Raw genomic sequence first — 56961 nt, 5'->3', positions numbered from 1 at the left:
AGCGAGGCGGACATGCGCTCGCCGCCGACCAGCACGTGCTTCTCGTCCAGGTGCCAGCCGCGCGGGCGCACGATCAGCACCGCGCGCTCGGCTTCCGGGCGCAGCGCGTAGCGCTTGCCGTTGCCCTCGAAGTTCAGCGTGCCGGCAATCGCATCGCGCAGCGCGCGCTGGCCGCCGACCAGGTTGTCCCAGGTCGGCGCGGTCGAGTCCTCGAAGTCGGCCATGTAGCAGCTGGCGCCCGAGTTGAGCGCGTTGATGACCATCTTCGGATCGACCGGGCCGGTGATCTCGACCCGGCGGTCGAGCAGGGCGTCCGGGATCGCGGCGACCCGCCAGTCGCCCTCGCGGATCGCGCGGGTGTCGGCGCGGAAGTCGGGCAGGCCGCCGGCGTCGAACGCCGCCTGGCGCTGGCGGCGCGCCGCGAGCCGCGCCTGCCGGGCCGGTTCGAAACGCCGGTGCAGTCCGGCGAGGAAGTCCTGCGCAGCCTCGTCGATCAGGTCGGCGACGGCGGCGTGGTCCGGCAATTCAATGCCGGAGGCGATCGGGGACGGCTTCAGGACGGCGGACATGGCGGGCTCCAGAGGATGTTGCGGTGCAACGCCACCCTCCGCCCCGACTCATTATTTGACAACTGAGTTCTTCCAATGTAATTCATAAATTCCTTAAATACATGAGTCGAATCAATGCCCTCGAGCGGCAATTCGACCCCCCGATTCCCCTACAAGGCCGACCGGCTGAAGCCGCTGCGGGCTTTCTGCCAGACCACGCGGCTGGGATCGGTATCGCGGGCGGCCGAGGCGCTGTACGTCAGCCAGCCGGCGATCACCCTGCAGCTGCAGGCGCTGGAGCGGGAGCTGGGGCAGAAGCTGTTCGAGCGCAGCGGCCGGCGCCTGGTGCCGACCCGCGCCGGCGAGGCCCTGTACGAGCTGGCGCGCCCGCTGGTCGACGGCATCGACGCCCTGCCGGCCGCCTTCCGCGACGCGCTCAAGGGCATGGACGCGGGCGCGCTCAACATCGCCGCCAACAGCTCCACCATCCTCTACCTGCTGCCGCGGATCGTGGGCCGCTTCCGCGAACACCACCCCGACGTGCGCCTGAGCCTGCACAACACCGTCAGCGCCGACGGCACCGACCTGCTGCGCGCCGATTCGGTCGACCTGGTGGTCGGCTCGATGCATGACGTGCCCGGCGACCTGGTGTACGAGCCGCTGCACCGCTTCGAGCAGCGGCTGGTGATGCCGCCGGGGCACCCGCTGGCGGAGAAGGCGGAGCTGAGCCTGGCCGACATCGGCCAGTACGGCCTGATCCTGCCGCCGATGCGGCAGATCACCTGGCGTCTGGTGGACCTGGTGTTCCAGCAGAACCGCGTGCCCTACACGGTGGCGCTGGAGGTCGGCGGCTGGGAGGTGATCAAGCAGTACGTGGCGATGGGCATGGGCATCAGCATCCTGTCCTCGATCTGCCTGACCGAGGCCGACCGCGGACGCTTGGTCACCCGCCCGCTCGACCGCTTCTTCCCCGCGCGCAGCTACGGCGTGGTGATGCGCAAGGGCAGGCTGCCGTCACCGCAGGCGCGGGCGTTCATGGACCTGATCCAGCCCGACCTGTTCCTGCGCCGCGACTACTACGAGGGCGGGCATTCGGAGCGTTGAGGAGGAAGTCCCCATCTGTCATTCCGAACCCGCACAGCGGGTGAGGACTCTCGTTGCGCCAGGTCACGTCGCCAAGATCCCTCGCCTGCGGCTCGGGATGACACAGGTGATGCCTCCGCACCGCTGCGAGCTGTCCGTTTGTCCCGTGCCGCCAGAATTCCCGCCCGCCTGCGCCTCGGGGTGACCTGACTCAGGGCGCCGGCAGCACCTCGTCGCGCCAGATCGCCACCTGCGGCTCGCCGTCGGCGTCGATCCAGCCGCGGTACATCCCGCCGGTGTTGAACGGGAATGACAGGCTGCCGTCGGCGCCGAGCACGATCGCGCCGCCGTCGCCGCCGGCGTCGGGGATCACGTGATTGATCACCGCGTCGCCGGCGCGCGCGATGCTGTCGCCGGACAGGCGCACGCGCGCGCAGATCTCGTGCGCGGCGGCAGTGCGGATGTAGAACTCGCCCCAGCCGGTGCCCGAGACCGCGCAGCGGTCGTCGGCCCAGGTACCGGCGCCGATGATCGGCGCGTCGCCGACGCGGCCGTAGCGCTTGTTGGTCATGCCGCCGGTCGAAGTGCCTGCGGCGAGATTCCCCTGCGCATCCAGCGCGACCGCGCCGACCGTGCCGAAGTAGGCGCTGGCCGGCGATGCAGGATGCAGCGCATGCGGCTTGCTGTCGTCGCGCAACGCCTTCTGCAGCTGCTGCCAGCGTTTCTCGGTGCGGAAGTACGCCGGTTCAACCAGGGCGATCCCTTGCTCCTTGGCGAAGCGCTCTGCGCCCTCGCCTACCATCATCACGTGGCGCGAGCGCTCCATGATCGCGCGCGCCAGGGTGATCGGGTTGCGCACGCGGCGCAGGCCGGCGGCCGCGCCGGCCTTGCCGGTGGCGCCGTCCATGATCGAGGTGTCGAGCTCGTTGGTGCCGTCGTGGGTGAACACCGCGCCGCGACCCGCGTTGAACATCGGTGCGTCCTCGAGCACGTTGATCGCGGCGGTCACCGCGTCCAGCGCCGGCCGGCCCGCGGCCAGTGCCGCCTGCCCCGCCCGCAACGCCTGGGCCAGCGCCGCGCGCGCGGCCGCTTCTTCTTCCGGGGTGAGGTCGCCGGGCTCGACCCCGGCGCCGCCGTGGATCACCAGGCGCGGTGCGTCCTGCACCACCAGCACGCCGTCGCGCACAGCGTAGGCGTGGCGCCACATTGGCCGTTCGACTTCGCCGGAGGGCAGCTGCAGCACCGAGTCCACGCCGACGCCGACCGTGTCGACCCGCTCCAGTCGCAGCGCCCGGTCCTCTTCCTGCGGCGCGAAGCCGCCACGCACGACCGTTGCGCCCGCGCCCGGCGCGGTGGCGAACACGCGTGCGCGGCCATCTGCTTCGACCGCCAGCGCCGCATCCTCGTCCACGCCCAGGCCCAGCACCGGCCGGCCGCCCGACAGCGTCTCGGCCTTGGCGACAAAGGCCAGCAGGCGCCCAAGCCGGTTGCGCTCGCGGAAGTGGGTGTCGGTGATCACGCCGCGCAGGGCGGCGATGTCGAGGAAGCCGGTCTCGATCGTGTTGCCGTCGCCCAGCGGATCGGCCAGCGCGCGCGGGCTGGTCTGGCTGCCGCCGTCCATCGCGCCGTAGACAAATTCGCCCAGGATCGCCAGGCCCGCGCTGGTGCCGCCCAGCGGCTTGCCGGCGCGCACGTGTGCCTCCAGCGCCTGTTCGACTGGCGTGCCCTTCCAGTAGCGGATGTAGCGCGACTGGTCGCCGCCGGCGATGAAGATGCCGTCTGCCTTGCGCAGGCGCGCGAGCAGCCGGCGGTCGCTCGCGGCCTCGCGGTCCTCGAACACGAAGGTCTCGACCGAGGCCACGCCGCCGACCTCGTCGTGGAACTCCTCGCCGATCTCGCCGCCGAGCGAGGCGCGCAGCACCACCACATGGCCGTTGCCGGCCTTCTCCAGGAACCAGCGCAGCGCCTCGATGTTGCGGTCGCCGCCGCCCATCAGCAGCAGGCCGGGCGCGGGCTTGCCGGGGGTCGGCAGCGCGGGGTCGCCGGCCAGGTGATGCCGGTAGCCCGCGGCCAGCGCCGGCATCGTCAGCAGGGCCAGCGCCGTCGCCAGCAGCATCGGTGCGATCGCACGTCGTATCGTCATGGAGCTGTCCTGTCGGCCGCATCCGGCCCCTGCGCAATGGAGACGAACCTTGGCGCGATTTCCCCCTGCGGGCAATCGCGGCCGCGCCGTGATCGGATATCGTGCCGGCCATGCCGACGCCGCCGCTGGACGACTGGTTCGTACGCGAGATCCTCGTCCACGAGGCGCCGCTGGTGCGTTTCCTCGGCCGCTGCTGGCCGCGCCGCGACGAGGTCGCCGACCTGCGCCAGGAGGTCTACGCGCGGGTGTACGAGGCCGCCGCGCGCGAGCTGCCGCGCCAGCCCAAAGCCTTCCTCTTCGCCACCGCGCGGCATCTGGTCGCCGACCGGGTGCGCCGCAGCAAGGTGGTATCGATCGAGCCGATGGGTGATTTCGAGCCCTCGTCCGTCCTTGTGGATGAGGTGTCGCCGGAACGCTGGTGCGGCGGGCGGCAGCGCCTGGCACGGCTGGCGGCTGCGTTCGACCGGCTTCCCGACCGCTGCCGCGAGGTGGTCTGGCTGCGTCGGGTCGAGCAGCTGTCGCAGCGCGAGGCGGCCCAACGGCTCGGGATCAGCGAGAAGACAGTGGAAAAGCACATCGCCAAGGGAATGCGCCTGATCGCCCTGTATTTCTACGGCGGCGACGCCGTGGACACGGCCGCGACCGCGGACATGGCGACGGTGCTCGACGCGCTGCGCCAGGCGGACGAGCCGTGACGCCGGCTGCGACGATTGAAGCCGCCGCCGCGGACTGGCTGGCCCGGCGCGATGGTCCGCACTGGTCGCAGGCGGACGGGGCCAGGCTTGAGGCGTGGCTGGCGCAGGACACCCTGCACCGGGTGGCGCTGCTGCGGCTGCAGTCGGCCTGGGCCGAGGCCGGCCGGCTGCAGGCGCTGGGCGCGGGATTGCACGACGCGGCGGTGCCGCCACGCGGCACCTGGACTGCCCGGGGGGCCGATGCGGCCCTCGCCCCGGCATCGCCGGACCCGGTGGCGCAGCTGCAGGGGCATGTGTTTTCCGCGCGCGGGCCGCTGGCGAGGGTCCGCCCGCGGGGCGGGATCGCAGCGGTCGCGGCCGTGGCCGTTTGTGCGCTGGCGCTGGGCTGGGGCTGGCGCGAGCTGGCCACGGTCGCGCCCGTGCACTACGCCACCGCGCTGGGCGACGTGCGCAGTCTCGATCTGGCCGACGGCAGCCAGGCCACCCTGGCCAGCGACAGCCGGATCGCGCTGCGGCTGTCGCGCAGTGCGCGGCACATCGCCCTTGAGCAGGGCGAGGCCTATTTCGAGGTAGCCAAGGATCCGGCGCGGCCGTTCGTGGTCGAGGCTGGAACCCGGCGGGTGGTGGCGGTGGGCACCCGCTTCTCGGTGCGGCGCGATGCCGCCGACCTGCGCGTGGTGGTCACCGAGGGCCTGGTGCGGCTGGAGGCGGGCGACGCCGGCACGCAGGCCGACACCCTGCTGCCGGCAGGCAGCGTCGCCATCGTCCATCGCGACAGCGTGCTGGTGCGTTCGATGCCGCTGGACGAGGCCGCGCGCCTGGTCGACTGGCGCAGCGGCCTGCTGGTGTTCCGCGACACGACCCTGGCCGACGCCGCCAGCGAGTTCAACCGCTACAACGCACGCAAGATCGTGATCGGCGATGCACGCGTGGGCGACCTGCGCATCGGCGGCAGCTTCCGCTGGGCCAATGCCGAGGGCTTCGTCCGCCTGCTCGAACAGGGCTTCCCGGTGCGGGCCGAATACCGCAGCGATCGGATCGTCCTGCACTCGCCCTGAGGCACGGGGGGATTTGCAGGCCTCGTTCGTCCTGACTGACAGAAGGCGCGGTCCGCGCGCCACCGGGGAACCCGCTTGAAACCGTCACGCCCGCTCCGCGTCCTGCTCCTTTCCCTGGCCTGTTCCGCCATCCTGGCCGCGCACGCGCAGGCCCCCGCGGGTGTGCCGGTGGACGTGCCCGCGGGCGAACTCGCGGCCGCGCTCGATGCCTACGCCCGGCAGTCCGGCGTCGAGCTGGTCTATCGCGCCGACCAGATGCGCGGCGTGCACACCGCAGGCGCACGCGGCCTGCCGCCCGCACAGGCGCTGCAGACCCTGCTTCGCGGCAGCGGCTTCAGCGCGCGCGAGGATGCCTCGGGCGCGGTGCTGATCGTGCAGCAGCCGCTGCTGGCGCAGGTCGGTGCTGTCGCGGCGCCGCCGGCCGCGCTGCGGCCGCCAGCGGCCCCCGCTCCCGAGCCGGAAGTCTCCGAACTCAGGACGGTCCAGGTCACCGGTTCGCGCATCGCCCGCGCGCAGATCGAAGGCCCGGCGCCGATCACGGTGGTCACCGCCGAGCAGATCCAGGCCGCCGGCCTGACCAGCGTGCCGGACGTGCTGCGTTCGCTCAGCCAGGCCAGCGGCAGCGTGCAGGGACAGCAGAACACCACCGGCGCGCAGTCCACGCCCGGCGCACAGGCGGTCGACCTGCGCGGCCTCGGCCCCAACCACACCCTGGTGCTGGTCAACGGTCGCCGCATCGCCGACTTTCCGCTGCCGCTCAACGGCCGCAGCAACTTCACCGACATCGGCAATATCCCGCTGGGCATGATCGACCGCATCGAGGTGCTCACCGGCAGCGCATCGGCCGTGTACGGCTCCGACGCGATGGCCGGCGTGATCAACTTCATCCTCAAGAAGTCCACCGACGGCACCACGATCGACTACCGCCATGGCGACACCGAGCGCGGCGGCGGCGAATCGCATTCGCTGACGCTCACTTCGGGCTTCGAGCGCGGCGATTTCACCGGCATCGTCGGCGTTGAATTCATCGACAAGCGCCCGCTGTGGGGCTATGAGCGCGACATCCAGGACTCGACGCTGGATGCGCCCACCTCGCGGCGCCAGCTGCCGCGGCTGATCGCCCAGGTCTACGACTGGGACGAGGACGTCAACATCGCGCCGGCCGATGGCTGCGCAACGCTGGGCGGACTCAACGAAGGCACCACGGTGCTGGCCGAGGATCGCTTCGGCGAACCCTACTGCGGCAGCGATCGTGCGATCGCGTACCGGACGATCACCAACCAGCGCAGCGGCTACAACGCCTACGGCTCGTTCGAGTACCGCTTCTCCGACGCGCTGCGCTGGTTCGCCGACGCGCAGCTCGGCCGCCAGGAGGTGAATCTGCTCACCGGGACCAACGGCAACGAAGTGGCCAGCGACCACATGGGCTGGGAATTCCACGACCCGGATTCGGCCGGCAACTATCGCAACAAGATGTTCTACAACGCCGGCACCGGCACCTACCAGATCTGGTCGCGGCAGTTCACGCCCGAGGAGATGGGCGGGCTTCGCAACCGGATGAACACCACCACCCAGAAGACGCTGGCCATCACCACCGGTCTGGCCGGCACGCTGTCGGACAGCTGGGACTGGGAAGCGGCGTACAACCATTCGCGCTACCGCGCCGAAGTGCAGATGCCGCGCATCCGGGCCGCAGCCGCCAACAGCCTGTTCCTCGGCGAACGGCTCGGCTACGACGAGGACGGCTACGCGATCTACAACCCGGATCCAGAGCGGATGTTCCGCCCGCTGACGCCGCAGGAGTTCGACTCGATCGGGGCGATGTCCACCTGGCATCCCGAAGCGAAGAACGACAACGTCAGCTTCACCGCTACCAGCCCCGCGCTGTTCACCCTGCCCGCCGGCGATGCCGGCTTCGCTGGCGCGCTGGAGTACGGCCGCCAGTCCTACGAGATCAACCCCGATCCGCTGGCCCTGACCGAAGACGCGTACTACGGCCCCCGCTACGGCGATGGCAGCGGCGACCGCGACCGCTGGAGCGCGGCGGGCGAACTGCGCCTGCCCCTGCTGTCTTCGCTGCAGGCCAGCCTGGCCGGCCGCTACGACCGCTACAGCTACGCCGACAAGGATCCGGGCAAGTTCACCTACAGCGCCGGCCTGGAGTGGCGTCCGCTCGACACGCTGCTGCTGCGCGGCTCCTACGGCACCGGCTTCCGCGCCCCGGACATGCATTACCTGTTCGCCAGCGAGGACTACTACCGCACGCGCTTCGCCACCGACTACTACGACTGCCGCAGCGCCGAGCCCGGCGTGGGCAACGGCTATTGCTACGACGACGGCAGCTACGACGTCAGCACCTTCGACGTCTACACCGGCAACATGCAGCTGGACGTGGAGACCAGCAAGTCCACGTCCATGGGCGTGGTGTGGTCGCCCTCGGCCGACTTCGACGTGGCGCTGGACTACTACAAGATCCGCGTGTCCAACCAGGTGCAGACCCAGGACCGCGAGTTGCTGCGCATGACCGAGGCCGACTGCCGCCTCGGCGTGACCGACAGCGGCGCCAGCGTGGACCCGGCATCGCCCACCTGCCGCGACGCGCTCGCGCGCGTGATCCGCGATACCGACGGCGTCATCACCAGCGTGCACTTCAGCCCGATCAACATCGCCAACGAGGAAACCTCGGGCCTGGACCTGGCCGCCAACTACCGGATGAGGACGGACGTGGCTGGCGACTTCCGCTTCAGCGCCAACTACAACTGGACCCATCGCCACAGCCGCCAGCTGTACCCGGGCGATCCGCGCGAGGACATGCTGGACGTGGGCTTCAGCGCCACCACCCTGCCGCGCAGCAAGGGCAACCTCGGCGCGGCCTGGGAGCGCGGCGCCTGGGGCGGCAGCCTGTTCGGCAGCTACCTCGGGCGCGTGGCCAGCTACGACAATGATGCCTGGACGTCGTCCACTTGGCGCTTCAATGCGGGCGCGGCCTATCGCATCCACGACCACCTGCGTATCGCGCTGACGGTCAACAACCTGTTCGACAAGATGCCGCCGCAGGACGCGACCTGGGCGAACTATCCCTACTACGACACCTCGTGGTTCGACTCGCTGGGACGCAGCTACTTCGTCCAGGTCACCTGGAAGCTGGGCGGCTCGGCGCTGTAGTCGCGGCCGCCGTGACGCCGGATGCAGGGAAGGGATTCTTCTCCTGATCCCGCAATCGGCGCAACGGTCGCCTCAGACCGTGCCGCGGTTCCTGCCCATCCAGGGCAGGTACCACTCGCGCAACGCCGCGATGTCGGCCTCCATGTCGCCGCTGGTGGTGAACAGCGGGCCGAAGCCGATGTGTCGTTCGGGATAGTGGAAATAGACCGGCAGGATCGGCACCTGCGCCTGGTGCGCGATCTTCCAGAAGCCGGTCTTCCAGCGCTCCACGCGCCTGCGCGTGCCTTCCGGGGCGATCGCGAACCAGATCCGCTCGCTGCGGCGGATCATCTCCACCGCCTGGCCGACCGTGCCCTGCGGCGCGGCGCGGTCGACCGGGATCGCGCCCAGCCGCCGCAGCAGCAGTCCCAGCGGCCACCGGAACAGCTGCGCCTTGCCCAGCACGCGCACCTCGAAGCCAATCGCCAGCTTCGCCGCGAAGCCCCAGATGCCGTCCCAGTTGGACGAGTGCGGCGCCGCGATCAGCACCAGCCGCGGCACGTCGGGCAGCGTGCCGACCACGCGCCAACCGCCCAGGCGCAGCAGGCTGCGGCCGAACCAGCGGGTGAAGGCATTGGGTTTGACGCGCGGTGCGTTCGGCGGGAGTGGCGGCACCACGGCGTGGGTCGTGTCGGTCATGCGGTTCCGCGCAGTGCGCTGTGACAGTGGCGTTCAGTCCCAGTCGGGGCGGCCGCGCGACTGCTTGATCGTACTACGCTCGCGCTTGGCATCCAGCCGGCGCCGCTTGGACGCGCGCGTGGGTCGTGTCGCCACGCGCGGCACTGGCGCGACGAAGCCCGCGTCCACGAACGCCTGCAGGCGCTCGCGCGCATCCTGACGGTTGCGCTCCTGGGTGCGGAAGCGCTGGGCACTGATCACCAGCACGCCCCCGGTGGTGACCCGGCGGTCGCGACGCGCCAGCAGGCGCTCGCGCACCGGCTCGGGCAGCGAGGGCGAGTTGGCGACGTCGAAGCGCAGCTCGACCGCGGTCGAGACCTTGTTGACGTTCTGCCCGCCGGGTCCGCTGGCGCGGACGAAGCGTTCGACGAGTTCGTGTTCCGGGATCGGGATGCTCATGCCGCTGGGCCACGCCTTGCGCGCCCGCTTAGAATGCGGGGCCTCTACTGACAAGGATGCCGCAATGTTGCACAGAATTTTCATCACCGCGCTGCTGTTGATCGCGATCTCGGTGTTCCCGGCCCAGGCGCAGCAGGCGCAGGCACCCGCCGACGATGCCCGCATCGACCGCCTGCTCGAGGTGACCCGTGCGCGCGAGATGCTCGACGCGACGCTGCCGCAGATCGAGGCCTCGCAGCGGCAGATGCTGGCGCAGATGACCGCCGGACGCGAGCTGGATGCGGCGCAACAACAGCGTATCGACAGCCTGCTGGCCAGCAGTTCGTCTGCGGTGCGCAAGGCGCTGTCCTGGGAGAACCTCGCGCCCGTCTATCGCGACATCTACCGCCAGACCTTCACCGGCGACGATATCGACGCGATCATCGCCTTCTACGAGAGCCCGGCCGGCCAGCGCATGCTGGAGAAGATGCCGGCGCTGATGCAGAACACGATGACGGCGATGCAGCGCCTGATCGTGCCGATGCTGCAGCAGATGGAGCGCGACCTCGCCGCCGAGGTTTCCGCCGTCGAGTAATCGCACGTCGCGCCCGGACCTGACGCCGGGGGTGCGCGGGCTTCGATCGGGCCGCAGTGCCCCCCGGGGCGATGGCGCACCGCGTGTCACCGCGGCGTGGCGACTGGGGAGTCCATGCCTTCGGAAGCTTCCCGACAACGCGACTTCCGAAGGAGCAGTGCCAGCTTGGCGTGACACGCAGCGCTCAGGACGCTGGCGGCAACTCTGCCGTCGCATCCTCGGCCCCGGCAAACAGCGCCAGCGCCTTCGCGAACTCCGCATCGGGCGGCGCCTCGAACGCCACGTGCTCGCCGCTGGCCGGATGCGGGAACCCCAGCCGCGAGGCGTGCAGCAGCATGCGATGGATGCCGAGCATGCGGAAGCTGCGATTGTGGCGTCCGTCACCGTGGCTGGTATCGCCGATCAGGTGATGCGAGGCGTGCTTGAGGTGTCGGCGGATCTGGCGGAAGCGGCCGGTCTGCGGCATTGCGCGCAGCAGTGCATAGCGTGAGGTGGCGAAGCCGACGGAAGGCAGGTCGAGTTCGCAGGTCGCCAGCCGCTCGAAGCGGGTGATGGCCGGCTTCTTCAACGGCTTGCCCGGACCGCCATCGAGCGCATGGTCGATCGTGAAGGCAGGCTCCGGCCAGCCGCGGCAGACGGCCAGGTAGTGCTTGTCCACGTCGCCCGCCATCAGCGTGCGGCCAAGCGCGCTTGCGGTATCGCGGTCGAAGGCCAGCAGCAGGCAGCCGCTGGTGGCGCGGTCCAGTCGGTGCACCAGGAACACCTGCCGGCCGAACTGTTCGCGCAGGCGATCGGCGAGGAAGTCGCTTTCGCCGCGCGCCAGGGCGCTGTCGTGGACCATCAGGCCGGCCGGCTTGTTGACCACCGCCAGGCTGGCCTCGGCGTGCAGGACTTCAATCATGTGCGGGATGGGTCAGGCGGCGAAACATCAAACGCTCACTCGCCGCGCACGACGCGCACGCCCTTGAGGTTGGGCACGCCGCCGGCGACATCGGTCCAGACCACGTGGGCCACGCCAGCGACCACCGCCAGCTGCGGGAAACCCGTCGCCCGGCCTTTGCCCTGCGGCCTGGCGAGTTCGATGCGCTCGTGCTCGCTGGCAAGGTCGGGGCTGCGACGCGACAGCCACAGCGACTGCTGCCGCGCGTCCTCGCGCTGCCACAGGATCCAGGCCTGCTGCGCGTCGAGCGCCACAGCGACGCGTCCCAGCACCGCTGCGCCGCTGTCGAGCGTGACCGGCGCGGCGAAGCTGTCGCCGGCATTGCTGCTGGCCGCGATCCGCAGCTCCGGCGTGCCGGATGCTTCGGTGTACCAGGCCACCACCGCGGCGTCGCCGTGGGCGGCGACGTCCGGCCCGTTGACCGGGCAGGCCGGCATCACCCAACCGTCGGCGTGCACGGGTGCGGGCTTGCGCCAGCTGCCGTCATCCAGGCGCGTGGCGAGGATGTCGCGCACCTCGTCCTGGCTGCGGCCGCGATACACCAGCAACGGCCCGCTGGACGTCATCGCAACCGCGGTCTGGCAGCAATCGCAGACGCGCGCATCGATCTCGCCATCATCGCTGCGCTGCAGGCTGGCGTCGAACACCGCGGCGCGCAGGGTCATCGCGCCAGCGTGGTCTTGCGTATGCGCGTCGTGGCCACCGCCGCCGGTGTTGCGCCCGTCCAGCCAGGCGATGCCCAGGCTGCTGTCGCCATGCGCCCACATCGACACGAAGCCGTGCTCGGTGCGGGTGCCGTCGTCGTGCGTCATCACCGGCGCCACCCAGTTCGCGCCGCCGTCGCGCGAGCGGCTCAGCACCACGTCGTAGGCGTAGGGCGCATCGCTGCTCTTCTGCAGCCAGTGCGCCCACAGGGCGCCATCGGGCGTGGCCGCAAGGTGCGGCACGTCGGCCCAGTTGACGAACATGCTGTTGCCGACCGCGACCGTGCTCATGGCGTGCATCCAGCGGCCCCAGTCCGGCGCGAAGGTGCTGAACTGGAAGATGTGGCGACGGCCCTTCTGCGAATTGATCCAGCCCAGCAGCAGCTTGCCGTCGGGCGTGGTCGCCAGGCTCGGCGAAGCCGAACCGGGCAAGGAGGCGGGCAGCGGCCATTCCTCGACGCGACTGGGTGCGCCGAGGTCGATCGCGGCGGCAGGAGCGGGCGCAGCCTCGTCGCTGGATCCGCCGCACCCGGCCAGCGCGAGCGCCGTCGCGAGCAGGATGGCGGGGAGCGTGCGCTTGATCATCGGTGGGTCCTCGGCATCGCGAATGGTGGTCCCGGGCTGGCGTCGCCGGCTGTCGCAAGGCCGGCCGGCGCGCGCGGCGGATGCATCCGCGCCTGACCGTCATGCGGCGGTTGAAGGATGGCAGCGGGTTTGACGCGCCCGCAACCACGTTAGCGTAGCCTGCCGGGCAGGCCATAAGCATCCGCGTGCCGCATGTTCACCACCGTCGCCAGCTACCTCGATCCGATCCAGGCGCAGATTGCGCGCGGCCTGCTGGCAGCCGAAGGCATCGACGCGCACGTGGGCGACGAGCATCTGTCGGTCGCGAACTGGGAATGGCGTCTGGCAATCGGCGGATCCCGGGTGCGCGTGGCGGAGGCTGACGCCGAACGTGCCGATGCGATCCTGCGCGCGATGGAGGCTGGCGAGTACGCGATCGACGATGACGCCGAGCCGGCCGACGCACAGCTGCACGCGCCCGATCGCGAATCGGCCTCCAGCCGACTCGCATGGCTGGCGCTGGTGCTGCTGAACATCCCGCTGCCGTGGCGGCGGCGCAATGCGGGCAATGCGATGGTTCGCGACGCCTGAGGATCGGGATCGACGCGCGTCATTGTCCCCACCCCGGCCCTCCCCCGCAGACGGAGGAGGGACAACGGCACGTGGGGGAGAATTTCGCCTGCAATCCGGTTGCCGGATCCACTCCCTCCTCCGCTTGCGGGGGAGGGCCGGGGTGGGGGCCCGCAGCACCACGGACCGCAAGCCCGTCGCTGCTGTCAACCGCTTCCTGCCTGCGCCTGCGGTTGCCACAATCGGCGTTCCGCGGCATCGCGCCCGCCCGCAGCACGACGACATGCCCGAAATTTCCCCCGCGCTCGCGCGCAAGATCGCCGCCACCATCGCCGACGAGATCGGCGCTCAGCCCGCACAGGCCATCGCCGCCATCGCCCTGCTCGACGAGGGCGCGACCGTGCCGTTCATCGCGCGCTACCGCAAGGAAGTCACCGGCGGGCTGGACGACACCCAGCTGCGCAACCTCGAGGTGCGCCTGGTCTACCTGCGCGAGCTGGAGGAGCGTCGTGCCGCGATCCTGTCCAGCATCGATGAGCAGGGCAAGCTGACCGACGAACTGCGCGCCGACATCGAAGCCGCCGACAGCAAGGCGCGGCTGGAAGACCTGTACCTGCCCTACAAGCAGAAGCGCCGCACCCGCGCGCAGATCGCGCGCGAAGCCGGCCTGGAGCCGCTGGCCGATGGCCTGCTCGAGGACCCGACGCGCGTACCGGAGGAATTCGCCGCCGCTTTCGTCGATGCCGACAAGGGCGTGGCCGACGCGAAAGCCGCGCTGGAAGGCGCGCGCGCGATCCTGATCGAGCGCTGGGGCGAGGACGCCGCCCTGGTCGGCGAACTGCGCGCCTGGCTGCACGAGGTCGGCGTGATCCGCGCGAAGGTGGCCGATGGCAAGGAAGCGGCCGGCGAGAAGTTCCGCGACTATTTCGACCACGCCGAGCCGCTGGCGAAGATCCCCTCGCACCGCATGCTGGCGCTGCTGCGCGGACGTCGCGAGGAGTTCCTCGGCCTCGACCTTGAGCCCGGCAGCGATGCCGAGGCCGGCCACCTGTACGCCCAAGGCCGCGTCGCCCTGCGCGCCGGCATCAGCGACCAGGGCCGCGCCGCCGATGCCTGGCTGCGCAGCGCCTGCCGCCTGGCGTGGAAGGCCAAGCTGCACCTGCACCTGCTGATCGACCTGTTCGCGCAGGCGCGCGAGCGGTCCGAGGCCGACGCGATCGCGGTGTTTGGCGACAACCTCAAGGACCTGCTGCTGGCCGCGCCGGCCGGTCCAAAAACGGTGCTGGGCCTGGATCCCGGGTTGCGCACCGGGGTCAAGGTCGCGGTGGTCGATGCCACCGGCAAGCTGGTCGCCACCGACACCATCTTTCCGCACGAGCCACGCCGGCAGTGGGACCAGTCGCTGGCGGCGCTGCGCAAGCTGTGCATCGCGCACGGCGTGCAGCTGGTCGCGATCGGCAACGGCACGGCCTCGCGCGAGACCGACAAGCTGGCCGGCGACCTGCTCAAGCTCGCGCCCGAGCTGAAGATGCAGAAGATCGTGGTGAGCGAGGCCGGCGCCTCGGTGTACTCGGCCTCCGAACTGGCCGCCAATGAGTTCCCCGGCCTGGATGTGTCGCTGCGCGGCGCGGTGTCGATCGCGCGGCGCCTGCAGGATCCGCTGGCCGAGCTGGTGAAGATCGACCCCAAGGCGATCGGCGTGGGCCAGTACCAGCACGACGTCGACCAGTACAAGCTGGCGCGCGCGCTCGATGCGCGCGTCGAGGACTGCGTGAACGCGGTTGGCGTGGACGTCAACACCGCGTCTGCGCCGCTGCTGGCGCGCGTGTCCGGACTGTCGTCGACGGTGGCCGGCAACATCGTGGTGCACCGCGACGCCAACGGCCCGTTCAAGCGCCGCAAGGACCTGCTCAAGGTGCCGCGCCTGGGCGAGAAGACCTTCGAGCAGTGCGCCGGCTTCCTGCGCATCGCCGATGGCGACGAGCCGCTGGACGCCTCGGCCGTGCATCCGGAGGCCTATCCGGTGGTCGAACGCATCGTCGCCGCGACCGGCAGGCCGATCCGCGCGCTGGTCGGCGATGCCGGCTTCGTGCGTACGCTCAAGGCGCGCGAGTTCACCGATGAACGCTTCGGCGAACCGACCGTGCGCGACATCCTCGCCGAACTCGAGAAGCCCGGCCGCGATCCGCGCCCGGAGTTCAAGGCCGCGGTGTTCGCCGACGGCGTGGAGGACATCAAGGACCTGCGCGTGGGCATGATCCTCGAAGGCGTGGTTAGCAACGTCGCCGCGTTCGGCGCCTTCGTCGACGTCGGCGTGCACCAGGACGGGCTGGTCCACATCTCCGCGCTGTCGGACCGCTACATCAAGGATCCACGCGAGGTCGTCAAGGCCGGCGACATCGTCAAGGTCAAGGTGCTCGAGGTCGACGTCGCCCGCAAGCGCATCGCGCTGACCCGGCGGCTGGACGATGCGCCCGCACCGCGACAGGAGCGCAACGAGGCACGCGGCAGCGGTGCGGCGCGCGAACCAGCCAGGCGCCAGGGCGAAGCTCCGCGCGGCGGGCGCGCTGGCGGCGGTGCCGCCAAACCGGCCGCGGCCCCGGCCAACAACGCGCTGGCCGACGCGTTCGCACGCGCAAAGCGGAGCTGACGCCAGCCTCCCTTGCGCGCGGCAAGTGACACAGCGACCGGCCTGCCCCCACCCCAACCCTCCCCCGCAGGCGGGGGAGGGAGCAGAGCGGAGGCGCGGGACGGCCAATCCCAGTGGTCGCGCTATACGCTCCCTCAGCCAACGACCACGCGATCGCGGCCCTGGCGTTTGGCCTCGTACAGCGCCGTGTCGGCGCGCTGCAGCAGGGCGTCGGCGCCTTCCTGGCCGAGGCGCTCGACCACGCCGATGCTGATGGTGCAGCTGAGCGAAGCGTCGTCGCCAGGCGCGGCGCGCAGCGCGGCCACTTCGCGACGCGCCTGTTCGAGCACGCCGACCGCTTCGGGCAGCGTGGTGTCGCGCAGCACCACCAGGAATTCCTCGCCGCCCAGCCGCGCCACGAACAGCGACGGCTGTCGCAGCGAGGCCTGCAGCTGCAGGGCCACGTTGGCGAGCACGCGGTCGCCGATCTGGTGGCCGTAGCGGTCGTTGATGTGCTTGAAACGGTCGACGTCGGCGATTGCCACGCTCAGCGGCGCGTGGCCGGCGTCGGCCTGCTGCAGCGCCGCGGCCAGCTGCTGGTCGCCGGCACGGCGGTTGGGCAGGCCGGTGAGGCTGTCGTGGCTGGCCTGGTGGGCCAGCTGCTCCACCAGCAACTCGCGCTGGCGCGAGGCGGCCTCCAGTTCGCGATTCTTGTCGCGCAGCTGCGCGGTGCGCTGCACAACCTCGGCCTCCAGCCGGCGCGCACGCCGATGCTGGCGCCGCGCAAGCCAGTAATGGACGAGCACGAAGACGGCCAGCAGCGCCGCGCCTGCGGCCACGAGCACCCAGGGGCGCAGCCACCACGGCGTGGCCACCTCCAGGTCGAAGCCAGTCGCGTTGGCGGGCCGGGTCCAGTCGGCCGGCGCGCGCGCCACCTGCACCTCGAAGCGCAGCGCGCCCGAGGGCAGCCTGGGGTAGGTGACCTCGCGCACCGTGCCGGCCTCGATCCAGTCCGCGTCGACGCCCTGCAGCCGGTAGCGATAGCGCAACGCGTTGGGCTGGCGCAGGCTCAGCCCTGCGTAGCGGATCTGCACGCGCGTGCCCGGCTGCAGCACACCCGCCGATTCGGGCGTGCGCACCTCGCCATTGACCAGCAGCGAGTCGATCACCAGCGGTACGCCGTCGTGCCCGCGGTCCATCAACGGGCCCGGATCGAACACCGCGATGCCGGCGGCGGTGGGCAGCCACAGCTCGCCGTTGTCCATGCGCCAGCCAGCCGGTGCGCTGCCGCCGTTGGCCTGGCGGCTGGGCATGCCGTCGTCGCGGTCGAAAACCTGCATGTCCAGGCGCTCGCGCAGGCCCTGGTCGACCGCCTCGAACGAGGCGCGTGGCACTCGGAACACGCCGTGGTTGCCGCTCATCCACAGGTTGTCGAAGTCGTCGGCGAGCACCCGGAACACCGTGCTGCTGCGCAGGCCCTGTGCGGCACCGTACAGGCGCCAGGCGCCGTGGTGGTGGCGCAGCAGGCCGCGGTCGCTGGCGACCCAGGTCCCGCCGTCGGGATCGGGCAGGAAGTCGAAGGCCGACAGCGCCGGGAAGTCGCGGCCGGGGCGCTGCACCACCAGGTGGCCGTCGGGTTCGCGCCAGGCCAGCCCGCCCAGTTGGCCGATCCACAGCTTGCCGCCGTCGCGGTGCAGCGCGCGCACCGGGAGGTCCGGCAGGCCCGGCAGCGGCCTGGGGTCGAACTTGCCATCGCGCCAGGCGACCAGGCCGCGTTCGGTGCCGATCCACAGGCTGCCGTCCGGATCCTCCAGCAGCGCGCGCACCTGCTCGGTGGCCAGGAGATGCGCCGCAGGCGTGAGCGCACTCACCTTGCCCGCGGACGTGACCCGCAGCACGCCGCGGTTGTAGGTGCCGGCCCAGACGCCGCCGTCGGCGGCCGGGGCCAGCGCCAGCACGCTGCTGGGCCGTTCACCCGCGACCGGGAACACCAGCTGCGCCTGCCCGTCGCGCAGCACGCTCAGGCCGGCCGAATGTCCGATCCAGACCGCGCCGTCGCGCGTCTGCAGCACGCTGCGAATGTACTCGGACGGCAGCCCCGGCTGCTCCCCGATGCCGCGCACCGGGCCGTCGGCGATGCGGAACAGCCCGTGCGTGGTCCCGAACCAGACCAGCCCTTCGCGGTCCTCGAACAGCGCGCCGGTGGCATAGCCGACCACGCCGTCGTCTTCGTCCAGCCGGTGCCACCGGCCGCGCCAGTAGCGCAGCACGGCGCTGTCGGTGGCGGTGACCCACAGCGCACCCGCACGGTCGGACAGCAGGCCCTCGGCGCGCTCGCTGCGCATGCGCTGCAGGCGGCTGCCGTGGTGGCGCCACACGCCCTGTTCGCCGGCAATCCAGGTCTCGCCGTCGCGGCCCGTGGCCAGCGCGCGCACCTCGCCGGCCGGCAGGCCCAGGTGCTCTCCCAGCGGCTCGATCCGCCCTTCGTGCCAGCGGTACAGGCCGCGGCGCAGGCCCAGCCACACGCTGCCGTCGTCCTGTGGCAACAGCGCATTGACCGTGCGCCCGGCCAGCGATTCGCCACCTGCGACGCGGACGCAGTGGCCATCGGGCTGCAGCCGGGACAGCCCTTCGTGCGTGGCCATCCAGGGCCCGTCCTGGCCGCCATCGGCCAGCTGCGAGACCTGCAGCGCCGCAATCTCCGCGCAGGCCGGGCGCGCCGGGCCCTGCGCCGGCACCCGCAGCAGGCCCGGCCCATCGACCCCGACCAGCATGCTGCCGTCGGCGTCGCGCCACAGCACGCGCGAGGCAGGCCGCGCGCCGGATGCCTCCTGCAGGCGGCCGACCTCGGCGAACGTCAGACCGTCGAAGCGCGCGGTGCCCTCCCAGGTGGTGACCCACAGGAAGCCGTCCGGACTCTGGCCGATGTCGTGGATCTGGCTGTGCGGCAGGCCGTCGTCCGCGCTCCAGCGCGCGATCGTGTAGCGATCGGCGGGGATGGCCGGATCCAGCGCACAAGCCGGCCCGGCGACTGCCAGCCACGCGGCGGCAAGCACGCCGCTGCCAAGCCGCCATGCGCGCATGCCGAAAGTGGATGCACCTGCCGGTGGCATGCCGAGTACGCGCCCCTGTTCACGTCTGCCGCCATTCTACGGCGCGCCCAGACGGCGGTGGCCTGCAGGCGGTGTGACCGCGCCCGGGCTCAGGCCCACTCCGGATCCGCGGTGAACTCGATCGTCAGCCAGCGGTTGGGGGTGTCCTCGCCGATCGCCTCGCTGATCTCGTCGCGCAGCAGGTCCCATTCCTCCACCGTCTGCGCCGGCCATCCGCGCGGAACGATGAAAGCCAGCTCGATCTGGCGGCCGCGGCCGACCCGCGCCACGTAGGCGCGGTAGTCGATGAAGCCGTGGCGCAGCACGATGTCGCGCGCCACCGTGTCGACATGCCGCTTCAGGTCCGGCGGCGTGACCATCAGGATGTCCGCCAGCGCCTGGCGGATCGTACCCAGCGGCATCGGGATGATCACCAGGCACACCAGCGCCAGCACCGCCGGGTCGATGTAGGGCGTGATCCAGTCCAGCGCCGTGCCTTCCACGAACCAGCCGGCGGCAAAGGCGACCAGCAGCGCCGCCGCGATCAGCGCCGACATCAGCCAGCCCTTGGCGTCGAGTGCGACGAAGGCCGAACGGATGCGCCGGTTGGCGCGCAGCTGGAACCGCCACATGGTCACGCACACCGCCGTGGCCACCGCCGCATAGGCCACGGCCATGCCGAACTGCAGCTCGCGGCCACCGGTCAGGAAGGCGTCGACGGCGTGGATCAGCGCGTAGATCCCGGCCCCGGTCAGCAGCAGCGCGTCGACACCGAGCACGATCGGCTCCAGGTGCCAGAAGCCCATGGTGAAGCGTTCGACCAGTCGGCGGTCGCGCAGGCCACCGGCGTTCGATGCCGCGATCAGTCGCGCCACCAGCAGCCCGACCGTGGTCATGCAGGCATCGATCAGTGAGTACACGCCGTCGAAGACGATCGCGAACGACCCCGACAGCAGGCCCATCGTGATGCCCAGCCCTGCGAACAGCACGATTACCGTCACCGAGATGCGCAGCACCCCCAGTTCCGTATCGGCGCGCAGGCGCCAGCCAGAGCCTTCGTCGACGGGCACCACGACCTCCATGCCGGCGAATGTGCGGCGCCATCAGGCTAGCGCAGGCGCGGGGATTCCGGTTCACGCCGGCGCCACACCGCGCGCGGCCTCGTCGGGTTTGAACCCTGCGGCTCCCGTCCCCATCTTGTGGACAACGCCATACCGCCGCTCCGGCCACCGAGCTTGAACACCCTCCTCCACCCCGACCACGATCCGCGCCCGATCCCGCCCGAGCCGCCGCTGCCCAGCGACTGCTGCGACAGCGGCTGCGATCCCTGCGTCAACGACAGCTACGCCGAGGAGCTGCAGGACTACCGCCAGCGGCTGGCGAAGTGGCTGGAGCGCCATCCGGGCCAGGCGCCGACCTGAAGCCATTTCATTGACCCGCCGGGGCCGCGGGCCGCGCAGTTGCCGGCACGACGGACTGAGCGTTCTTGCCTACGCGTCACGGGTGGCTGCCTGATCCGCGTCAAGGTCGCGACCGCGGCCGGCGGGCATACTCGCGCCGTCCGGCATCTTCACCGGGCCTATCGTCAGGTGATCCCCCATGCCCCCGCATCCCGACCCGTCCCGCCACAGGTCCACGCCCGTCTTGCGCGGTCCCGCCCCCCTCCTGCTCGCACTCGCGCTGACCACCGCCGGCGCGCAGGCCGACGATACCTGGCAGACCAGCGGCGACGTCCGCTTCGGCTACGTCAGCTCTGAAACCCGCGCCCGCAGCGGCGCCACCACCGACGCCGACAGCGTCCGCGCCCGCGCGCGCTTGCGCGTGCGCGGCGACCTCGGCGGTGGCTGGCACGCCAGCGGCCGTGTGGCCGCGCGCCTGGACACGGAACAGGGCAATGACGAGTTCTGGCTGCGGACCTACGCGCCCGGGCCGGGGGGACTCGAGGACGGCCAGGCCACCATCGACGAGGCCTACCTCGAATACCGCCCGACACAATCGCCCTGGAGCCTGCGACTGGGCCGCTTCCAGGCTGCGTTCGGCATCGACGACATCATGAAGAAGTCGCTGGACCAGAACGACAGCACCAACTTCGACATCAGCTGGACCGACGGCATCTGGTGGCAGTGGCGCGGCAGCGATTGGACTACGCACGTGATCGCGCGCCACAACGATCGTCGCGGCCCCACTGGGGCGCTGCGCCCGCCGCTGGACTTCGCCGATAGCGGCTCGCGCGCCAGCCTGTTCGTGGCGGCCGAATCCAAAACCGCGATCGGCCCCGTGGTGCAGCGCATGGTCACGATGACCTGGCTGCCGTCCGCGCTGCGCTCCAACGGCCTCGCCGATCCGGCGCTGGAGGACTATCTGGCGGTGACCGCCAAGGCCGCCGCCGAATGGCCGCTGGGCCAGGGCGGCACGAAGTTCCGGCTCGGCGGCGAGATCGGCTGGGCGCCCGGGACGCCGCGCCGCGAAGCGGTGAACTCCGGCATCGGCGACGCCGACGCGCTGTCCTGGCAGGCCTCCTTCAGCTTCATGGACGTCCTGCCCGACCACGACTTCGGCATCGTCTATGGCCGCGTCGCCGACGGCTGGCTGTTGTCGAGCGACTTCCGCCCCAACGACGAGATGCTCGAGGCGCGCTGGGTCTGGCAGGCCGCGGAAGCCTGGCAGCTCGACGCGCGCGTCCGCCGCCGCGAGGAAATCGACCTGCCCGCCAGCGCCGCGGGCCCGCGCCGGGACGACGACCTGTACGTGCGCGCGACCTGGAAGTTCTGAGACCGCTGCGCCGTCCACCTGCTCCGGGCAACAGCGCTGCCGGCGGGCAAGCGACGCTTGCCCGCCGGCAATCCTGTCATTTCGACCGTAGGGAGAAATCTGGCCGGCCGCGGCATCGCAGCATCCCGACCCTGGATTTCTCTCTGAGACGCTGGGAGCCGCATGCCTGACAGGACAGAACGCCTGTCATTTCGACCGCAGGGATAAATCCAGGGCCGCGGCGTCTGCGGAGATTTCTCCCTGCGGTCGAAATGACAGGCATCAGAACAGGCCCCTCGTCATCACCCGTCGAATGATCACCCCGCCGCCGTGCGCGGCGCGCCTGCAGCGGCTGCGCCCGGTTTTTGCCGGGCCAGGTGCACCAGCAGCACCGACACCGCCGCAGGCGTCATGCCGGGAATGCGCTGCGCCTGGCCGATGGTCTGCGGGCGCACGCGCTCGAGCTTCTGGCGGGCCTCGGCCGACAGGCCGCGCACCTGCGCGTAGTCGAGCCGATCAGGGATCGACGTGCCCTCGTTGCGCTGCTGGCGCGCGATCTCGTCGCGCTGGCGCTGCAGGTAGCCGGCGTATTTGGTCTCGATCTCGACCTGCTCGGCCACGTCCGGCGCCACCGCCGCATCCGGCGCGAACGCCGGCAGCGATACCAGCCTGGCGTAGTCCAGCTCCGGCCGCCGCAGCAGGTCGAGCGCGCTGTTTTCGCGGCTCAGCTCGATCCCCAGCAGCTGCGTCGCTTCGCGACCGGCGGCGTTGTGCGGCGAGGCGCGCAAGCCGCCCAGGCGCTGCGTCTCGCGCGCGATCGCCTCGCGCCTGGCCTCGAAGCGCGACCAGCGCGCGTCGTCGACCAGGCCAAGCTCCCGGCCCACCGGCGTCAGCCGCAGGTCGGCATTGTCCTCGCGCAGCTGCAGGCGGTACTCGGCGCGCGAGGTGAACATGCGATACGGCTCGGACGTGCCGTGGGTGATCAGGTCGTCGACCAGCACACCGAGGTAGGCCTGGTCGCGCCGCGGCGACCACGGCGCCAGCCCGCGCACGCAGCGCGCGGCGTTGACCCCGGCCAGCAGGCCCTGCGCCGCAGCCTCTTCGTAGCCGGTGGTGCCGTTGATCTGGCCGGCGAAAAACAGCCCGGCGATGGCCTTGGTCTCGAGCGAGGTCTTCAGCCCGCGCGGATCGAAGAAGTCGTACTCGATCGCATAGCCCGGACGCGTGATGTGCGCCTGCTCGAAGCCGGCGATCGAGCGCACCAGCGCCAGCTGCACGTCGAACGGCAGCGAGGTGGAGATGCCGTTGGGGTAGATCTCCACGCCGTCCAGCCCCTCGGGTTCGACGAAGATCTGGTGGCTCGCCTTCTCGGCAAAACGCACCACCTTGTCCTCGATGCTCGGGCAATAACGCGGGCCGATGCCCTCGATCTGCCCCGAGTACAGCGGCGAACGATGCAGCGCATTGCGGATGATCTCGTGGGTGCGCTCGCTGGTCTGGGCGATCCAGCACGACACCTGGCGCGGATGGTCGGCGTGCGAACCCATGAACGAGAACACCGGGCGCGGATCGTCGCCGGGCTGCTCGACCATCACCGAATAGTCGAGCGTGCGTCCATCGATGCGCGGCGGCGTGCCGGTCTTGAGCCGGTCGACCTTGAACGGGCGCTCGCGCAGGCGCGCGGCCAACGTCACCGCAGGCGGATCGCCCATGCGCCCGGCCGCGTACTGGGTCTCGCCGATATGCACCTTGCCGGCGAGGAAGGTGCCGGCGGTGAGGACCACCGCCGGTGCGTCGAAGCGCAGGCCGGTGTTGGTGATCGCGCCGCGCACCGCGTCACCTTCGATCACCAGATCGTCGACTGCGGCCTGGAATACGGTGAGGCCCGGCTGATGCTCCACCGCGCGGCGAATGAAGGCGCGATACAGCGCGCGGTCGGCCTGGGCGCGGGTCGCCCGAACCGCCGGCCCCTTGGAAGCGTTGAGCCGGCGCCACTGGATGCCGGCGGCGTCGGCGGCCTTCGCCATGATGCCGCCCAGCGCGTCGATCTCGCGCACCAGGTGGCCCTTGCCGATGCCGCCAATGGCCGGGTTGCAGCTCATCGCACCCACGGTCTCAATGTTGTGGGTGAGCAGCAGGGTGCGCGCACCTGCGCGCGCGGACGCGAGCGCGGCCTCGGTGCCGGCGTGGCCGCCGCCAATCACGATCACGTCGTAGCGATGGAAGTCTGGGGTCATGGAAGTCGATGGCGCCGCGGGGGCGCGAAAGCTGCGGCATGTTCCGGTCCGGCGTCCACGGCTGCAACTGCGGCAAGCGGCACGGTCAGGCGCGATGGGGCCGGTAGCCGGCAGATCCGGATGAGTTGGCACGCTTCCTGCGACCCTTACTCCCGCACCCGGGTTGGCAAGCGTCTTGGGGGGCGCGGCCGGAGATTGGAACAGGGCTGGCCATGCACAACCCGGGGAAGCAAAGGGGCCGGATGTCGGGGGACATCCGGCCCCATTCTTTTGTGGACTCCGCAGCCCTTGTGGGGCTTCTGGTGCGGCGCCCGGCGCCTCGCGAAGGAGGCGCCGACGCCCGGCGGGAGCGGAACAGGGGGGATCCGGTATCCCCCGCCGGGCGTCGACTAGCGAACTATTTTGTCGCTCTGGACCGGATTACGTCGTAATCCGACGCAACCGGTCAGTGAGGGGCAGCTTGCACCCGCCTTGCGCCGGGTGCAAGTGGTTTGCGACCTACGGTTCGGAACGATCGTCATATACCCGCGATCCCGACCGCTCGGACCGAGGTGCGGGCCGCGATGTCGCCCGCGGGGCTGCTGTCTGCGGACGCGGTGCCGGTTGGGCCATCCGTGGGGCACTGGCGGGGGCAGGCCGCATCGCCGGCGACAGCGGCTGCGAGCTGCGGCGCTGCTGCATGCGCGGCTGCTGCGGTGCGGGCATGGACATGCCCGGCCTGGGCGCAGGACGCATCATCGGCGCGTCCCCCGAACGACGCATCCGCTGGAGGGCGGGTGACGACTGCTGCGGCTGCGGCGCCATCATGCGCCGCGGCGGCTGGTTGCCGCCGGTGACGCGCTCGACCGTCGGCGGCCGCTCGTCATCGGGCCGCGGCCGCGGACGGGGATGGTACGGGTAGTAGCCGTACGGCCAGCGCGAGTAGCCGTAATAGCCTTGGCCACCGTAGTAGGCATCGCCACCCCAGCCGCCGTAACCGTAATGGCGCCGGTAGGGCGAGTAGCGGTCGTATCCATAGCCCACGCCGCCATACCAGCCGCCCGCGCCGTAGCCCAGCGAGCTGTAGGGCGCGCCGTAGTAGGTCGAATAGGCGGGACTGCCGTAGTAATAGTCGCCACCGCCGCTGCCGCGATGGTAGTAGTCGCTGGCACAGCCCGACAACGCCGCTGCGGCGATCAGCGGGACCAACAGCTTGTGGATCATGGCCTACCCCCCGTTCTGCGAACCTGCAGCATCGACCGGACCCATTGAATCCGTGCTTAATCCTGCCGGTATCACGTTGCGGTACCTGAACACGGCTCCCGGCGATCGGCTAGTCTGTGCTCGATGTCTGCCGTCCCGCCGCTTCCGCAGTTCGACGACGTGCTGGACGCGGCGGCACGGATCGCGCGCCATGCGCGGGTGACTCCGGTCCTGCGCGCCACGGCATTCGATACGCTGGCGGGCTGCCGCCTGGCGTTCAAGGCCGAATGCCTGCAGCGCGGCAACGCGTTCAAGTTCCGCGGCGCCTGCAATGCGGTGTTTTCGCTTTCCGACGGCGAGGCCGCACGTGGCGTGGTCACCCACTCCTCCGGAAACCACGGCGGCGCACTGGCGCTGGCCGCGCGGCTGCGCGGGATTCCCTGCCACGTGGTGGTGCCCGACGGCGCGGTCGGCGCCAAGCTCGCGCGGATCGCCGAGCAGGGCGCGGTACTGCATCGATGCGCTGCGACCATCGAGGCGCGCGAGGCGATGTGCGCCAGGGTGCAGGCGGCGAGCGACGCCACCCTGGTCCACCCCTACGCCGATCCGCGGGTGATTGCCGGCCAGGGCACGGCCGTGCTGGAGCTGCTGCACGCAGTGCCCGACCTGGACGTGGTGGTGGTGCCGGTCGGCGGCGGCGGGCTGGCCAGCGGCAGCGCGATCGCCCTGGCCGGAATGGCGACCGGGGTCGAGCTGGTGCTTGCCGAACCCGCCGGCGCCGCCGACACGCTCGAATCACTGCAGCGCGGGGAACGCTGCACCGGTTTCGTCCCGGACACCATCTGCGACGGCCTGCGCACGCTCGTGGGCGAGTTGAATTTTCGCATCCTGCACGCGCACGGCGCGCAGGTGCTGGCGGTCGAGGACGCAGACACGATTGCGGCGATGCGGCGCCTGCTGGTCGAGCTCAAGCTGCTGGTCGAGCCGTCCTCGGCGGTGGCGTTGGCGGCGGTACTGGCGTATCCGGCGCGCTTTGCCGGGCGTCGCGTCGGCATCGTGCTGACCGGCGGCAACGCCGATCCCGATCGGCTGCCGTGGGTGGCGGCATGAAGCGCACGGCGCCGCGCCGCAGACGATTCCCGCGCTGGCTGCTGCGGCTGATCCTGCTGTGCGTGCTGTGGCTGGGTGGCGTGGCAGGCTGGATCCACTGGGTTGGCGAGCGCGACCAGGCTGCGCCGGCCGATGTGGTCATCGTGCTGGGCGCGGCCGCGTACGACGCGGTGCCCTCGCCGGTGTTCAAGGCGCGGATCGAGCACGGCCTGGACCTGTTCCGCAGCGGACTGACGCAGAAGCTGATCTTCACCGGCGGCTATGGCGGCGGCGGCGCGCGCTTCGCCGAATCGCAGGTGGCGCGCCGCTACGCGATTCGCGCCGGCGTGCCCGATGAGGCGATCCTGATCGAATCGACCTCGCAGACCACCTTCCAGAACCTGTTCGAGGCGCGCCGGCTGATGCAGGAAAACGGCCTCGAGCGCGCGATCGTGGTCAGCGATCCGCTGCACATGGCGCGCGCGCTGCGCCTGTGTCGTGGCCTGGGCATCGATGCGCTCGGATCGCCGACGCCGAGCACGCGCTTCCGTTCGTTCCGCACGCGCTGGGAATTCCTCGCGCGCGAGGTCTACTTCTTCCATCGCGACCTGTTCGTCCGCCCGCGCTAGCCGCCACGCTATCATCGCCAGGCGCGGATCCACGCGCCTGCGGGGTCCTGCTGATGCACATCGACGGCAACCGCCTCCATGATCGCGGCACCGAACTGGTGCTGGCCTACTACGCCGCCTTCAACCGCGGCGACCGCGAGGCGATGCTGGCCCTGCTCGCCGACGACGTCGTGCACGACCTCAACGAAGGGCCGCGCCAGACCGGTCGCGAGGCCTTTGCCGCGTTCATGGCGCGCATGGACCGCTGCTATCGCGAACAGCTGCACGACATCGTGGTGATGGCGACCGCCGACGGTGCGCGGCTCGCCGCCGAGTACGTGGTGCACGGCGAATACCTGGCCGATGACGAAGGACTGCCGCCGGCCAACGGGCAGCGCTATGTGCTGCCCGGCGGCGCGTTCTTCGAGGTCCGCGATGGCCGCATCGCGCGGGTGAGCAACTACTACAACCTCGCCGACTGGCAGGCGCAGGTTCGCCAGAACGGATCGTGACAGCACACCAGGGGAACGACGCATGACAGGTTCGACGTATTCGTGGCGCCTGATGCTGGCGACCGCGGCGCTGGCCGCGACGTCGATGTCCGCGGCCTGCGCCTCGGGCAGCGCGCCGCGGCAGGTCGGCATCGATGCCGCGCCAGCATCCACCAGCCTGGTCTGGTCGGACGAGTTCGAGACCATCGATGCCGGCAACTGGAGCTTCGAAACCGGCGGCCACGGCTGGGGCAACCAGGAGCTGCAGCATTACACCGACGGCCGCAACGCCTTCATCCAGTACGACTCGATGGCCGGCAGCCGGGTGCTGGTGATCGAGGCACGTCGCGGCGCCCCCGCCGGCGCCACCTGCTGGTACGGCGCCTGCCAGTACAGCTCCAGCCGCATGGTCACGCGCGCCAAGCAGGAGTTCCGCCACGGCCGCATGGAGGCGCGCATCCGCCTGCCGCAGACGCAGGGCATCTGGCCGGCGTTCTGGATGCTGGGCGCCAACTTCGACCAGGTCGGCTGGCCGCACAGCGGCGAGATCGACATCATGGAGCACGTCGGCTCCGAGCCCACGCTCACCCACGGCGCGCTGCACGGGCCGGGCTATTCGGGGAATACGCCACTCGCCGGCACCCACGACCTGGGCCAGCGCGCCGACGCGGGCTACCGCGTGTATGCGGTCGAGTGGGATGCGACCGGCATCCGCTGGTTCGTCGACGACGTGCAGTTCTACGCGGTCACGCGCGCGCAGGTGGAGGCGCGCGGGCCCTGGGTGTTCGACCAGCCCTTCTTCCTGCTGCTCAACGTCGCCGTTGGCGGCAGCTGGCCGGGCAGCCCGGATACGGGCAGCACCTTCCCGCAGCGCATGTACGTGGATTGGGTACGCGTGCACCAGAACGTCGAACGCCGGCGCCGCAGCGGCAGCCAGCCGCTGGCGCCGCCGCCGCGGACGAGTGTACGGCCGGCTGTGCAAATGCAGGGCGCGAAGCCGATGGTCGTGCCTGCGGCTCCGATGAAGCCGCGCGAAGCGGCGCGATCGGAACGTCCACGGTCGGCGCTGCCGTAGGAGCGTCTTCAGGCGCGAACGATGTCCAGCGCCATCTGTCGCGCGACGATCGCGGCTGAAGCCGCTCCTGCGGAAAGCAGATCAGCGTCGACGGGGTTGCTGCGATGTAGCATCGCTTCCCTGCAGGAGCGCCTTCAGGCGCGACCGGATGTCCGGTGCCATCTGCACGCGACGATCGCGGCTGAAGCCGCTCCTGCAGCAGACGGTCGCGCGGGTTGGTTGCGGTGCGGTCGCGCCGTGATGGCGTTGGATCAGAGGTCGGCGCCGTAGCGCGACAGGCCTTCGCTGAGCAGGTAGCGGGTTGCCGCGACGCGTTCGCCGGGGCTGAATCCATCGAGCACGTCGACCATCTGCCGGAACGCGGTGCAGCGCGCGTCGCGACTGGCGTGGTCGCGGCCGGTGCTCGACAGTCCGAGCAGGAAGCCGTCGTGAAGCATCATCCCGGTCACGGTCGCGGCCTTCAGCGCCTGCTCGCCGGTGGCCGGGTCATAGGCGGCCGGCGGCCCCTGCAGGCCGCTGACCGCGACCGCGGTGACCGCGTCGATGAAGCGGATGCGGCTTTGTTCGCCGAGGGCGTTGGCTGCGCGCTGCAGGCCCAGCAGGCTGCGGTCGGCATCGGGTTCGAACAGCGCGCACAGGCCGCGCGCCTCGCGCTCGTCGCGCGAGGCCGCGTGGACGGCCTTGAACAGCCGGTCGATGTCGGTGTCGGGGGCGCGCAGCAGCACATCGTTGGCGCCGGCGATGACCTGCATCGGATCGATGCCGGACAGGTCGATGCTCGGGGACTGGGCGTGCGTGGCCAACGCGGGGACGAGCGAGAGGCACAGGGCGGCAAGCAGCGATTTCATGGCTGGTCCGGGGGAAGGATCGGGGCGAGTCTAGGGCGGGCGGTGTGAATCGGCGCCGTCGCGGCGGGAGCGCCCCCACCCCAGCCCTCCCCCGCAAGCGGAGGAGGGAGCAAAACAGCGATGCGGTAAAGCCCTCCTCCGCTTGCGGGGGAGGGTTGGGTGGGGGCCCGCGGTGGCGGGATGCGCCCCGCGCTCAACCCCGTCGCCGCACCGGAATCCGGTTTGCCGGAAAACTCGCAATCTCGTTGCCGCCCTCGCGGATCGGTGCGCCCGGCTGCGGTGCCCAGGCCATCGCGGTGATCACTTCCCAGCTCGCCGGCAGCAGGCCGTCGGGGCCGCGCAGTGGCTCGTACGCGTCGGCGGCCGCGGCGAAGCGGGCGCGCCCGGTCAGGGTGTGGCGGCGCGCGTGCAGCGCGTTGGTGGCGCCGATGGCGCGCAGCTCGCGCATCAGGTCGGGCAGGTCGGGGTGGCCGCGCACGAACAGGTCGCGATCGAGCACCGGGTCGCGGAACCCCGCGTGCATCAGCGCATCGCCGAACTGGGCGATGGTGGCGAACGGGCTCACGTGCGGCACCGCATCGTCGGCGCGGGCGAAGGCCTCGCGCAGCTCCCACAACGTGTCCGGACCGAAGGTCGAGCACAGCAGCACGCCGCCGGGGCGAAGCACGCGGCGGAAGCCGGCGAATGCGGCCGGCAGGTCGGCGACCCACTGCAGGCACAGGTTGGAAAACAGCACGTCGACGCTGCCATCGGCCAGCGGCAGCGCACGCAGGTCCGCGCAGACGCGATCGACCGGGCGCCGCAGCGGGTTCCAGCCGGCGCGCGCCGGCATCGTGCGCAGCATCGGCAGGGCCAGGTCGAGGGCGACGATGCGCGCCTTGGGCCAGCGCTGGCGCATCGCCTGCGCGGCGTGACCCGGACCGCTGCCGACATCCAGCACCAGACCTGGCTGCCAATCGCGCTCGCGCTCAGAGTCCAAGGCCAGCAGGTCGAGCGATTCCAGCAGCCGCACCTCGACCTCACGCTGCAGCGTCGAAGCGGACGCGTATCCGGCGGAAGCGCGCGAGAACGCGCGCCGCACCTGGCGTGCGTCGAACAGCGGATCAGGCGTGCGGCTCATCGCGCATCGCCTTCGATGCGATCAGCCAGTGCGGCGATCGCGGTTGCCACTTCGTCCGCGTGGGTCAGGAATGGCGCGTGCCCGGCGTGTTCGACCACCACTACCTCGGACTGCGGCAGCTGCGCGGCGGCGGCCTGCATCACGCGCGGATCGACCAGGCGGTCGCGGCGCCCGGCCAGCCACAGGCTCGGCATCGCCAGCGTCGGCAGCACGCCGCGCAGGTCGGCCGTTTCCAGCAGCGCCAGGCCATCGGCCAGCACGTGGGCGGCCGGCTCGCCGCGTGCGAACACCTCGTTGCGCAGCACCCGCATCTCGTGGCGCGCATCGTCCGAACCGAACGCTTCCAGCGCGATGAAGCGCTCCAGCGTGGCGCGGTAGTCGGCGCGCAGGCCCAGCGCGAAGCCGCGGAAGATCTCCGGCGACATGCCCAGCGGCCAGTCGTCGCCGCGCACGAAGCGCGGGCTGGCGCAGACCATGGCCAGGCCGCGCACCTGCGCCGGGCGCGTGGCCGCGGCGTGCAGCGCGAACAGCCCGCCCAGCGACCAGCCCGCCCACAGCGCCCGCGGCACGCGCGCGACCAAGGCCTCGACCACCGGCTCGAGCGCGAGCGGCAACGCGCTGTCGCGGCTGCCGCCGTGGCCGGGCAGGTCGGCGAGGTGCAGGGTGAAGCGCGTCGACAGCCGTTCGGCCAGCGCCGCGAACACGCCCGAGTGCATCGCCCAGCCGTGCAGCAGCACCAGGTCCGGCCCGTGGCCGGTCGTTTCGATCTGAAGTGTGTCGTTCATGCACCCTTGTCCGTGCGCAGCACGCGCGTCTCACCCCGGCCCGCGGCCGGCCGCGCCACCGCCCATGCGAACGCGATGATGCCGGCGACCACCACCGCCGCGCCCAGCAGCGACATCCCGGTAGGCAAGGGCTCGCCGAGCAGCAGCACGCCCAGCAGCACCGCGAACACCACTTCGGCGCCCTGCATCGCCTCCACCGCGCCCAGCGCCAGCGGCTGGTTGCGGACCATGCCGGTGGCCTGGAAGAACAGGATGGTCGCGATCACGCCCGCCGACAGCGCCACGCCCGCCGACAGCCAGACCTGGGCCAGCGTGGGCGGGCCCGCCTGCAGCGCCGCATACGCAGCCACCAGCAGCCACAGCGGCTGGCTGGCCAGGGTCATGCCGAACACGCGCTGGGTGGCGTTGAGCGGCTCGCCGCTGCGCTCCAGGTGCAGCAGCAGCAGGCGGTTGCCGAGCGGATAGGCCACCGCCGAGACCAGCACGCAGCCCAGCGCGATCCAGGCGGCGCGATCGAGCGCACCGCTGGCGTGGCCGAACTGCATCAGCAGCACGCCCGCCAGGATCAGCCCCGCCACCGCCAGGCCCGCCGGCGGGATGCGGCGGCGCGCGTCGCGGTACAGCAGCGGCGCGCACAGCATTCCCGCGATCACGGTGAACTGGAACGAGCCGGCGACCAGCCACGACGGCCCGCTGGCGGCGGCGTAGGAGAGCATCACGTAGAACAGCACGAAGCCGATGCCCGCGCAGCGCAGCCAGGCCCAGGGATGCGCGGCGATCGCGCGCAGCACCGGCGCCATCCCGCCCTGCATGCGCATCAGCGGCAACATCAGCGGCAGGGTGATCAGGTAGCGCAGGCAGGCCAGCCACGCCCAGTGCCCGCCGCCGCTGGCGCTGGCGCGGTTGAGCACGTAGGTCATGGTGAAGAACAGCGCCGACAGCAGCGCCAGGCCGATCGCCGCAAGTGCGACGCGGCCATGGACATCGGAGCGGGTCATGCGCTGCGGCTGGCGGCGACGTCGGCGCGGTCGCGGGCCAGGGCCATCGCGTCGGCCAGGGCTTCGGCCTGGGCGGGCTCGTGCGCGGCGCTGAAGGCGACGCGCAGCCGCGCCTGGCCTTCGGGCACGGTCGGCGGACGGATCGCGGCGACCCAGTAGCCGGCGTGCTGCAGCGATTCGGACATGGCCATGGCGCGCGCGTTGTCGCCGCATAGCAGCGGCTGGATCGGGGTTTCGGACGGCAGCAGCTGCAGGCCATGCTGCGTGGCACGCGCGCGGAAGCGCTGCACCAGCTCCTGCAGGCGCTCGCGGCGCCAGTGCTCGCGGCGCGCAAGCTTGACCGCCGCCAGCGCTGCCGCGGCCTGCGCCGGCGGCAGCGCCGTGGTGTAAAGATAGGGACGCGCGGTTTCGGCCAGGTGCTCGACCAGGTCGGCATCGCCCGCCACCACCGCGCCCGCGCTGCCCAGCGCCTTGCCGAGCGTGACCAGGCGCAGCGGCACGGCCGCGGCATCGAGCCCCGCGGCGGCGACCGAACCGCGACCATCGGGCCCCAGCACGCCAATGCCGTGCGCATCGTCGACATACAGCAGCGCACGCTGCACGCGCGCGGCGATCGCCAACTCGCGCAGCGGCGCGATGTCGCCGTCCATGCTGAACACGCCGTCGGTCGCCAGCATCGCCGCACCGTCGGGCGCGCCGCGCAGCTGCCGCAGCGCACCCTCCACGTCGACGTGCGGATAGCGGCGCAGGCGGCAGCCGGCCAGGCGCGCACCGTCGATCAGGCTGGCGTGGTTGAGCCGGTCCTGGACGCAGACGTCCTCGTCGCCCAGCAGCGACTGCAGCACCGCGAGGTTGGCGGCAAAGCCACTGCCGAACAGCAGCGCGCGCGGCACCTGCAGCCAGTCGGCAAGTTCGCGCTCGAGCGCGCCGTGGATGGCGTGGTGGCCGCAGACCTGGTGCGAGGCGACGCCGCCGGCGCCATCACGCGCGGCCGCGTCCTGCATCGCGCCGACCACGGCGAAATGCTGGGACAGGCCCAGGTAATCGTTGCTGCAGAAGTTGAGCAGGCTGCGGGTGCCGCCGTGGCCATCGGCCACCTCGCAGCGGACACCGTCGCGGCGCAGCACCTCGCGGCGCACGCGGCGCGCCGATCCGGCGCTGCGCTGTTCGCGCGATGCCACCACGCGGGCGTGCAGATCCGGGCGTTCGGTCGACATGACGGCGTTCCCTGTCAGACGCGGCCCCCTGCCGCGCGGTATCCCGGGGCGGGGTCGACAATGCCTGCGTCGCACCCGGCCGAGATGTCCGCATGCACGGTACCACCATGGTCGTGGTCCGGCGCGTCCACGCTGACCTGCATCGCGCGCAGGCCGAGACGCTCGAACAGGGCCTGGTCGTGGGCCACGTCCGGGTTGCCGGTGGTCAGCAGCTTCTCGCCGTGGAAGATCGAATTGGCGCCGGCGGCAAAGCACAGCGCCTGCAGCTCGTCGGACATCTGCTCGCGCCCGGCCGACAGCCGCACCATCGAAGCCGGCATCAGCAGGCGCGCGGCCGCGATGGTGCGCACGAACTCGAACGGATCGAGCTCGGCGGTGCCGTGCAGCGGCGTGCCTTCGACCTGCACCAGGCGGTTGATCGGCACCGAGTCCGGGTGCGCCGGCAGGTTGGCCAGGGTGCGCAGGAAGCCGGCGCGCTGGCGGCGCGTCTCGCCCATGCCGACGATGCCGCCGCAGCAGGTTTTCATGCCCGCGTCGCGCACGTGTTCCAGGGTGTCGAACCGGTCCTGGATCTCGCGGGTGCGGACCACCGCGTCGTAGAACTCCGGATCGGTGTCGATGTTGTGGTTGTAGTAGTCCAGGCCCGCGCCCTTGAGCGCCTGCGCCTGGGTGCCGCTGAGCATGCCCAGGGTGGCGCAGGTTTCCAGCCCCAGCGCCTTCACCTCGCGGATCATCGCCGCGACCTTCGGGATGTCGCGGTCCTTGGGCGAGCGCCAGGCCGCGCCCATGCAGAAGCGCGAGGCGCCTGCGTCCTTCGCCGCGCGCGCCTTCTCCAGCACCGCCTCGGTCGACATCAGCTTGGTGGCCTCGACTCCCGTGTGGTAGCGCTGCGCCTGCGGGCAGTAGGCGCAATCCTCGGGGCAGCCGCCGGTCTTGACCGACAGCAGGGTGCTGATCTGGACCTCGGTCGGGTCGAAATGCTGGCGATGCACTTGCGCAGCGCGGAACAGGAGCTCGGTGAACGGCAGGTCCAGCAGGGCCGCGACCTCGTCGGTCGTCCAATCGTGGCGGATCGGCGCAGCGCCCGGGGCGGCGGCGGAACGGAACGGACTGACGGCAGGCATCGGCTTTCCCTGACAGACACGGCGGAGGCGGGCCGGCAGTCTGGAAAGCATGCCGGGGCCTGTCAACCGAATCCAGGGCACGCCGGTTGACGGCTGGTGGCGCCGGCTGGGCGTGCGCCTGTGTCCGGCGCGCTGCCTGGCCTGCGGCGAAGCCGCGCTGATGGGCGCCGACCTGTGCCCCGCCTGCGCGACCGCACTGCCTTGGAACGATGCCGCCTGCGGGCGCTGCGCCCTGCCCCTGCCGGTGGCCGCGGCGTCCTGCGGCGCCTGCCTGCAGCACCCGCCGCCACTGCAGGCCGTGCATGCCGCGTTCCGCTACGCCGCGCCGGTGGACCGGCTGCTGCCGCGGTTCAAGTTCCACCGCGACCTGGCTGCGGGGCGGCTGCTGGCCGATGCGATGGCGCTGCGCTTTGCCGCGCTGCTGCGCCCGGACGCGCTGCTGCCGGTGCCGCTGCACCAGGGCCGGCTGCGCCGTCGTGGCTACGACCAGGCGCTGGAGTTGGCCAGGCCGCTGGCACGGGCGCTGGGCCTGCCGCTGCTGCCCGGGGCCTTGGTCCGCCACCGCGCCACCGCGCCGCAGTCGGAGCTGGACGCCGCGACCCGGCGACGCAACCTGCGCGGCGCGTTCGGCGTCGACCGCCGCGTCGCGCTGCCCGCGCATGTCGTGCTGGTCGACGACGTGATGACCACCGGGGCCACCCTGCACGCGGCGGCCGTCGCGCTGCACCGCGCCGGGGTCGCCCGGGTCGACGCCTGGGTCTGCGCGCGGGTACCGTGACCGGCGTCACGTTTGCCGCGTGCGAGAGGCGTACAGTGGCCCCGGGCCGGCCGCCGCCGGTGCGAATGGAGCGCGCAATGGCCGGTCCTTTTGTTGACGTCAGCCGCAGCTGGTGGCTGTTCCTGTTCTACGGCGTGATCGCGATCGCCTTCGGCCTCGCGTCCCTGTTCTGGCCCGACCGCTCGGTGCTGGCCCTGGTGCTGACCTTCGGCGTGCTGTCGCTGGCCGACGGACTGGTCAGCCTGCTCAGCATCTTCCGGCGGGATATCGCCCTGCCCAACTGGCTGCTGCTGCTGTATGCGGCAATCTCGATCGGCTTCGGCCTGCTTGCGGTGCTGCAGCCGGCGCAGATGGCCGGGGCCCTGCTGTGGCTGCTGGCGCTGTGGCTGGTGATCGCCGGCCTGGCGCGAGTCGTATTCGCGGTGCAGGTGCGCAAGCTGGTGCGCGGCGAATGGCTGCTGTTGATGAGCGGCGTGCTCGCGCTGGCCCTGGGCATCCTGTTCTTCGCCCGCCCTGGCCTCGGCATGCTGGCGGTCGCGTTCTGGATCGCGATCGGCGCGCTGGTCTACGGCGCGCTGCAGGTGGGCGTCGCGATCCGCCTGCGCAAGCTGCAGCGGCCGCAGCCGGTGTGACCGGCGTCGATGCGTCGTTCACCGGGTCCGCACGCGCGCGACCCGGTAAACGGCGCGTCAGAGTGCGTAGTCGGCCGCGATGCCGGCAAACACCGCCAGCCCCACCCAGTGGTTGTGCAGGAACGCGCGGAAGCAGGCGGCGCGGTCGCGATAGCGGGCGAGCATGAATTCCCAGCCCACCAGCAGCGCCGCAACCCCGAGACCGGCCCAGTAATACACGCCCAGCCCGGCCTGCCGCCCCACCAGCGCCAGCGCCGTGAACGTCATCGCATACAGCACGCCCTGCGCCACCAGGTCGAGTTCGCCGAACAGGATCGCCGTCGACTTCGAGCCCATGCGGATGTCGTCGTCGCGATCGACCATCGCATACCAGGTGTCGTAGGCCGTGGCCCAGAAGATGTTGGCCACGTACAGCACCCAGGCGACGGGCGGTACTTCACCCTGCACCGCGGCAAAGCCCATCGGGATGCCCCAGCCGAACGCCATGCCCAGGTAGACCTGCGGCAGGTAGGTGTAGCGCTTGAGGTAGGGATAGCTGGCCGCCAGCAGCACGCCGACCACGCTCATCAGCACCGCCAGCCGGTTGAGCGTGAGCACCAGCGCGAACGCCGCCAGCATCAGCACGGCGAACACCATCAGCGCCTCGCGCCCCGACACCGCGCCGGTGGCCAGCGGCCGCTCTTTGGTGCGCTCGACCGAGCCGTCGAGCCAGCGGTCGGCGTAATCGTTGATCACGCAGCCGCCGGAGCGCGTCAGCCACACCCCGGCGCTGAACACGAACAGGATCCACAGCGGCGGCACGCCGTCGGCGGCGATCCACAGCCCCCACCAGGTCGGCCACAGCAGCAGCAGCCAGCCGATCGGGCGGTCGCCGCGCACCAGCGTCCAGTACAGCGACAGGCGTCCGCGCCAGTCCGGTTGCGAGGCCGTTGGCGGCACGGGATGTTCATGCGACATGGCGCAAAGGGTACCAGCGCCGGCTCGCCGTCCCCTGCAGGGCGCTACGGCTGCAGGCGGTTGTCGAGTCGCCGCATGCCCGCGAGGCCGGACAGTGCTTCGGCGACGCGCTTGGCATCCGGCACGGCGTGCTGGACTGGCTCCACGACGACCACGCCGTCGCGCGCCTGGACCCGCACCCGCGCCGCATCGCGTTCACCCAGGCGCTGGAAGAGGCGTTCGCGGGCCATCCTGGCCAGGGTCGCATCGTCCAGGCGCGGGCTGGCGGCGGCGGTGCCAGCCTGGACCCTGGCGCCTGCAGCGGGCTGCGGGTCGATGTTCCCGACACGCGTCCTCGACACTCGCCCTTTCTCGCCGACGATGCCGGTGGCGCGCATGGCCGGAAGACGACCTTTTTCGCCAACGACACCTGCGGTGCCCGTCGTCGGCAGGCGTCCCTTCTCGCCCACGATCGCCGAGCCGGCGGGCGGCAGACGCCTCCTCTCGCCGACGACGCCCGCGGCCCGCGTTGCCGGCAAACGACCCTTCTCACCGACCACACCCGCGGTCCCCGTCGCCGGCAGGCGCCCCTTCTCGCCCACGATGGCGGCCGTGGGCGGACGCAGCACCGTGCCGACGACCGCGATGACTTCGGTCACGCCCGGGACCTCGCGCACGATCTTCTCGACCCGCTCGCGATCGCGCAGCGACAGCTCCGGCGCCTCCACGCGCACGGCGCCGTCGCGCGCGCTGATCGCGACCCTGGCCGCGCGCTTGGGGCCGAAGTGCTCGGCGAGGCTGGCGCGCACGCGCAGGACCAGGGCGCCGGCCACCTGCATGTCGGGCGCGACCGCCCCCGACGTAGCCTGCAACGGCGCACTGGCGGGGACGACAAGCAGGGCGGTGGCCACGGCAAGCAGCAGTCGTTTCATGCGGATCTCCTCGGGCGGGCGGCGATCCGCCCTCCACTTCCCATCCGCGCAATGGCGGCGGCGACTGCCACGCGGTTACGGCTGGCGCGGCAGGTCCAGGGCCGGGTTGCGGTCGAAGAAGTCGAACGGCCGCAGTTCGAAGGCATGCCACAGCACCGGCATCACCGGCCAGTCCTCGGTCCGCGGCAGGTGGTGCATGCCGACCACGTGCCACAGCACCAGGTCGGTGCGCTCGACCGGGCGGTCGCGCGCGGTCCACGCCGGCAGCCCCGCGGGCGTGGACGCCAGCAGCGGATAGTCGCCCGCGGCGTGGCGCTCTGCCGCGTCATGGGGCGTCACCCAAAGCGCATGCCGCACGAACCCGGCGCGGCGATGCACCGGATCCAGATCGGCGATGAGCGCGGCGGGCGTCGCCGCGTGGCCCGCGCGCAGTTCGTAACCGGTCGGATGGTCCGCGGCGTTGCGCGCGTCGGGATTGACCACGCGCCATTGCACCGCATGCTCGCTAACGTGCCCCTGCAGCAGCTCGCGCTCCGAGCGGATGGTGCGTTCACGGGGCACCCAGATCGCACCGCGCGGATTCGACTCCGGCAGTCGCACCGCCTGCAGCCGGGTCCCGACCAGCGAGTTGACCGGCCCGTCGACGTCCAGGTCGAGGCGGAAGGCGAAATGATGGTCGTGGTTGACCGCCACCACGCCGTCGGCGACGCGGTGCCCGTGGCGCGCATCGTCCGCGACCTTGACCGCCAGCTGCCCGCTGGCCCCGACCGCCACCCGCAGCGTGCCGTCGCGCTGGAAGCTCCAGTCGAACAGGTAGTCGTAGTTGCCGATGGTCGCCACCATGCGCACCACCAGCTCGCGCGCGGGCCGGCCCTGCACCGCCTCGCTGCCCTCGATGCCCTTGCGCCACGCGACCAGGCCGGTGTCGCGCTCGAACAGGCAGGCGACCCGCGGCCGCGGCCGCGATACACCGCGTTCGTCGGTACTCACCCCTTCGATGAAGGCCGCATCCGCCGGGCAGTCGATGCCCGGGGCCAGCGATTCGGCCAGCCCGTCGTAGGCATACTCGCCGGCATCGAGCACGGCGCGGTCGTACCAGCCCGGCGCCGGATCCATGTAGGGCACGAAGATCTCCGACAGGTGCGCCTGGTAGAGCACCGACCGCCGACGCGCGCCGTCATCAATGCTCACCGTCGACAGCACCACGCCCACGCGCGGATCCATCCGCAGGTGGAAGCGCCACTCGCCCCAGTGCACCAAGCCCCCGTCGATCGTGAAGCCGTGGATCTCACGTGGCCGGGCCGTGCCCTGCGGCAGCGGCGCGCGGTCGGGACCGACCGCCGCCGCATCCAGGTCGGCCACCGCGTCCGTGCGCGCCGAAGGTCCGGCATCGCGCGCGTGCAGCACCCGCGCGGCGTCGACATCGACCAGCACGTCGATGCCCTCCAGCACCCGCGCCGCCACCGAGCGCGCGCCGCGGCGCTCGGCGCAGCGCACCCGCATCGTCCGCGCCGCTGCCGGCACCGCAATCGCGCTGCCGGCGGCGAAACAGTCGACCGTGGCAGGATCGGCCACACCGTGCGCGGCCAGCAACGCCCGCACCTGGGCCGATGCCAGTGCGGTTTCGGCCGCGATCGTGTAGTCGCGGTCGGTGAACTGCGATTGCGCGCCGGGCACCTCGTCCAGCCGGATCTCGCCGCCCACCAGGTCGACGGTCGCCTCGAAGACCCGCCCCGCCCGGCGCAATACCACCAGCGCCCGGCGGCCGTGCAGCGCGCCCGGCGCGGCAGCCATGACCTCGGCCTTGGGTGGCTCGATCAGGTGCATGCCGGCCACCACGGTCTCCCCGTCCAGGCCCCCGGCCGCGTCCAGCAGCGCGATGGCCCTGCGGTGTTCGTCGAGGTCGAGGCCATCGAGCGGATGCGGCGTTGCAATGCCCGCCATGGGACACGCGAGGATCACGACCAGCCCGATCCGCAGTACGCAGTGCAACGGCATGGCCCGATCCCGGCGTGGCAGCGATGGCGCGGCGATTGTTGCACTTCAGTCGGGCCGGCCAACGCGTGTATCGCTCGGCTGGCCGCCCGTCCCGGTTGGGTGACATAATCCCCGGCCGGCCGCCCATCGCCGGACGCGGCGCCGACGCCTCGCCAAGAGACGCCGAAGCCCACCGGAACGACAGTTGCGTTCCCGGAAGTGACTGACAACGCGCCTGTAGCTCAGCCGGATAGAGTAGTGGCTTCCGAAGCCATTGGTCGGGGGTTCGAATCCCTCCAGGCGCACCACCTTGTTCTTTGACGGCGGCCGCGCATACGTCGGGACGACTTTCGAGCCATGCCCCGCGCAAGCGCGGCCCGGCACGTTGTACGAACCGGGCCGCGCTGCGTGCCGCCGGCGCGGACCAGCAGGCTCCGCGTCCGATCAGAAGTCGAACCGCACCTGCACTTGCGCGGTATCCACGTCGAGGTCCTCGACCTCGCTGCGGGTGTACTCGCCGCGCAGCGCGACGAGCTCGTTGAAGCGGTACTGCAGGCCGACGCCGTAGATCGGGTCGGTGCCGTCGTCCTTGGCGGTGCCGGTCAGCCCGGGGATCGCGCGGTCGAGGTCCCAGCGCTGGAAGCCGGCCTTGGCATAGCCCGAGAACTTCTCGGTGAAGGGCAGGATGCCGACCGCGGTGAGATAGGCCGAGCTGAGTTCGAGGTCGGTGCCGGTGCCGCGGGGCTCGAGCTTGCCGAAGTCGGTATAGCCGGCTTCCAGCGCGAAGTTGCGGTGGAACTGGTAGCCGCCGAAGGCCGAGAACGCGGTGTCCTCGTCGTCGTAGCCGCGTTCGTCGACCAGGGCCTGGCCGGCGCCGACGCCGGCGTAGAAGCCGGTGTCCTGGGCCTGTGCCGCAAGCGAGGCGCCGCCGAGCAGTAGGGCGGCGAGAGCCGTGGTGAGCAGTTGGGAACGCATGGGTGTCTCCTGGGGTGGGGGATGAGCGGATTGCTCCGCCGCCGGCCGATGCGTGAGGCACCGGCTGCTGCGGCGTGCTCAGGAGATGGGCGTTCCACTGGAGGCACTAAAGGCCTCGATTCTGGATTCTTTATCCCGAAATGAAGGCCAATCGTGCAGTTCGACGAATGCGCGTCTGGATGGAGCGATGTGTCGAGCCGACAGCCAGGGTTCTGGACGCGGATCCAGCGATCGAACTCCGGTCAGGCCACCCCTGCGGCCGGGACCGGCCGCCCGCTCAGGGCAGCCGCACCAACTGCCGGCCATCGCACAGCACGCTGCCGCGGCTGTCGCTGCGCGGGATCGGGTGCCCGCCGGTGAACGCGGAGAAGGCCGGCAGCACGGTGCACGCCGGACGCAGCCAGAACAGCGGATGGCGCCCAAGCGCGCCGGGCAGGCGCAGCACCGGATGCAGATGCCCGCACAGCACGTGCTGGGGGCCGTCCTGCGCTGGCGGTGCGTGGCGGAGTTCGAACGGTCCATCGACCACGCTTTCGGGCAGGCGCTCGACGCCAGCGGCAGGCGCGTCGAAGGCACGGTCGTGGTTGCCGGGAATGACGGCGACGTCTACCTCGCCATGGGCATCGCGGAAGTCACGCCAGGCGGCATCCACCGCGACGTTGCGGCGCGCATGCAGGAAGTCGCCGAGGATCCACAGCGAACGCGCGCCGGTGCGCGCAAGCAGTGCGGCGAGACGGCCGAGGTCGTGCGCGGTGCCGCCGGTCGGCACGGCGATGCCGGCGGCGCGGAAGGTGTCGCCCTTGCCCAGGTGCAGGTCGGCGATCAGCAGGCGATCGCGTGCGGGCCAGTAGAGGGCGCGGTCTGCAAGCAGGCGCACCGGTTCGCCGGCCAGTTCCAGATCCAGCGCTTCAGCCATGGCGCTTTTCCAGGCGCTCGGCGGCGCGCTGCACGCGGGTGCGCCAGTCTTCGCTGCTGTGGGAGCCGCGCATGCCTTCGGCCCAGAGCGGGAACGACAGCGGCGTAAGCGTCTTCGGCTTGCGCAGCTCGATGCGCGCGGCGTGGCAGCGCGCCAGGGCCGCCTGCAGCGCGCGTACTTCAAGCTGGGCTTCGAACACTTCGCGCTCGGCCTGCTCCAGCAGCAGGTGGCCGGGGTCGTGGCGCTGCAGCACGTCGAACAGCAGCCCGCTGGAGGCCTGCAGCTGGCGCAGGCTGCGCAGCGCACGGCCGGGCAGCGAGGGCGGCAGCAGGCCGGCCACGCGCGCGATCTCGCGGAACTGGCGGCGCGCCAGTTCGCCGAGGTTGGCGCCGTCGCGCAGGTCTTCGATCAGGCCATCGGGCGTGAGCAGTGCGCGCAAAGTGTCGTTGTCGATCGCGGTGGGCGCCTGCGCGGTGAGCGCCAGGCCGTAGTCGTTGACCGCGAAGCCGAATGTGTTGGGCGCCAAGCGCGACCAGCGCAGCGCCAGCAGCGCGGCGAGGCCCTCGTGCACGCCGCGGCCGGCGAAGGGATAGACGAACAGATGCCAGCCCTCGCGCGTCTTGGCGAACTCCGCGAGCAGCGTGCCTGGCGACGGCAGCGCGGAGATCCGCGCCTGCAGGTCCAGCAGCGGCGCCAGTGCGCGCAGCTCCGGGCTGTCGCGCGGGCCGGCCAGCACCTGCGCCACGCGTGCACCGAGCTCGCTCGACATCGGCATGCGCCCGCCCTGCCAGCGCGGCACGATGCCCTCGCCCTTCTTCGCGATGCGCACCCAGGCGGTCATGTCCTGCAGCCGCACCAGCTCCAGCGTGCGGCCGGCGAACTGGAAGCGGTCGCGCGGACGCAGGCGCGAGAGGAAGCTCTCCTCGACGCTGCCGAGGCTGCCGCCGCGCATCAGCTTCACCTGCAGCGCACCATCGCTGGTGATGGTGCCGATCGAGAGGCGATGGCGCTGGGCGATGCGGCGGTCGCTGACGCGATACACGCCGTCTTCGTCCACCACCACGCGCGTGTACTCGGGGTAGTGCTGCAGTGCCTGTCCGCCCTGCACGATGAAGGCCAGCACCGCCTGCCACTGCGCGTCGGTGAGTGCGGCGAAGGCATGCACGCCGCGCACTTCGGCCAGCAGCGCATCGGGTTGGAAGCCGCCGCCGAGTGCGAGGGTGACGCAGTGCTGCGCAAGCACGTCGAGCGAGAGCATGGGCGGTGGCCGCGATTCGATCTCGCCATCGGCCAATGCTGCGCGCGCAGCGGCGTATTCGGCCAGCTCCAGCGCATGGGTGGGCGCGCAGACGATGTGCCCGGCTTCGCCCGGGCGATGGCGGGCACGACCGGCGCGCTGCAGCAGGCGCGCCATGCCCTTGGGGCTGCCGATCTGGATCACCTGGTCGACGGTGGGGAAATCCACGCCCAGGTCGAGGCTGGAGGTGGCGACCACGCAGCGCACCCGCCCCTCGCGCAGGCCCTGTTCGACCGATGCGCGCAGCTTCGGGTCGAGCGAGCCATGGTGCAGCGCGAGCGTCTCGGGCGCTTCCAGCCAGGTGGCCGCCAGCGCGCGGTGCCACAGTTCGGCCTGCGCGCGCGTGTTTGCAAACAGCAGCGTGGTGTCGGCGGCCTGCAGGCGTACGGCCACGCGCTGCACCTGCGACAGGCCGATGTGTCCGGCCCAGGGGAAGCGCTCGCCTGCCTCGGGCAGCAGGGTGTCCAGGGTGAGGCTGCGTGGCCTGGCTGCCTGCAGGATTGCCGCGTCCGGCGCATGCGGCAGCAGCACGTCGCGCGCCTGCGCGAGGTTGCCGAGCGTGGCCGACAAGCCCCAGGTTCGCACCTGCGGTGCCCAGGCGCGCAGCCTGGCCAGGCACAGCTGCAGCAGCACGCCGCGCTTGTTGCCGAGCAGCTCGTGCCATTCGTCGACCACGATGCCGCGCAGGCCGGACAGCTGCGCGGCCGTGTCGGGGTAGGTGAGCAGCAGGGCCAGCGATTCGGGCGTGATCACCAGCGCGTCGGCGCGGCCCTGGCGTGCCAGGCGCTTGTCGCGCGAGGTGGCATCGCCGGTGCGCATGGCCACCGTCCAGTCCAGGCCGAGCGCCTCGAGTGGCGTGCGGATTGCACGGGCGGTGTCGTTGGCCAGCGCGCGCAGCGGGGTGATCCAGAGCAGGCGTGTGCGTGCGCTCTTGTCATTTCGAGCGGAGCGGGAAATCTCTGCCGCTGAAGGAACGAGATTCCTCGCTTCGCTCGGAATGACAGGTTGGTAGGGGCGCGAGGCTGTCGCTGTCTGTGCGGTCGAGGCGCGTGTCGAGCGCGGTTTCGCAGTCTTCGCACGCGCCGCCTCTGCCAGCGCGTCCAGCAGCGGCCCGCCCAGCGCGGCCAGGGTCTTGCCGCTGCCGGTGGGCGTCACCAGCAGTCCCGATTCGCCGCGGCGCCAGCGTCGCCAGGCCTCGCGCTGGAAGGGCGCCGGCTTCCAGCCCTGGGCGGCGAACCAGTCCGCGAGCGGCGCGTGGAAGCGCATGCGCGCGTCCGACTTCATCGCGCCAGCGCCCGCAATGTCTCGAGCCGGTCGGCCTCGGCGGGCGGCTTGTCGTGGCGCCAGCGCAGGATGCGCGGGAAGCGCACCGCGATGCCCGACTTGTGCCGGCTGGAGCGGTTCACCGCCTCGAAGCCAAGCTCGAACACGTGCACGCCCGGCACCGAGCGCACGGGGCCGAAGCGTTCGAGCGTGTTGGCGCGGATCCAGCGGTCGAGCTTGAGAATCTCCACATCATCCAGGCCGCTGTAGGCCTTGGCCACCGGCACCAGCGCATCGCCATCCCACAGGCCGAAGGTGTAGTCGGTGTAGAGCGTGCTGCGGCGGCCGTGGCCGGACTGCGCGTAGATCAGCACCGCATCGATGGTGAGCGGGTCGATCTTCCACTTCCACCAGTCGCCGCGGCGCCGCCCGGACTGGTAGGCCGCATCGCGACGCTTGAGCATCAGGCCCTCGACGCCGCGTTCGCGCGCCTGTTCGCGCAGGCTGGCGGCGGCACGCCAGTCCGATGTTTCGACCAGCGGCGAGGCGACGATGCGCGGATCGCCGTGCGCGGCCAGCAGCGCTTCCAGCGCGGCGCGGCGCTCGTGCTGCGGGCGCTCGCGCCAGTCTTCGCCATCGAGTTCGAGCAGATCGTAGGCCTGTACGCGCGCGGGCGTATCGGCCAGGGTCTTGGCGCCGGGCTTGCGCCGCTGGATGCGCGTCTGCAGCGCGGTGAACGGCAGCGGTTCTTCATCGCCCGCTCGCCAGGCCAGCAGCTCGCCATCGATCACGCAGTCGCGCGGCAGCGAAAGGGCGGCGTGCTCGATCTCGGGGAAGCGCCCGTCCAGTCGCTCTTCGCCGCGCGACCACAGCGCCACCTCGCCGCCGCGGCGGATCAGCTGCAGGCGGATGCCGTCCCATTTCCACTCCAGCAGCCAGTCGCCGACCGGGCCGAGGGCGCGCTCGATCGCTTCGGGATCGTTGGCGAGGGCGGACGGCGCGGCAAGGTCCGCGCCAGCCGCGTCGTCGGCATCGGTCGCCTCCTCGGGCGCGTCTGCCGGCGCAGTCGCATCGCTTTTGGGCGCGCGCAGCACCGTTTCCAGCGGCGAGGCCAGGAAGAAGGGATAGGGCTGCTGGCGATCGCTCTCGAGTTCTTCGTGCGAGAGCAGCGTGGCCAGGAACTGCGGCGTGGGCTGCCAGCTGCCGAGCATGCGCTGGGCGATGCGGGCGATGTCGATGCCGCTCATCTCGGCCAGCGCCTGCTGCACCATGCGCTGCGACACGCCCACGCGCAGCGCGCCGGTGAGCAGCTTGTTGAACAGCAGGCGCTCGTCGAAGCACAGCGTCCGCCAGGCGCCGATCACCACGGCGCGACGCGCTTCCACGTCGCGGTTGGCGACCGGCAGCAGGCGACGTTCGATCCATTCGGCGAGCGCGATGTCCGCGCCGGGGCTGTCGGGATCGTCGAGCAGCAGGGCCAGGGTTTCGCCCAGGTCGCCGACCTGGTCGTAGCTGTCGTCCACCAGCCAGTCCGGCAGTTGCGCTTCCGTGGCAATCCATTCGCGCAGCTCGCGTGTGTTGGCGATGCGCTGTTTTGCGCCGGCGATCTTGCCGCCGGCGAGCAGGTGCAGCGCCCAGGCCGCATCGCGCGGCGGGGCCTCGCGGAAATAGCGCACCAGCGCCGCGCGCTTGTCGAGCGTGGCGGTACTGCGGTCGAGCTCGCGGTAGAGGGCGGCGAAGCGGCGCATGTCAGTCAGGTCCGGTCACTTCGACCACCCGCGTTTTGCTCCTTCCCCCGTCTGCGGGGGAGGGAGTCGGCCTCCGGAAGGCTGGTGTCGCACCTGCTGCTGGCTCCTTCCCCCGCGAGCGGGGGAGGGAGTACAAGCCGCGGGCCGGGAGGAGGGACGCCTGCACGCTCAATCCTCCTCTCCATAACCTGTCCGGAACGCGCCCGCATCAATGCCGTCCTCGCACAGCTTGCGGACGATCGCGTCGGTGTTGCCGTGGGTGGCGATCACGCGGCTGGCGCCGGTTTCGCGCACGGTGCGGATCAGGTCGGGCCAGTCGGCGTGGTCGGACACCACGAAACCGCGGTCGTAGTTGCGGCGGCGGCGGTTGCCGCGGATGCGCATCCAGCCCGAGGCGAAGCCGGTCTGCGCGCGGCGGAAGCGGCGCATCCAGGCGCTGCCCGCGGCCGAGGGCGGTGCCAGCACCAGGCGGCCGGCGAAATCGACGCCGCGCGCCTGCTCCGAGACCGGCTCGGTAGGCGGCAGGGCGACGCCGCAGGCACGGTACACGTCCACGCCGGTGGCGATCGCGCCATGCAGCAGCACCCGCGCGTCGAGGAACGGCGCAAGCTCGGCCAACACCCGCTGCGCCTTGCCCAGCGCGTAGCAGAACAGCACCGCTGCCGTGCCCTCCTGCTCGCAGGCGGCGCGCCAGTCGGCGATGTCGCGCGCGACGTCGGCGGTGTCCGGCCAGCGGTAGATCGGCAGGCCGAAGGTGGCCTCGGTGATGAAGGTGTCGCAGGGCACGACTTCGAACGGCGCACAGGTCGGATCGTGCTGGCGCTTGTAGTCGCCCGAGGCCACCCAGACACGATCACCGGCCTCGATCCGCACCTGCGCCGAGCCCAGCACATGCCCGGCCGGATGCAGCGAGACGCGGGTACCGCCCAGGTCGAACGCTTCGCCGTAGTCCACCACGTGGTAGCGCTGCGCGCCAAGTCGCCACTCCAGGATCGGCAGGCTCTCGCGCACGCAGTGGTATTCGCCCATGCCGCTGCGGGCGTGGTCGCCGTGGCCGTGGGTGATCACCGCGCGCGGCACCGGCCGCCAGGGGTCGATATGGAAATCGCCGGCCGGGCAGTACAGGCCTTCCGGGCGCAGCTCGACCAGGTCGCGGGTCGCGCTCATGGCCCGAGCCCGGAAGGGCCGTCGCGCCGCGCGCTGCGGTCGGCCTGGGTCGCGGATGGGACGGACATGGTCGGGTGCCGGTGCGTGTGGTCGGTGGTCAGCCGCAGACTGGACCAGCCGCCGTCGAGACCGGGCGAACGCCGTCTGCGCAACCTATCCGGCATCCGCCGCGACGCGGTGCCGCAATCAAGCCGGACCTGCAGACATCTGCCGTTCTCCATCGGCGCTGGCCGCCATTGGCGCTCGCCGCCCCGCTTCGTCCACACTCGGCGCCCTGTCCCGCCGACCGGTGCATGCCGCATGTCCTTCACCTCGCCGCTGTTCATCACGTTTGCCGCCTACCTGCTGCTGATGCTCGGACTTGGTTTCGTCGCCTGGCGCCGCACGCGCACCTTCGACGACTACATCCTCGGGGGCCGTTCGCTGGGCAGCTTCGTGACCGCGCTCGCAGCCGGCGCCTCGGACATGAGCGGCTGGCTGATGATGGGCCTGCCCGGTGCGCTGTACCTGAGCGGCGCGTCCGAGGCCTGGATCGCGGTCGGCCTGCTGCTGGGCGCGTGGGCGAACTGGAAGTACGTGGCCGGGCCGCTGCGCGTGTACACCGAGCGCACCCGCAACGCGCTGACCCTGCCGGACTACTTCACCCATCGCTTCGAGGACCACAGCCGCGTGCTGCGCATCCTCGCGGCGCTGGTGATCCTGGTGTTCTTCGCCATCTACTGCGCCTCAGGCATCGTCGCCGGCGCGCGCATGTTCGAAAGCGTGTTCGGGCTGCCGTACGGACAGGCAATGCTCTGGGGCGCGGCGGTGACGATCCTCTACACCTTCGTCGGCGGCTTCCTCGCGGTGAGCTGGACCGACACCATCCAGGCCTCGCTGATGATCTTCGCCCTGCTGCTGGTGCCTGTCGTCGCGATCCTCGGCGTGGGCGGCCCGGCGCAGGCGCTGGCGCTGGTGGAGCAGGTCGACCCGACACGGCTGGACTGGATCGGCACCGGCGGCGTGATCGCCGTGGTTTCGGCGCTGGCCTGGGGGCTGGGCTATTTCGGCCAGCCGCACATCCTCGCCCGGTTCATGGCCGCCGACAGCCTGGCGACGATCCCGCGCGCGCGCCGCATCGGCATGACCTGGATGCTCCTGTGCATGGCTGGCGCGGTCGCCACCGGCTTCTTCGGCATCGCCTGGTTCGCGGCCCATCCGGAGTTCGCCGGCCCGGTGGACGCCAATCCCGAGCGCGTGTTCATCGTGCTCTCGGAAGTGCTGTTCAACCCGTGGATCGCCGGCGTGCTGCTGTCGGCGATCCTGGCGGCGATCATGAGCACGCTGTCGGCGCAGCTGCTGGTGTGCTCGAGCGCGCTCACCGAGGATCTGTACCGCGGCTTCCTGCGCCCCAGGGCCGGACATGGCGAGCTGGTGTGGGTGGGCCGCGCGATGGTGCTGGGCGTGGCGCTGCTGGCGATCTGGATCGCGCGCGATCCCGACAGCCGCGTGCTGGGCCTGGTGGCCTATGCCTGGGCCGGTTTTGGCGCCGCGTTCGGCCCGGTGGTGGTGCTGTCGCTGCTGTGGAAGCGCATGACCCGCAACGGCGCCATCGCCGGCATGCTGGCCGGCGCGGCGACCGTGCTGCTGTGGAAGCAGACCGGCAGCGCGCTGTACGAGCTCGTGCCGGGTTTCGCCATGGCCACGCTCGCGATCGTGGTGGTCAGCCTGCTCGGCCGGGCGCCGTCACCGGCGGTGCAGCAGCAGCACGAGCAGGTGCACGAGACGCTGCGCGCGCAGGGGCAGTGACGCGCCGACTGGCTCCAATCGGGCTTCCGACCAACGTCATCCCGGCGAAGTGCGTTACAACGGCCGAAGGCCGCTCAAGCCGGGATCCATTTTGACTGTGCTCTACCCGATGGATCCGGCTTTCGCCGTACCGATCGGCGCTGGGCTGCCGCCGGGGTGGACCTGACCGCGGACGTGTAGGACAGTCCAGCTTCGCCCCTTCCACGGCGTCCGACCAATGGACATCCGGATCAAGCGCGCCTACGAGGCGCCTGCCCACAACGACGGCGCGCGCATCCTCGTCGACCGGGTGTGGCCGCGCGGCCTGCGCAAGGAGGCGCTGGCGCTGGATCTCTGGCTGAAGGACATCGCACCCAGCGCGCAGCTGCGCAAGTGGTTCGATCACCGGGCGGAGCGCTTCGCGGAATTCACCCGGCGCTACCACCTCGAGCTGGAGGCGAACCCCGACGCCGTTGTGCAGCTGCAGCCGTGGCTGCGCAAGGGTCGCGTGACCCTGGTGTATGGCGCGCGCGATGAGGAGCACAACCAGGCGCTGGTGCTGCGCGACTGGCTGCTGGAGCGTTAGCGCCGGCGCCCGATCGTTGTCATCTCGCCCGCGACCGTTGCACTCCGCCCGCAACCACTGTCATTGCGACTCCTAACGGCTGTCATTGCGACCCCTAACCACTGTCATTTGACCGCAGGGAGAAATCTGCTCCCCGATGCGCAGGCAGGGATTCCTCCCTGCGGTCGAAATGACAGGCATCGGGCACGGGAGATGCTGCATCGCACGGCAGACCCACAGCATCCGCTCAGTCCGCGAGGAACGCCTCCACGTCCACCACCTCCACGCCCTGCAGCGGCCCCAGCAGACGGTCGAACCAGGCCTTGTGCGAGGCACCGACGATCGACAGCACGCGCGCGCCCGGTCGTTCGCGGAAGGTGCTGCCGATGTTGGCGACCATGCGCAGGTTGCGCAGGTCCCAACCTGTGACGTACTGGCGGCCGAAGCGCTGCTGCGAATCTTCGGCCAGCGCGAGCGCGAAGTCGCAGCGCATCGGCATGGGCTGGTAGTCGGCGCTGTTGGTGTGGCGGTACAGCTCCAGCAGGTCCGGCGCCTGGCGCAGCGCGCTGTCGCGAGCGCGCAGCGCGGCGCATTCCGGCGGCGCACTGTCCCAGGCACCACGGATCGCGGTCGCGAAGCCGTCCATGTCGTCGATGCGCAGGTTGTCGCCGGTGTGGTCGTCCACCGGATGCACGCGCTCCAGGCCCAGGCGCACTGCGAGCGCGGCAGCGATGACGGTGTTCTCGTTGCTCGATGCCTCGCGCTTGCGCAGCGCCTGCACCAGCGCCTCGTCCAGCCCGTCGCCGGCCCGCCGCTCGCCGGACTCCAGGCGCAGCCACTGCACCAGGGCCGAGGTGGGATCGCCGGCGGCGAGAAAGGTCGCGGCCAGGCGACGACGCTGCGCCGGCGTGGGTGCATCGGGCCAGGCGGCAAGCTGCGCGTCGACCGAAGCGATCGCCGCCGGCACGTCCAGGCCGGTGGCCGCACGCGCTGGAGCGGTGTCGGGGCAGTAGCTGGCGCCGCCTTCCGGGTCGTAGACCGCGGGATGCCGCGCCATCAGGTCGCAGGTTTCGCCGGGCATGGCTTCGACGGTGATGATCTGCGGATCGAACTCCGCCAGCCGCCGCAGCAGTGGCTCTATCGCGCTTGCCACCACTTCGCCGGCATCGTCCTGCGCCAGATGCACGGTGCCCAGCACGAGCACTCGGGTGGGCGGACCGGCGAAAGCCTGCTGCGCGGAGGCCGTGCCCGCGGGCGCGGCGAGCGCGCAGAGCGGGCTGGCGGCAAACAGCAGGACGGACAGTAACGGACGACGCATCGGCTCGACTCCGGAACGGGACGGCGCCATCACACCCGTTCCCGGCAGCACCCGCATGACCGGATAGTCACCATGACCATCGGCGCACCGCAGCACGCCGCAGGCGCGCGTCCGAGCGTGTCGCTGTGTTGACTCCGCCCCGAACCGTCATCCACGAGCGCGAAGAGCACAGACCCCGCAGCAGACGTGCCGAGCTTCCCGCTTGCGACGGAAGGCGAAGCGGCGGCGCGGTCCCGGAGCACAACGGCTGGGCGTCGCCCGACGGCGGTGCGCCGCGCTCAATACGCCAGCACGCGCACCGGCAGGTCGGTTGCCCCACGTGCGCGGTTACCGGCCGCATCCTCGCCCAGCGCACGCACGATGTAGTCGCCGGCGGGCAGCGACGCCGGCTGCCAGTAGCCCTGCGCCACCTCGTCACCACGCACCCGGTTGGTCGCCACGTACAGGAAGCGCGTGCGCGACGCGCCATGCACGGTGATGCCGCTGTCGGCAGCGTAGGCCACCTTGACCGCCTCGGGATGCGCCGGCATGCGCGAGAAGTCGAGGTTCATCGCCGGTGTTTCGAAACCCGCCACCGGCCGGCCGTCCGCGTGCAGCACCTGGTAGCCGACGCGATGCAGCCCGAGTCGCCGTCGCGGCAGGTTGCCGTCCACCTGGTCCCAGGCCTCGACCACTATCTGCACGTCGGCAGCGCGCGGCACCAGCACCCGCCCGTCCCCGCGCGCCGACAGCGGCTGGCCTGCACCATCGAGCAGGCTGACGTGGTCGATGCGCGGCTGCACCGTGTCGCTGTAGTTGCGGAAGCCGAGGCGGATCGCGTTGTGCTGGTGGCCGTACGGCCCGACGATCAAATGCGTATGCGCCTGCGCGTTGACCGTGCCCAGCGCGTCGCCGGGCACGAAGCGCGTGCCGCGCATGATTCGCACCGAAGCCGCGCGGCCGCCCTCGTCGCGATCGATCAGGAAACGTGCGGGATCCAGGTTGCGCCCCTGCGCGGTGCGGCCCACGCGCATGTGCAGGTAGGTCAGCTCGTCGACGCTGACGCCTTCGGCCTGGCCGCCGAAGCTGAAGGCCGCCAGCGGACTGCTGATCTTGCCGCCGCCGATCGACAGCACCGGCGTCCCGACATCGGCGCGCACGTCCAGGCCGTTGTGCAGGTGGCTGCGGCTTTCGCCGCTGAAGTTGCCGCGCACCTCGCCCAGCGTGCCGACCACTTCGTGCCAGCCATCCTGCGGCGCAAACGGCCAGCGCTGCGCGGTCTGCGGCAGCGCGCGCGCAGGCGAAGGACCCACGGGCCCATCCGCCGGCGCATCGACACCGCGCGGCACGATCCGGTGCAAGCGATGGCCGGCCGCATCGGCCAGCAGCAAGCTGCCGTCGGCTTCCAGCCACAGCGCCGAAGGACGCGCGAACCAAGGGCCGGCACCGCCGCCCGCCAGCACGCGTGAGCGGCCGTCGGCGGAAACCTGCAGCACGCGCCCGGGCGAGAGCTCGGCGACATACAGCGCGCCATCGTGCGTGGCCGCGAGCGCGAGCGGGCGCACCGGTTCGGGTGCGTCCCAGCCGGTCGCCCGCCAGGTGTGCACCGCACCATCGGTCCCGATCCAGCGCAGCGCGCGGTTGCCGGTGTCGGCGATCCACAGCCGACCGTCGCCAGCCACGGCGACCGCGGTCGGCGTGTGGAAGCGCGTCAGCGGCGCCTGGCCGTCGACAAAGGCAGGCTCCGCGCCACCCGCGAGCGTGCGCACGCGGCCGTTGCGATCGATCACGCGGATGCGGTCGTTCCAGGTGTCGGCCACGTACACGCGCCCGCCGTCGTCCACCGCCACGCCCATCGGCGCGCGGAACTGCGCCAGCGCACCTTCGCCATCGCGAAAGCCCGGCACGCCGGTGCCGGCCAGCGTGGTCACCTTGCCGCTGGGCGAGACCTTGCGGATGGCGTGGTTGCCGGTGTCGGCGACATAGAGGTTGCCGAGGCGGTCGATGGCGAGCGAGGACGGCGTATGGAACTTCGCCGCCGTGCCGATGCCGTCGGCGAAGCCTTCGCTTGATCCGGCGAACGTGGTGACGCGGCCATCGGGCGCGATGCGGCGAATGCGGTTGGCCTCGCCGCCATCGGCGACGAACAGGCTGCCGTCGACGCCGCGCACCAGGCCCCAGGGTTCGTCGAAGCGTGCCTGCAGCAGGTGGCCATCGCGCAGGCCGCGTTGGCCGTCGCCGGCGAGCGGCGCGATGCGGGGCTGCCAGTCGAAGCTCGTCGCGGCCAGTGTTGGCGGCGGGCCACGCCACCAGTCGCGCAAGGGCTGCCACAGGAAGGTCGCCGCCAGCGCCAGCGCGGTGAGCGACGCAACCGCCAGCAGCGCGCGCCGCAGCCCCGGCCGGGCGCGGCCGGTGCGCCGGTTCAATCCAGGACGCGGCAGAACACCGCCTTGAGGTAGCGCGACTCCTGCACGTGGGCCATGAACGGATGGTCGGCGCCGGCGCCGGAGACCTTCAGCACCTGCACCGTGCGCCCGGCGTAGAACGCGGCGCGGCGCATCATGTCGAGGAACTGCTCCTCGCTCACAAGGCCGGTGCACGAGAACGTGGCCAGCAGGCCACCGGGCTTGACCACGCCCAGCGCCAGCTTGTTCATGTCCAGGTACTTCTTGAGCGCAGGAATCACCTGCTCGCGATCGCGCGTCATCTTGGCCGGGTCGAGGATCACCACGTCGTACTGGTCGCCGGCATTGGCCGCATCGCGCAGCCACGGAAAGATGTCGGCCTGCACGAAGCGCGGGCGCACGCCGTTGAGTTTCGCGTTGCCGTTGGCAATCTCCAGTACGTCCTCATCGATGTCGATGCCGACCACTTCACTGGCGCCGCGCACCGCCGCGTACACGCCGAAGCCGCCGGTGTTGCAGCACAGGTCGAGCACGCGCTTGCCCGTGCAGCGGTGCGACAGCCACTCGCGATTGTCGCGCTGGTCGGCGAAGAAACCGGTCTTGTGCGCGCCGGCCGGGTCGGCGCGGAAGCGGATGCCGTTCTCGGTGATGAGCGCAGCTTCGGTGCCGGCGGTCTCGCGGAAGTCGAACGACTCCTGCTTCTGCACATGCTCGTCGGCGAAGCCGTGGAAGCGGCAGCCGGGAAACTGCTCGCGCAGCGCGGCGTGGATCCACTCGCGGTGGCGGTACATGCCGGCGCTGAAGTACTGCACCACGATCAGATCATCGTAGCGGTCCACCACCAGCCCACTCAGCCCGTCGCCCTCGCTGTGCACCACGCGCCACGCGTTGGTGGTCTCGTCCAGCTGAAGCACCTCGCGGCGCAGCAGCACCGCCTCGGCGATCTTGGCGGCGAACCAGGCGGCATCCACCGCAACGTCCGGATCGGTTTCCAGGATGCGCAGGGCGATGCGCGAATGGCCGTTGTAGAAGCCGCGGCCAATCCAGACCCCGTCCACGCCAACGATGTCGACGATGGTGCCGGGCTTGGGCCGCGGGGTCGGCTTCTCGACCAGCTTCTGGAAGATCCAGGGATGGTTGGAGCGCCAGGCGTTCTTGAGGTGGACAGTGGGAATGGCATCGGTCATGCGTGCAAGTTTACGCGGCTGCGGTCGCCCCAAACCCTTGCATCCCCCCATTCCGCCGCCACCCTTGCCGAATGTACCTGCCCACCCCCGACGACCCGCACGACCCCGACACCCAACGCGCGGCCGACCGGCGCCGCCTGGGCAACGCCTTCAAGGGCGCCATCGCCTTCGTCCTGCTGCTGGTCATCGTGTTCGGCCTGCAGGGCCTGGGCGACTACCGCCTGTTCGCGGTTGGCGCGGGCACGGCGCAGGGCCTGATCGGCATCCTCACCGCCCCCCTGCTGCACGGATCGCCCGAACACCTGATCGCCAACGCCTCCGCGCTGCTGATCCTCGGCACCCTGTCCCTGACCACCTACCCGCGCGCCACCGTGCGCGGCCTGCCGCTGATGTGGCTCGGCTCCGGCATCGGCGCATGGGCACTGGGCGACCCGGGCTCGTTCCACCTCGGCGCCAGCGGCCTCACCCACGGATTGATGTTCCTGGTGTTCGTGCTCGGCCTGCTGCGCCGCGACCGCCCCTCGATCGCCGCCGGCATGATCGCGTTCTTCTTCTACGGCGGCATGCTGCTGACCGTGCTGCCGCACGAGCCCGGCGTGTCCTGGCAGTCGCACCTCGGCGGCGCCCTGGGCGGCGCACTCGCCGCCTGGCTGCTGCGAAGCAGCGACCCGCTGCCCCCGCGCCGCCGCTACAGCTGGGAGATCGAGGAAGAAGAAGCCGAACGCGCCGCACAGGCCGAACGCGACACCTTCGAACCCGGCTCACCGCGCGACGTGCCGGTGCTATGGCAGCGCGACGGGCAGGACGAGGAGCGTGGCGTGGTGCTGCCGTTCCGGAAGCGCGAGGACTAGATCGGCCAAGGGCGGGGACCTGCAGTCTTTGAACCCTCGGGTCCCATGCGCCCCGCCCGCATGCGGTTCCAGGAAGGCCTGACACGGCTCGGGGCTGACTGTGACGCGAACTGGTTCGGGAACAGGCTTCCCAGGCCCAGGAAGCGATATGACTACGAGACACCCGCACAACGAATCCAGCATCTCTCAGGGGTGTTGCACTCGGGGTGTTGATTCACCCAGCACCCTCACTTTGCATACTCCGCGGTTAGCTCAACTTCCACAACGTATGAAGGAAGATAGAGGCGCTGGACCTGCACCCAACTCGCGGCGGGGAGTGATGCGCCATAAAATTCGCGGCGAATCGACTTGTTTTCAATGAATGCATCCAAGTCAGTGGCAAACACAGTTTCGCGCACGACGTTTGCAGAGGACAGCCCGTTTGCCTCCAGAACTTCGTCAAGTCGCGCGTATACAGAGCGAACTGCAGAATCCATAGTTCCGCCTGCCGAAATACCAGAGACATGGAGCGTGTTTCCGCTACGGACTGCTTGGCAGAAGCCTATTTCCTGCTCCAGCTGCTCCATAGAGTGGAAACAGGTTCGTTCGGGCTGCGGGGCTGTCGAAGCACAACCTGACGTGGCCGCGAGAGCGGCTATTAAAAACAGATGGCGGTTCATAGAACTCCTGTGCTGTCTAACGCCTGAGTTAAGCCGGCCTGCGTAGCGGAGCCAACAACATGGCAAGCTGTTCTGCCATGTTGTTGGTGTAGCGAAACGCGTTCGGCTTGAACGAACTGTTTGGCCTCATAGCCCGACCCCAAAGCGCATGACGCGTACCCGATCCACCTTGTCGTCCTTGAAATCGACAATGATGTTTGCTTCGTATTCCATGAAGAAGTGACGGCCAATATTTCTCTCTCGTGCGGCATGCGCGCTCTCTATGTTCGGGCCAGACATGCAGCATCTAAGCGTGAGCCCGCGATCATGGAAGAACTTCTCCGCGTCGCCCTTGCTAATGCCTACTGGCAAATATTTCTCCGTTTCGCTCTGCCAATAAGCAATGCGAGATGCCGACCTTCCGAAGTCACAGGCAGTGAGCATTAAAAGCAAAATGAGTGAGAATATCTTGAGCATGAGGCCTAACGCCTAAGTTAAGCCGAGACGCGTAGTGGAGCAAAGCACATGGCAAGCTGTACCTGCCATGTACTTTGCGGAACGAAGCGGCTTCGGCTTGAACGCATTGTTAGGCCGCTACCATCGTAGGTGCCGAAAGCACTCCTGCTCACCGAGCTCGATCCGTCTAGGCTGTGCTTCATCACCTCTCCAGCGGTACCTCGCTGACCAGCCACACAGACTACCGTGTAGATGCTTAGTCACAAGTTCTGGGTCTCCAGCTACAGCAACCCCCACGATGAGCGAGGGCACTTCGGGGTCATCGCAACCCATGCATCGTCTGGAAGTCGCCATTGATGGAGAGTGCCAGGCCCAATCTGAAGCGCCCCCATAAGCATTCTCGTTCTCGCGAACGGGCCTCGCAGCAAACGCAATGCGCGTTCCATCTTGAAGGCGAATGCTAATGCGCTCTGCGTTGTTGCTTCGGTCGATGACCGCGCCCTCAACGGAACTGTAAGCGATAACTTCCACGCAGAAGCTGCTTGCACAGTACTGCGGCCTATTTTCCGGCGGTGGTGTGGCTAGCGTCTGAGCCGCACTCATGAAGAGCACTAGCGTGATGAGTGACAAGGCGCCGCTTCTAATCATCTGTCTTGCCTCGCCATTTGGTGTAGGGCCTAACGCCTTATGTCTTGAGTTTCCCCTACCGTAGGCGCCGAGAGCCCGACGTGCGCGCCCGATAACGCCTCGGTGTCAGACCACCGTAAT

At 70.8% G+C, this 56961-nt stretch carries 47 protein-coding genes, 1 tRNA gene and 1 pseudogene (1 of these 49 only partly in view); 19 read left to right on the top strand and 30 right to left on the bottom strand.

Features of this window, described 5'->3' with window-relative positions; all coding sequences use genetic code 11:
• Positions 1–569, bottom strand: partial view of a malate synthase A gene (gene aceB / locus ACW5EG_RS16315; RefSeq protein WP_457022358.1) — the start only. The gene continues 1045 nt to the left of window position 1, outside the view; 569 of the gene's 1614 nt are visible here — the first part of the coding sequence; its start codon is at positions 567–569; the stop codon falls past the left edge of the window.
• 114 nt (positions 570–683) lie between these two features.
• Between aceB and ACW5EG_RS16310 the strand changes: the two genes are divergently transcribed.
• Positions 684–1652, top strand: a complete 969-nt coding sequence (locus ACW5EG_RS16310; RefSeq protein ID WP_457022356.1) for a LysR family transcriptional regulator — start codon at positions 684–686, stop codon at positions 1650–1652.
• 190 nt (positions 1653–1842) lie between these two features.
• Here the strand turns inward: ACW5EG_RS16310 and ACW5EG_RS16305 are convergent, their stop codons facing one another.
• Complete coding sequence (locus ACW5EG_RS16305; RefSeq protein WP_457022360.1) at positions 1843–2838, bottom strand: isoaspartyl peptidase/L-asparaginase family protein; 996 nt, start codon at positions 2836–2838, stop codon at positions 1843–1845.
• A 435-nt stretch (positions 2839–3273) separates the two neighbouring features.
• A pseudogene (locus ACW5EG_RS16300) lies at positions 3274–3624 on the bottom strand (cyanophycinase); the annotation flags it as partial.
• A gap of 260 nt (positions 3625–3884) precedes the next feature.
• Here ACW5EG_RS16300 and ACW5EG_RS16295 point away from each other — a divergent pair.
• From ACW5EG_RS16295 to ACW5EG_RS16285, 3 genes are all read left to right on the top strand, one after another.
• Positions 3885–4469 carry an RNA polymerase sigma factor gene (locus ACW5EG_RS16295; RefSeq protein WP_457022355.1) on the top strand — a complete coding sequence of 195 codons (585 nt, stop codon included), beginning with the start codon at positions 3885–3887 and terminating at the stop codon, positions 4467–4469.
• Positions 4466–5527 carry a FecR family protein gene (locus ACW5EG_RS16290; RefSeq protein ID WP_457020401.1) on the top strand — a complete coding sequence of 354 codons (1062 nt, stop codon included), beginning with the start codon at positions 4466–4468 and terminating at the stop codon, positions 5525–5527. Before ACW5EG_RS16295 ends, ACW5EG_RS16290 begins: the two co-directional genes overlap by 4 nt.
• Positions 5528–5695: 168 nt before the next feature.
• Entirely contained in the window at positions 5696–8692 is a 2997-nt protein-coding gene (locus ACW5EG_RS16285) for a TonB-dependent receptor (RefSeq protein WP_457022353.1), read from the top strand.
• A 72-nt stretch (positions 8693–8764) separates the two neighbouring features.
• Here ACW5EG_RS16285 and ACW5EG_RS16280 read toward each other — a convergent pair whose 3' ends face one another.
• Positions 8765–9370: a lysophospholipid acyltransferase family protein gene (locus ACW5EG_RS16280; RefSeq protein WP_457020399.1), complete on the bottom strand. Its 606-nt coding sequence runs from the start codon at positions 9368–9370 to the stop codon at positions 8765–8767.
• 33 nt (positions 9371–9403) lie between these two features.
• Positions 9404–9808, bottom strand: coding sequence for an alternative ribosome rescue aminoacyl-tRNA hydrolase ArfB (gene arfB, locus ACW5EG_RS16275; protein WP_457020398.1), 405 nt, complete (start codon positions 9806–9808; stop codon positions 9404–9406).
• Positions 9809–9872: 64 nt separating this feature from the next.
• On the opposite strand from arfB, the gene ACW5EG_RS16270 reads away from it, so the two are divergent.
• On the top strand, positions 9873–10382 hold the full coding sequence (locus tag ACW5EG_RS16270; protein ID WP_457020397.1) for a DUF2059 domain-containing protein: 510 nt from the start codon (positions 9873–9875) through the stop codon (positions 10380–10382).
• 184 nt (positions 10383–10566) lie between these two features.
• Here the strand turns inward: ACW5EG_RS16270 and ACW5EG_RS16265 are convergent, their stop codons facing one another.
• Both ACW5EG_RS16265 and ACW5EG_RS16260 read right to left on the bottom strand, forming a co-directional pair.
• On the bottom strand, positions 10567–11283 hold the full coding sequence (locus tag ACW5EG_RS16265) for a pseudouridine synthase (RefSeq protein WP_457022351.1): 717 nt from the start codon (positions 11281–11283) through the stop codon (positions 10567–10569).
• Between the two features lie 35 nt (positions 11284–11318).
• Positions 11319–12611, bottom strand: a complete 1293-nt coding sequence (locus ACW5EG_RS16260) for a sialidase family protein (protein WP_457022349.1) — start codon at positions 12609–12611, stop codon at positions 11319–11321.
• A gap of 192 nt (positions 12612–12803) precedes the next feature.
• On the opposite strand from ACW5EG_RS16260, the gene ACW5EG_RS16255 reads away from it, so the two are divergent.
• Entirely contained in the window at positions 12804–13181 is a 378-nt protein-coding gene (locus tag ACW5EG_RS16255) for a putative signal transducing protein (RefSeq protein ID WP_457022347.1), read from the top strand.
• A 262-nt stretch (positions 13182–13443) separates the two neighbouring features.
• The gene (locus tag ACW5EG_RS16250) at positions 13444–15810 is read left to right on the top strand and encodes a Tex family protein (protein WP_457022346.1); all 2367 of its coding nucleotides are present in this window, start codon (positions 13444–13446) and stop codon (positions 15808–15810) included.
• 134 nt (positions 15811–15944) lie between these two features.
• Here the strand turns inward: ACW5EG_RS16250 and ACW5EG_RS16245 are convergent, their stop codons facing one another.
• Positions 15945–18872, bottom strand: coding sequence for a diguanylate cyclase (locus ACW5EG_RS16245; protein WP_457020392.1), 2928 nt, complete (start codon positions 18870–18872; stop codon positions 15945–15947).
• 119 nt (positions 18873–18991) lie between these two features.
• Positions 18992–19951, bottom strand: a complete 960-nt coding sequence (locus ACW5EG_RS16240; protein WP_457020391.1) for a cation diffusion facilitator family transporter — start codon at positions 19949–19951, stop codon at positions 18992–18994.
• Positions 19952–20116: 165 nt separating this feature from the next.
• Between ACW5EG_RS16240 and ACW5EG_RS16235 the strand changes: the two genes are divergently transcribed.
• Positions 20117–20302, top strand: a complete 186-nt coding sequence (locus tag ACW5EG_RS16235; RefSeq protein ID WP_457022344.1) for an oxidoreductase-like domain-containing protein — start codon at positions 20117–20119, stop codon at positions 20300–20302.
• 223 nt (positions 20303–20525) lie between these two features.
• Positions 20526–21653: a porin gene (locus ACW5EG_RS16230; RefSeq protein WP_457022342.1), complete on the top strand. Its 1128-nt coding sequence runs from the start codon at positions 20526–20528 to the stop codon at positions 21651–21653.
• A 296-nt stretch (positions 21654–21949) separates the two neighbouring features.
• On the opposite strand, the gene mnmG is transcribed toward ACW5EG_RS16230, so the two are convergent.
• Together mnmG and ACW5EG_RS16220 are read right to left on the bottom strand one after the other, a co-directional pair.
• Positions 21950–23869 (bottom strand): tRNA uridine-5-carboxymethylaminomethyl(34) synthesis enzyme MnmG, encoded by a 1920-nt coding sequence (gene mnmG / locus ACW5EG_RS16225; RefSeq protein ID WP_457022340.1) that lies wholly within the window; start codon positions 23867–23869, stop codon positions 21950–21952.
• A 498-nt stretch (positions 23870–24367) separates the two neighbouring features.
• On the bottom strand, positions 24368–25072 hold the full coding sequence (locus ACW5EG_RS16220; protein WP_457022338.1) for a hypothetical protein: 705 nt from the start codon (positions 25070–25072) through the stop codon (positions 24368–24370).
• A 123-nt stretch (positions 25073–25195) separates the two neighbouring features.
• On the opposite strand from ACW5EG_RS16220, the gene ACW5EG_RS16215 reads away from it, so the two are divergent.
• From ACW5EG_RS16215 to ACW5EG_RS16200, 4 genes are read left to right on the top strand one after another with little or no spacing between them, the layout of a single operon-like run.
• Positions 25196–26161, top strand: a complete 966-nt coding sequence (locus ACW5EG_RS16215; RefSeq protein WP_457022336.1) for a pyridoxal-phosphate dependent enzyme — start codon at positions 25196–25198, stop codon at positions 26159–26161.
• Positions 26158–26769: a YdcF family protein gene (locus tag ACW5EG_RS16210; RefSeq protein ID WP_457022335.1), complete on the top strand. Its 612-nt coding sequence runs from the start codon at positions 26158–26160 to the stop codon at positions 26767–26769. The genes ACW5EG_RS16215 and ACW5EG_RS16210 overlap by 4 nt, the downstream gene beginning before the upstream one ends.
• 53 nt (positions 26770–26822) lie before the next feature.
• Positions 26823–27260, top strand: coding sequence for a ketosteroid isomerase-related protein (locus ACW5EG_RS16205; RefSeq protein ID WP_457022333.1), 438 nt, complete (start codon positions 26823–26825; stop codon positions 27258–27260).
• Positions 27261–27282: 22 nt separating this feature from the next.
• Complete coding sequence (locus tag ACW5EG_RS16200; RefSeq protein WP_457022331.1) at positions 27283–28314, top strand: glycoside hydrolase family 16 protein; 1032 nt, start codon at positions 27283–27285, stop codon at positions 28312–28314.
• A 251-nt stretch (positions 28315–28565) separates the two neighbouring features.
• On the opposite strand, the gene ACW5EG_RS16195 is transcribed toward ACW5EG_RS16200, so the two are convergent.
• The 6 genes from ACW5EG_RS16195 to bioB form a co-directional block, all read right to left on the bottom strand.
• Positions 28566–29162: a hypothetical protein gene (locus ACW5EG_RS16195; RefSeq protein ID WP_457020381.1), complete on the bottom strand. Its 597-nt coding sequence runs from the start codon at positions 29160–29162 to the stop codon at positions 28566–28568.
• A 193-nt stretch (positions 29163–29355) separates the two neighbouring features.
• Positions 29356–30282: a malonyl-ACP O-methyltransferase BioC gene (gene bioC / locus ACW5EG_RS16190; RefSeq protein ID WP_457022329.1), complete on the bottom strand. Its 927-nt coding sequence runs from the start codon at positions 30280–30282 to the stop codon at positions 29356–29358.
• The gene (bioH, locus tag ACW5EG_RS16185; protein WP_457022328.1) at positions 30279–31067 is read right to left on the bottom strand and encodes a pimeloyl-ACP methyl ester esterase BioH; all 789 of its coding nucleotides are present in this window, start codon (positions 31065–31067) and stop codon (positions 30279–30281) included. The genes bioC and bioH overlap by 4 nt, the downstream gene beginning before the upstream one ends.
• Complete coding sequence (locus tag ACW5EG_RS16180; RefSeq protein ID WP_457022326.1) at positions 31064–32065, bottom strand: multidrug resistance efflux transporter family protein; 1002 nt, start codon at positions 32063–32065, stop codon at positions 31064–31066. Before ACW5EG_RS16180 ends, bioH begins: the two co-directional genes overlap by 4 nt.
• The gene (gene bioF / locus ACW5EG_RS16175; protein ID WP_457022324.1) at positions 32062–33282 is read right to left on the bottom strand and encodes an 8-amino-7-oxononanoate synthase; all 1221 of its coding nucleotides are present in this window, start codon (positions 33280–33282) and stop codon (positions 32062–32064) included. The genes ACW5EG_RS16180 and bioF overlap by 4 nt, the downstream gene beginning before the upstream one ends.
• Positions 33283–33296: 14 nt before the next feature.
• The gene (gene bioB / locus ACW5EG_RS16170) at positions 33297–34406 is read right to left on the bottom strand and encodes a biotin synthase BioB (protein ID WP_457022322.1); all 1110 of its coding nucleotides are present in this window, start codon (positions 34404–34406) and stop codon (positions 33297–33299) included.
• A 49-nt stretch (positions 34407–34455) separates the two neighbouring features.
• Between bioB and ACW5EG_RS16165 the strand changes: the two genes are divergently transcribed.
• On the top strand, positions 34456–35184 hold the full coding sequence (locus ACW5EG_RS16165; protein ID WP_457022320.1) for a double zinc ribbon domain-containing protein: 729 nt from the start codon (positions 34456–34458) through the stop codon (positions 35182–35184).
• 77 nt (positions 35185–35261) lie between these two features.
• Positions 35262–35816, top strand: a complete 555-nt coding sequence (locus ACW5EG_RS16160) for an HdeD family acid-resistance protein (RefSeq protein ID WP_457020369.1) — start codon at positions 35262–35264, stop codon at positions 35814–35816.
• A 57-nt stretch (positions 35817–35873) separates the two neighbouring features.
• On the opposite strand, the gene ubiA is transcribed toward ACW5EG_RS16160, so the two are convergent.
• The 3 genes from ubiA to ACW5EG_RS16145 form a co-directional block, all read right to left on the bottom strand.
• The gene (gene ubiA / locus ACW5EG_RS16155; RefSeq protein WP_457020367.1) at positions 35874–36773 is read right to left on the bottom strand and encodes a 4-hydroxybenzoate octaprenyltransferase; all 900 of its coding nucleotides are present in this window, start codon (positions 36771–36773) and stop codon (positions 35874–35876) included.
• Between the two features lie 44 nt (positions 36774–36817).
• Positions 36818–37684, bottom strand: coding sequence for a hypothetical protein (locus ACW5EG_RS16150; RefSeq protein ID WP_457020365.1), 867 nt, complete (start codon positions 37682–37684; stop codon positions 36818–36820).
• A 75-nt stretch (positions 37685–37759) separates the two neighbouring features.
• Positions 37760–39682: a copper amine oxidase gene (locus tag ACW5EG_RS16145; protein WP_457022318.1), complete on the bottom strand. Its 1923-nt coding sequence runs from the start codon at positions 39680–39682 to the stop codon at positions 37760–37762.
• A gap of 210 nt (positions 39683–39892) precedes the next feature.
• Here ACW5EG_RS16145 and ACW5EG_RS16140 point away from each other — a divergent pair.
• Positions 39893–39969, top strand: a tRNA-Arg gene (locus ACW5EG_RS16140).
• A gap of 136 nt (positions 39970–40105) precedes the next feature.
• Here the strand turns inward: ACW5EG_RS16140 and ACW5EG_RS16135 are convergent.
• From ACW5EG_RS16135 to ACW5EG_RS16115, 5 genes are all read right to left on the bottom strand, one after another.
• Entirely contained in the window at positions 40106–40636 is a 531-nt protein-coding gene (locus tag ACW5EG_RS16135) for an outer membrane beta-barrel protein (protein WP_457020362.1), read from the bottom strand.
• 277 nt (positions 40637–40913) lie between these two features.
• Positions 40914–41552, bottom strand: coding sequence for a ligase-associated DNA damage response endonuclease PdeM (gene pdeM / locus ACW5EG_RS16130; RefSeq protein WP_457022316.1), 639 nt, complete (start codon positions 41550–41552; stop codon positions 40914–40916).
• On the bottom strand, positions 41545–44133 hold the full coding sequence (locus ACW5EG_RS16125) for a ligase-associated DNA damage response DEXH box helicase (RefSeq protein WP_457022315.1): 2589 nt from the start codon (positions 44131–44133) through the stop codon (positions 41545–41547). Before ACW5EG_RS16125 ends, pdeM begins: the two co-directional genes overlap by 8 nt.
• Entirely contained in the window at positions 44130–45860 is a 1731-nt protein-coding gene (locus ACW5EG_RS16120; protein ID WP_457022313.1) for a cisplatin damage response ATP-dependent DNA ligase, read from the bottom strand. Before ACW5EG_RS16120 ends, ACW5EG_RS16125 begins: the two co-directional genes overlap by 4 nt.
• A 168-nt stretch (positions 45861–46028) precedes the next feature.
• Complete coding sequence (locus ACW5EG_RS16115; protein WP_457022311.1) at positions 46029–47027, bottom strand: ligase-associated DNA damage response exonuclease; 999 nt, start codon at positions 47025–47027, stop codon at positions 46029–46031.
• A gap of 300 nt (positions 47028–47327) precedes the next feature.
• Here ACW5EG_RS16115 and putP point away from each other — a divergent pair, with 300 nt between their 5' ends.
• Together putP and ACW5EG_RS16105 are read left to right on the top strand one after the other, a co-directional pair.
• Positions 47328–48815, top strand: a complete 1488-nt coding sequence (gene putP / locus ACW5EG_RS16110; protein ID WP_457022309.1) for a sodium/proline symporter PutP — start codon at positions 47328–47330, stop codon at positions 48813–48815.
• Positions 48816–49032: 217 nt separating this feature from the next.
• Positions 49033–49380, top strand: a complete 348-nt coding sequence (locus ACW5EG_RS16105; protein ID WP_457022307.1) for a DUF488 domain-containing protein — start codon at positions 49033–49035, stop codon at positions 49378–49380.
• 226 nt (positions 49381–49606) lie between these two features.
• On the opposite strand, the gene ACW5EG_RS16100 is transcribed toward ACW5EG_RS16105, so the two are convergent.
• From ACW5EG_RS16100 to ACW5EG_RS16090, 3 genes are all read right to left on the bottom strand, one after another.
• Positions 49607–50677: a DUF5694 domain-containing protein gene (locus tag ACW5EG_RS16100; protein WP_457022305.1), complete on the bottom strand. Its 1071-nt coding sequence runs from the start codon at positions 50675–50677 to the stop codon at positions 49607–49609.
• Positions 50678–50955: 278 nt separating this feature from the next.
• Positions 50956–53082: a gluconolaconase gene (locus tag ACW5EG_RS16095; RefSeq protein WP_457022303.1), complete on the bottom strand. Its 2127-nt coding sequence runs from the start codon at positions 53080–53082 to the stop codon at positions 50956–50958.
• Complete coding sequence (locus ACW5EG_RS16090) at positions 53079–54248, bottom strand: class I SAM-dependent rRNA methyltransferase (protein WP_457020349.1); 1170 nt, start codon at positions 54246–54248, stop codon at positions 53079–53081. Before ACW5EG_RS16090 ends, ACW5EG_RS16095 begins: the two co-directional genes overlap by 4 nt.
• A 71-nt stretch (positions 54249–54319) precedes the next feature.
• Here ACW5EG_RS16090 and ACW5EG_RS16085 point away from each other — a divergent pair, with 71 nt between their 5' ends.
• Positions 54320–55099: a rhomboid family intramembrane serine protease gene (locus ACW5EG_RS16085; protein WP_457020347.1), complete on the top strand. Its 780-nt coding sequence runs from the start codon at positions 54320–54322 to the stop codon at positions 55097–55099.
• Between the two features lie 227 nt (positions 55100–55326).
• Here ACW5EG_RS16085 and ACW5EG_RS16080 read toward each other — a convergent pair whose 3' ends face one another.
• Together ACW5EG_RS16080 and ACW5EG_RS16075 are read right to left on the bottom strand one after the other, a co-directional pair.
• Positions 55327–55758, bottom strand: coding sequence for a RidA family protein (locus ACW5EG_RS16080; RefSeq protein WP_457020345.1), 432 nt, complete (start codon positions 55756–55758; stop codon positions 55327–55329).
• 126 nt (positions 55759–55884) lie between these two features.
• Positions 55885–56214, bottom strand: a complete 330-nt coding sequence (locus ACW5EG_RS16075) for a hypothetical protein (protein ID WP_457020498.1) — start codon at positions 56212–56214, stop codon at positions 55885–55887.
• Positions 56215–56961 lie beyond the last annotated feature (747 nt).

The sequence above is a fragment of the Luteimonas sp. A611 genome (genome assembly GCF_054072715.1).
The sequence above is the reverse complement of the archived record's forward strand: the minus strand, read 5'-3'. Positions and strand labels throughout refer to the sequence as shown.

Coding starts and splice junctions, on each gene's coding strand:
- ACW5EG_RS16310 (WP_457022356.1), top strand. CDS start 684: ATGCCCTCGAGCGGCAATTCGACCCCCCGATTCCCCTACAAGGCCGAC.
- ACW5EG_RS16305 (WP_457022360.1), bottom strand. CDS start 2,838: ATGTGGCGCCACGCCTACGCTGTGCGCGACGGCGTGCTGGTGGTGCAG.
- ACW5EG_RS16295 (WP_457022355.1), top strand. CDS start 3,885: ATGCCGACGCCGCCGCTGGACGACTGGTTCGTACGCGAGATCCTCGTC.
- ACW5EG_RS16280 (WP_457020399.1), bottom strand. CDS start 9,370: ATGACCGACACGACCCACGCCGTGGTGCCGCCACTCCCGCCGAACGCA.
- arfB (WP_457020398.1), bottom strand. CDS start 9,808: ATGAGCATCCCGATCCCGGAACACGAACTCGTCGAACGCTTCGTCCGC.
- ACW5EG_RS16270 (WP_457020397.1), top strand. CDS start 9,873: ATGTTGCACAGAATTTTCATCACCGCGCTGCTGTTGATCGCGATCTCG.
- ACW5EG_RS16265 (WP_457022351.1), bottom strand. CDS start 11,283: ATGATTGAAGTCCTGCACGCCGAGGCCAGCCTGGCGGTGGTCAACAAG.
- ACW5EG_RS16260 (WP_457022349.1), bottom strand. CDS start 12,611: ATGATCAAGCGCACGCTCCCCGCCATCCTGCTCGCGACGGCGCTCGCG.
- ACW5EG_RS16255 (WP_457022347.1), top strand. CDS start 12,804: ATGTTCACCACCGTCGCCAGCTACCTCGATCCGATCCAGGCGCAGATT.
- ACW5EG_RS16250 (WP_457022346.1), top strand. CDS start 13,444: ATGCCCGAAATTTCCCCCGCGCTCGCGCGCAAGATCGCCGCCACCATC.
- ACW5EG_RS16245 (WP_457020392.1), bottom strand. CDS start 18,872: ATGCGCGCATGGCGGCTTGGCAGCGGCGTGCTTGCCGCCGCGTGGCTG.
- mnmG (WP_457022340.1), bottom strand. CDS start 23,869: ATGACCCCAGACTTCCATCGCTACGACGTGATCGTGATTGGCGGCGGC.
- ACW5EG_RS16220 (WP_457022338.1), bottom strand. CDS start 25,072: ATGATCCACAAGCTGTTGGTCCCGCTGATCGCCGCAGCGGCGTTGTCG.
- ACW5EG_RS16215 (WP_457022336.1), top strand. CDS start 25,196: ATGTCTGCCGTCCCGCCGCTTCCGCAGTTCGACGACGTGCTGGACGCG.
- ACW5EG_RS16210 (WP_457022335.1), top strand. CDS start 26,158: ATGAAGCGCACGGCGCCGCGCCGCAGACGATTCCCGCGCTGGCTGCTG.
- ACW5EG_RS16205 (WP_457022333.1), top strand. CDS start 26,823: ATGCACATCGACGGCAACCGCCTCCATGATCGCGGCACCGAACTGGTG.
- ACW5EG_RS16200 (WP_457022331.1), top strand. CDS start 27,283: ATGACAGGTTCGACGTATTCGTGGCGCCTGATGCTGGCGACCGCGGCG.
- ACW5EG_RS16195 (WP_457020381.1), bottom strand. CDS start 29,162: ATGAAATCGCTGCTTGCCGCCCTGTGCCTCTCGCTCGTCCCCGCGTTG.
- bioC (WP_457022329.1), bottom strand. CDS start 30,282: ATGAGCCGCACGCCTGATCCGCTGTTCGACGCACGCCAGGTGCGGCGC.
- bioH (WP_457022328.1), bottom strand. CDS start 31,067: ATGAACGACACACTTCAGATCGAAACGACCGGCCACGGGCCGGACCTG.
- ACW5EG_RS16180 (WP_457022326.1), bottom strand. CDS start 32,065: ATGACCCGCTCCGATGTCCATGGCCGCGTCGCACTTGCGGCGATCGGC.
- bioF (WP_457022324.1), bottom strand. CDS start 33,282: ATGTCGACCGAACGCCCGGATCTGCACGCCCGCGTGGTGGCATCGCGC.
- bioB (WP_457022322.1), bottom strand. CDS start 34,406: ATGCCTGCCGTCAGTCCGTTCCGTTCCGCCGCCGCCCCGGGCGCTGCG.
- ACW5EG_RS16165 (WP_457022320.1), top strand. CDS start 34,456: ATGCCGGGGCCTGTCAACCGAATCCAGGGCACGCCGGTTGACGGCTGG.
- ACW5EG_RS16160 (WP_457020369.1), top strand. CDS start 35,262: ATGGCCGGTCCTTTTGTTGACGTCAGCCGCAGCTGGTGGCTGTTCCTG.
- ubiA (WP_457020367.1), bottom strand. CDS start 36,773: ATGTCGCATGAACATCCCGTGCCGCCAACGGCCTCGCAACCGGACTGG.
- ACW5EG_RS16150 (WP_457020365.1), bottom strand. CDS start 37,684: ATGAAACGACTGCTGCTTGCCGTGGCCACCGCCCTGCTTGTCGTCCCC.
- ACW5EG_RS16145 (WP_457022318.1), bottom strand. CDS start 39,682: ATGCCGTTGCACTGCGTACTGCGGATCGGGCTGGTCGTGATCCTCGCG.
- ACW5EG_RS16135 (WP_457020362.1), bottom strand. CDS start 40,636: ATGCGTTCCCAACTGCTCACCACGGCTCTCGCCGCCCTACTGCTCGGC.
- pdeM (WP_457022316.1), bottom strand. CDS start 41,552: ATGGCTGAAGCGCTGGATCTGGAACTGGCCGGCGAACCGGTGCGCCTG.
- ACW5EG_RS16125 (WP_457022315.1), bottom strand. CDS start 44,133: ATGAAGTCGGACGCGCGCATGCGCTTCCACGCGCCGCTCGCGGACTGG.
- ACW5EG_RS16120 (WP_457022313.1), bottom strand. CDS start 45,860: ATGCGCCGCTTCGCCGCCCTCTACCGCGAGCTCGACCGCAGTACCGCC.
- ACW5EG_RS16115 (WP_457022311.1), bottom strand. CDS start 47,027: ATGAGCGCGACCCGCGACCTGGTCGAGCTGCGCCCGGAAGGCCTGTAC.
- putP (WP_457022309.1), top strand. CDS start 47,328: ATGTCCTTCACCTCGCCGCTGTTCATCACGTTTGCCGCCTACCTGCTG.
- ACW5EG_RS16105 (WP_457022307.1), top strand. CDS start 49,033: ATGGACATCCGGATCAAGCGCGCCTACGAGGCGCCTGCCCACAACGAC.
- ACW5EG_RS16100 (WP_457022305.1), bottom strand. CDS start 50,677: ATGCGTCGTCCGTTACTGTCCGTCCTGCTGTTTGCCGCCAGCCCGCTC.
- ACW5EG_RS16090 (WP_457020349.1), bottom strand. CDS start 54,248: ATGACCGATGCCATTCCCACTGTCCACCTCAAGAACGCCTGGCGCTCC.
- ACW5EG_RS16085 (WP_457020347.1), top strand. CDS start 54,320: ATGTACCTGCCCACCCCCGACGACCCGCACGACCCCGACACCCAACGC.
- ACW5EG_RS16080 (WP_457020345.1), bottom strand. CDS start 55,758: ATGAACCGCCATCTGTTTTTAATAGCCGCTCTCGCGGCCACGTCAGGT.
- ACW5EG_RS16075 (WP_457020498.1), bottom strand. CDS start 56,214: ATGCTCAAGATATTCTCACTCATTTTGCTTTTAATGCTCACTGCCTGT.